This window comes from Pseudoclavibacter caeni, assembly GCF_008831125.1.
GTDB classification, from domain to species: Bacteria; Actinomycetota; Actinomycetes; order Actinomycetales; family Microbacteriaceae; genus Pseudoclavibacter_A; species Pseudoclavibacter_A caeni.
Map to the genome: position 1 here is coordinate 1 of NZ_WBKA01000009.1, position 57,671 is coordinate 57,671.

Consider the following 57,671-nt stretch of genomic DNA (forward strand, 5'->3'; position numbering starts at 1 on the left):
CGCCAGGTGCGGCGGCATTGCGCGCACCGGTACCGGCGCACCCGCACCAACAGCGTCGTCGGCCGATGCCCGAACGGCTCATGCGCCAGCGGACGCGTCACAGTGTCGCGCGGCACGCCCTCCGCGCCGCACTTTCGGCACCACGGGTCGTCGTCGAGGACACGACACTCCAACACAGCCCGATCAGGCTCGAGCAGCTGCCCAACGGCTTGAAGGCCGAGCTCGTCGAGGCGGCAGAACGTGGTCAGGTTAGGGGTCGCGAACGTAGGGTGGTGCATGTCGAGGTCTTCCGGCGGATGGGCAGTGTAGGAACTTCCATTCTGGAAGACCTCGACCTCTATCTGCGAACCGGCCGGCGCCCCTCGTCTACACCTTCAACTGCGAAGAGCCTTCGCGGCTCTTCGCGAACGAGGGTGTAGGTGGGGTCTGAAGCCTCCGGTTTCGAGGCTCTTCGTAATCAAGGGTGTAGGTGGGGTCTGAAGCCGCCGGCTTCGAGCAGACTCCGTGAGATGTAGTTCGTCAGGTTCCGGAAGCCCAGGGCGGAGCCGCGGAGGTGTTCGAGGCGCCCGTTGATCGCCTCCGTGGGACCGTTGCTGGTGCCGGGCCGGTCGAAGAACGCGAGCACGTCGATGGCGCGTTGCTTCAGTGTCCGGCCGAGCTTGCGCAGTTCGACAAGTCCGGCCGGGATGCCGCTTGTGAGGGAGTCGATGAGTTGCTGCATGACGAACTTCCCGAGTCCCCGGTCTGGTTCCCGGTAGGCGGTGACCATCCGCTGATAGATGCCCCAGGTCGCCTCGACCTCGACATGCTGCTCGTCGGCGAACAGCTCCTCGAGGCGGGTCTGCTGCTTCTCGGTGAGCAGCCCGGCTCCGGTGTGGAGGGTGCGGCGGGCCTTGTAGAGCGGATCCTCCTTCCTTCCGCGGCGCCCGAATGCGTCACGCTGGACGCGGCGGCGGCACTCGTCGAGCGCGTCGCCAGCCAATCTCACGACGTGGAACGGGTCCATCACCGCGACCGCGTCGGGGAGTTCCTCGACGGCGGCGGTCTTGAACCCGGTGAACCCGTCCATCGCGACAACCTCGACACCATCGCGCCAGGCCTGGGGACGGGCGGCGAGCCAGGTCTTGAACACGCTCTTGGAACGCCCCTCGACCATGTCCAGCAACCGTGACGGTCCGGTCTTGTCCCGCACCGGGGTGAGGTCGATGATCACGGTCACGTACTTGTCGCCGCGGCGGGTGTGGCGCCAGACGTGCTCGTCGACGCCGATCACCGCGACGCCGTCGAACCGGGCTGGGTCATCGATCAGTGCCCGCTTGCCCTCGGCGAGGACCGCGGTGTTCGCCGTGTGCCAGGACACCCCCAAGCCCGCGGCTACACGCGAGACCGTGAGATGGTCGACCACGATGCCCTCCAGCGCCCACCGCATCCCGCGACGAGACAGCTTCGCTCGCGCGGGCGCCGCCGCGGTGAGGTCTTCCCGCCAGGAACGCCCGCAGCCGGAACACTTGTATCGGCGGATCCGGACCAGCAGCGTCGTCGGGCGGTGTCCGAACGGCTCGTGCGCGAGCAACCGCGTATCAGTCCCGCGAGAAAGCCCCTGGCTGCCACAACCCCGACACCACGGATCCGGCTCCGCAACCCGGCACTCGATCACCGCCCGGTCCGACTCAAGACACTGCCCCACCGCGACGAGACCGAGCTCGTCCAGTCGGCAGAACACGGTCAGATCAGGGGTCGCAAAGGTAGCGTGGAGCACGTCGAGGTCTTCCGGCAGATGGTCAGTGTGAGAACTTCCATCATCGGGAGACCTCGACCCCCACCCCCGCAACGACGCGCTCAACCACCTACCCCCTCAACTGCGAAGAGCCTGATTACGAAGAGCCTCGAAACCGGAGGCTTCAGACCCCACCTACACCCTCGTTCGCGAAGAGCCCCTTCAAACCCGATACGAGAAGGAACAGCGTACCGAATCAGAGCGGTCTCTGAACGCAATTCGCAAAGCGTCGGCCACGGCAAGCTCTCAATTCGGGTCATTCTCTCGCGCGCAAGCTTCGGTCGTATGGCAACCAAGGGTCAGCCCGGAACTCACAGATATTTTCCTTTCACACGCCAGCGAAGACAAGGACGAGATTGCTCGACCACTGCGTGAGGCTCTGGAAGACCGCGGGCTCACCGTCTGGTTCGATGAACTCAAGATCAAAGTTGGCCACAGCATCCGCCAGGAGATCGAGAAGGGCATCGAGGGCGCTAGGTTCGGTGTCGTCATCCTCTCACCGAGCTTCTTTGCGAAACAGTGGACGCAGGCCGAACTCGACGCCCTTTTTACGAAGAAGATTGATAGTGGGCGCAGCGTGATTCTCCCAATCTGGCACCGCGTGACAAAGGATGAGGTGGCTTCACAGTCCCCACTACTCGCCGGACTTCTCGCTCTCAACTCCGCAACCATGACGCTCTCCGAGATAGCCGACGCCATTGCCGAAGCCGTCGCAGAAGACGGTCAGTAGTGCGTCTTCGCCCATACTGTGCCACGGTGGACGGTGAACTGCTTCGCGACCGTTGAGACACTGACGCCGTTGGAGCGGGCTGTTCGCATAGCGTCCACTTCCTGCTCGGTCAGCGGTGTTCGAGACCGTCTCCTTGGCTCGGTGACGGCCTCGCTCTCGGCGAAGACAATTGGGTCGACCGGAGAGCGGACCTCGCCAACACCGCGCTTCCATGCCGCGATCAGCCTCTCGACCACTCGTCGCCTGTTCCCGCAGCGCTCACTCAGGCCCACCAGACCAGAGGGCACGATCGTGGAGGATTCCGCGTTCGTGCCCTCTTCTTTCATCTCCCGGGGAGTCCGGTCCGAGGGCTGCCGTGCACCCGTGGCTCTGCCGCACATCCGGGGCCTCCGCCATCGCTCAGGCGCCGTCGGCACCGGCTGCGTCGGGGTCGGGGGTGGACGCCGCAGATCGGTGAGCGATCGCCCGCCCCACCAGCGCTCATGCGTCGGGTCGTCCGGACCGATGGTCCAGCCGGCCTCGGGCAGATCGTGGCTGGACGTCTCGCGCAAGAACACGGCGTTCTCGTTCGACCTGGTCAGCCCGGTGAAAGCCTCGCCGTCGAACCAGCGGTCGATCGTCGGGCCCCTCGCATCGGTGTACCAGCCGGCGCCGGGGCCTTCGCATCATCCCGGGCCACAGACTCCGCGCCTCGCGCTGCGCCTGGATACCGGCACGTTCGGTCATGCCTCGCTGCACGGCGTCGTGAACGTGTGTGAACGCGTTGCACGAGAGCTCGATCAGCACGGGCGGGACGTCGACGCAGAGCACCTCCAGAGACCCGAGCCTCGTTCCTCCCGAGCCCAGCTGCGCCCCGACCGGCCGAGCATGGTCGAGGCACCCATCGCGTCCGTGTGCCTCGCCCGCAGGGTCCGACATCGCGCCGGGGTGACGTGCGGGGCGCACCCGACCAACGGGTATCCTCATAGAGCACACTCCCGAGGGAAGGACCCGACCGAAGCATGACCGACACGATGACCTTCGTCTCCACTCGCGGCGGCATGGCGCCGGCGCCCTTCACCCAGGTGCTCATCGACGGTCTCGCACCGGACGGCGGGCTCACCGTGCCGGATCACGTGCCCACGGTCGACGCCGCCCGACTCGAGGGCTGGCGCGGGCTCGACTACCCGGCGCTCGCCGCCGAGGTCATCGGGCTGTACGCCACGGACATCCCGGCCGCGGACCTCGCCCGACTCACCGCGGCCGCCTACGCGCCGGAACGGTTCCCGGCGCCCGTCGTGCCACTGAACCGCGTCGACGACCGGCGGGTCGTCGTCGGGCTCTCCGAGGGGCCGACGATGGCGTTCAAAGACCTCGCGATGCAGTTCCTGGGCCAGGCGATGCCGTACGCGCTCGCGCGCAGCGGACGCCGGCTCAACATCCTCGGCGCGACCTCGGGCGACACCGGCTCCGCCGCCGAGCACGCCTTCCGCGGCCGGCCCGGCATCAGCGTGTTCATGCTCTCGCCCCAGGGACGGATGAGCGACGTGCAGCGGGCGCAGATGTACTCGCTCGACGACGCCAACATCCACAATCTGGCCGTCGACGGGGTGTTCGACGACTGCCAGAACATCGTCAAGGCGATCAACGGCGACGCGGCGTTCAAGGCCGCACACGCGATCGGCGCCGTCAACTCGATCAACTTCGGCCGCATCAGCGCGCAGATCGTCTACTACTTCTGGGCGTGGCTGCGGGTGACCGACGACATCCCCGCCGCAGGGCGCGCGGACGCGCTCATCTCGTTCGCGGTGCCCTCCGGCAACTTCGGCAACATCTATGCCGGGCACCTGGCCCGGCGGATGGGGCTGGCGATCCATCGGCTGATCCTCGCCACGAACGAGAACAACGTGCTCGACGAGTTCTTCCGCACCGGCGTCTACCAGCCGCGCACCCGGGAGCAGACGCTCGTGACCTCCAGCCCGTCGATGGACATCTCGAAGGCCTCGAACCTCGAGCGGTTCATCTGGGACGTGCTGGGCCCGGAGCGCTTCCGCGCGGCCTGGGCCGAGCTCGAGCGCGCCGGCCGCCTCGACCTCTCCGCGGAGCAGCCCCGATTCACCGCCGAGTACGGGTTCGTCAGCGGCGAGAGCACGCATGCGGACCGGCTCGCCGCCATCCGAGCCGTGCACGAGCGCAGCGGTCTGCTCATCGACCCGCACACCGCCGACGCGGTGACCGTCGCCGACCGGCTGATCGCCGACGGGCTGCCCGGGCAGGTGCTCGTGCTCGCGACCGCCCGGCCCGAGAAGTTCGGCGACACGGTCAAGGAGGCGCTCGGCGACGACGCCGAAGGGCTCACCCCGCGGCTGCGCGAGCTGCTCGCCCGGCCCCAGCACGTCATCGACGTGCCGAACAGCGTGGACGCGGTGCGCGCCTACATCGAGGCGCACGCGCCCGCCACGACCGTCGCGGAGTAGCGTCCGCTTGGGGTCTGGGCCTGGGCCTGGGCCTGGGGCCGGTCTGGACGGGCACGGGCCGGCGTGTCGACCCTTGCTCCCGCTCGGGGGGTGCTCCATACTGCTCCTGACGGATACCCTACCCGAGTATCGATTGGAGCGGTCATGGGTGAGAGACACGCTGCATCGGCGGACCGAGAGCGGCATGAGCAGGACCTGCATCACGATGGCTCGGCTCATCAGGACGTGTCAGGTGCGGGCGAGGCCTGCCACGGGATGTCTGACATGAGCCATCACGGCATGGACGGCCACGACATGAGCGGGATGGCGATGAGCCCTCACGACATGGACGGCCACGGCAAGAACGGGCACGACATGAGCCCTCACAACCCGATGCCCGGCATGGCCATGTCCCACGGCGGGCATGCCGGCCACGGCGATCACGTCGCCCGATTCCGCCGTCTGTTCTGGATCATGCTCGCGCTCGCGGTGCCCGTCGCGGCGTGCTCGCCCATGTTCGCCGCGATGCTCGGCTACCGCCTGCCCGACGTCCCGGGGCTCGTCTGGGTGTCGCCGGCGCTCGGCGTCGTCATGTACGTCTGGGGCGGTCGTCCTTTCCTCTCCGGCGCGGTCGGCGAGCTGCGTGACCGGCGCCCCGGGATGATGCTGCTCATCGCCACGGCGATCACCGTCGCGTTGCTCGCCTCGCTCGGCGCGAGCCTCGGCCTACTGCCGGAGAGCCTCGAGTTCTGGTGGGAGCTCGCGCTGCTGATCGTCATCATGCTGCTCGGGCACTGGCTCGAGATGCGCTCGCTGGCGCGCACGGGCTCGGCGCTCGACTCGCTGGCCGCGCTGCTGCCGGACGAGGCCGAGATCGTCGACGGTGACGCCACCCGGACGGTCCCGGTCGCCGACCTCGCCGTCGGGGACGTCTTCCGGGTGCGTCCGGGCGGACGCGTGCCCGCCGACGGCGTGATCCACTCCGGTCAGGCGGGCCTCGATGAGTCGGCCATCACCGGCGAGTCCGCTGCGGTCGTCCGCGGACCCGGTGATCACGTCGTCGCCGGCACCGTCTCCACCGACTCCGCGATCACCGTCACGGTCACCGCGATCGGGGCCGACACCGCGCTGGCCGGCATCCGCCGCCTCGTCGCCAGCGCGCAGTCCTCGTCCACACGCGCGCAGCGGCTCGCCGACCGCGCCGCCGGCTGGCTGTTCTGGTACGCGCTCGCCGCCGCCGCGGTCACGGCCGTCGTCTGGAGTGTGATCGGCTCTCCGCAGGACGCGCTCACCCGCACGATCACCGTGCTCGTCATCGCCTGCCCGCATGCGCTCGGGCTCGCGATCCCGCTCGTCGTCTCGATCGGCACCGAGCGGGCGGCCCGGGCTGGCGTGCTCGTGTCGAACCGGATGGCGCTGGAGCGGATGCGGCGCGTCGACACGGTGCTCTTCGACAAGACCGGCACCCTCACCGAGGGACGCCCGGCGGTCGTCGCCGTGGCCGGGGCGCATCAGGCGGATGTGGGGGAGCGCCCGGCTGCGGTCGGTGCAGTCGGGAGGGCGGCTGCCGAGAGCGCGTCCGCGGAGACCGAGGCGGGGCATGCAGCGGATGCGCAAACCGGCGCCGGGGAGCGCCCGGCTGCAGACGCGGTGCTCGCCCTCGCCGCCGCGACCGAGGGGGAGTCGGAGCATCCGCTCGGCCGGGCGATCGTCGCCGCGGCGCGCGAGCGGGGCCTCGTCATCGACACGGTGACGGCCTTCGCGTCGTCGCCCGCGGTCGGCGTGACCGCCACGGTCGCCGGCCGGAGCGTCCGCGTCGGTGGGCCGCGGCTGCTCGCCGAGGCTCACGCCGAGCCGATGCCCGAGGCCGACGGCTGGGCGGGACGCGGCTGGACCGTGCTCCACGTGCTCGTCGACGGCCGGGTCGTCGGCGCCATCGCCCTGGCCGACGCGGTGCGTCCGGAATCGGCGCAGGCCGTGGCCGCGCTGCGCCGGCGGGGCGTGACGAGCGCGATGATCACCGGCGACGCCGAGCAGGTCGCCCGTGAGGTTGCCGCCCGGGTCGGCATCGAGCGGGTGTTCGCGGGTGTGCGCCCGGAGGACAAGGCCCGCCGCGTCGCCCGCCTGCAGCACGACGGGCACGTCGTGGCGATGGTCGGCGACGGCGTCAACGACGCCCCCGCGCTCGCCGGTGCCGACGTGGGCCTCGCGATCGGGGCGGGCACCGACGTGGCCCGGGCGAGCGCGGACGTCGTGCTCGCCGGCTCCGACCCGCGGGCCGTGCTGTCGGTGCTGCGGCTCTCGCAGGCCAGCTGGCGGAAGATGGTGCAGAACCTGTGGTGGGCGGCCGGATACAACCTCGTGGCGGTGCCGCTCGCGGCCGGTGCGCTCGCCCCCGTCGGGTTCACCATGCCCATGTCGGTCGGCGCGATCCTCATGTCGCTGTCGGCGATCATCGTGGCGGTCAACGCGCAGACGCTGCGGCGGCTGGATCTCGACCCGGCGGACTGCACGCGGGAGTGACTCGTCCCCTGCTCCGACATCGGCGATCGGGATGACTCTACGAGTTGTAGTAGAGTGGTGAGTCGTGCTGCACGAACCGATCGTCCTCTGGTCCTACGTCATTGTCTTCCTCCTCTTGGGGCTCGCCAGCCTCGGGCTCGCCCTGCAGCGGAGGCGCTCTGCGGCCGGCCGTGTGGGCCAGCTGCTGCACGCAGCCATGTGCTTCGCCATGGCCGCGATGCCCGCCACGTTCTTCATGCAGGTGTGGTGGCTGTGGGCGTTCGGGTTCCTCGCCGCGGCGCTGTGGTTCGTCTGGCTCGCGGTGACGCCGCGGCCCGTTCCAGAGGACGCGTGCGGCTGCGGCGACGCGTGCGGCCCGGAGTGCACGTGCGACGAGGCGGGGGAGGCCTCCCGGGACGGCGCCGCGGATTCGGTCGCCGCCGACACCGTCGGCGACACGCGGCGCGCCGGCCGGGGGATGGCGTGGTACCACGCGTTCATGATGGCGGCCATGTCGTGGATGACCTGGATCATGCTGCCGATGCAGGCGATGCGGCGCGGCATGACCGGGATGTCCGGCGCCGCGGACGGCGGCATGGACACGATGTCCGGCTCCGCCGACGGCATGTCGGGGATGTCCGGGACGGACATGCCATCGGGTGGCGGCATGGCGGAGAGCGCGTCCGCCGGGCACACCATGATGATCACGATGCTGCCGACCTGGATGCTCGTCATCACCGTGGCGGTCGTCGCGGTCTTCGCCGTCGCGTTCGTCTGGTGGCTGTGGCGGGCCGTGCGGCCGGGGGCCACCGTCGAGGTGCGGCTGCACGCCTGGCTGCAGGCGATCATGGCCGCGGGCATGGCGTTCGGCTTCCTCGCGATGTGAGGCCCGGCGGTCGTCGTACGCTGGTCTCGCGGACGCCGCGGATGTCCCCTTCGAACGCTCTGCAGCCACCCTGTCGTCTTTCACCTGCGCACGCTCGCCGCGACGCTGCGGACGCCCCATCGAGCCCTCGGAATCGCCGGTCGGGAGGCTCACGCCATGCTTGTGAGCGCACTCATTTCTGAGTAGGCTTATTTTCTGAGCGGAGGGGCCCGGACACCGGGCCGAATCCTCCGGGAACAGAGGCGGAGATGGCCGACGAGAGCCGGGTCAGCCGACGCAAGCGGCGGACGCTGGAGCGCATCCGCTCTGTCGCAGCCCGCCTGTTCGCCACCCGCGGGTACGAGGGCACGACGACCGGCATGGTCGCCGAGCAGGCCGACATCGCCGCCGGCACCCTGTTCTGCTACGTCGACAGCAAGGCCGAGCTGCTGCTCATGGTCTACAACGACCGGTTCGCCGAGGCGATCGCGGCCGGCGTGGCCGCCGGTGCGCAGGCCACGGGCGATCCCGTGGACGTCGTGGTCGCCATGGTCGAGCCGCTGCTGCGCGCGGCTGGCGGCGACCCCGAGAACGCGGCGGTCTACCAGCGCGAGCTCATCTTCGGTGCGGGCGAGGAGACCCACCGGGCGGCTGGCATGCGCATCGTCGCGGCGTTCGAGCAGGCGCTCGCCAGCCGCATCCTCGAGGCGACCGGGCTGGGCGATGGCGGCGACGGGATCCGTGCACTCGCGACCGCCGCAGGGCGCAGTGTGTTCGCCGACGTGCACGTGCTGCTCATCCAGCCTGATCGGGTGCGCTCCGCGCTTGACGATGACCTGCGCGAGCTGCGCGGTCAGATCGCGATGATCATCGCAGGTCTCGTCGTGCTCGCGACGGGGGAGGACGTCCGGGCCCCGGGTGCCCGGGCCGATGCGGCGGACGGCCGCGTCGACGAGAACGCCCGGACCTGAAGGAGAGAGAACCATGACCACCAGCGGCATCACCAACGTCACCGTGCTCGGCACGGGCGTGCTGGGCTCGCAGATCGCGTTCCAGAGCGCCTACGCGGGGTTCACCGTGACCGCGTACGACATCAGCGACGAGATCATCGACAAGGCGAAGCACCGCTTCGCCGACCTCGCGAAGACCTACGAGGCGGAGGTGCCCGGCGCCCGGGACGGCGGGGCCCAGGCCGCCCTCGACCGGCTCACCGGCACGGCCGACCTCGCGAAGGCTGTCGCCGACGCCGACCTCGTCATCGAGGCCGTGCCCGAGCGGATCGACATCAAGCGCGACACCTGGACGAAGGTCGGCCAGTTCGCCCCGGCGAAGACGATCTTCGCCACGAACTCCTCGACGCTGCTGCCGAGCCAGATCGAGGACGCCACGGGCCGCCCCGACCGGTTTCTCGCCCTGCACTTCGCCAACCAGATCTGGAAGTTCAACACCGCCGAGGTGATGGGCACCGCGGACACCGACCCGGCCGTGTTCGACCGCGTCGTCGCCTACGCACATGAGATGGGCATGGTGCCGATCCCGATCCACAAAGAGAAGGCCGGCTACGTGCTCAACTCGCTGCTCGTGCCGCTGCTGCACGCGGCCCAGGAGCTCGCCGCATTCGGCTACGCCGAGCCGAAGGACATCGACGATGTCTGGCGGATCGGCACTGGCGCCCCGAAAGGCCCGTTCGAGATCCTCGACGTCGTCGGACTGACCACGCCGTACAACATCCTGATGAGCGGCGGCGAGACCGAGAAGAAGATCGCCGCGTGGCTGAAGGAGAACTACATCGACAAGGGGAAGCTCGGCCTGCTCAGCGGAGAGGGCTTCTACAAGTACGACCACTGATCGGCCACGGATCGACCACGGGCCGGCGGTGGCCGGGCGCCGATCGGCTGAGGGTCGGTCGCGGCCCGGTCCCCTCGGTCACTGATCGGCGGTGACCTGCCGCGACGCCGGTGATCGTGACGGAGCGTTCGGGCGGGGTCGCGAGAGCGGCTCCGCCCGACTCGTTCCCGGGCCCGCGGACTCCGGTGGCCCAGCGGACGCCGCGCCGCGACCGGGTGCCTCGTGCGATGGGAGGCCGGTCAGATCCCGTTGGCGCGACGTGCCCACACGGCCGCAGGAACAGCTGGCAGTCCGCGTGACGGGAGGCTGTCAGACCCCGTTGATAAGGTGGGGATCATGCCCCGCAGCCCGGGGCGGGCGCGGCCCGGCCGCGTCGCCGATGGACGCGAGGAGTTCCCGCATGCACACACATCCGCTCGCCACGACGCGGTGGCGAGGTGTCGCGACCGCGATCGTCGCGCTGGTCGTCGCGCTGATCGCGATGCTGACGGTTGTCCTGCCGACGAGCTCCGCCCGAGCGGACGAGCAGCCGACGGATCCGAGCTCGCCGGTCGCCGGTCAGACCTTCCGCATCGCCACGGACACGACGTTCGCCCCCTTCGAGTACCGGGACGCCAGCGGCGAGCTCGTCGGCATCGACATGGATCTGATCCGCGACATCGCCGCGCGCGAGGGCTTCGAGGTCGAGATCCAGTCGCTCGGGTTCAACGCTGCGCTCCAGGCGCTCAGCGCGAATCAGGTCGACGCGGTGATCGCCGGCATGTCGATCACCGACGAGCGGCGCCAGGTCTATGACTTCACCGACTCGTACTTCCAGAGCGGCGTGCAGATGGCGATCGCCGAGAGCGACGACGAGATCCACTCGTATGACGACCTGAACGGCCGGATCGTCGCGGTCAAGACCGGCTCCGAGGGCGAGAAGTACGCCAAGTCGATCCAAGGGCAGTACGGGTTCACGATCGACGCGGTCGACCAGTCGTCGACCATGTACGAGAAGGTGAAGTCCGGCAACGCCGCGGCCGTCATCGACGACTACCCGGTGCTGGCCTACGGCATCGCCCAGGGCAACGGGCTGAAGACGGTCACGGACAAGGTGCCGGGCGGCGACTATGCGATGGCGGTCGGCAGGGGGACGAACGCCGACCTCGTCACCGCGTTCAACCGCGGCCTCGCCTCGATGAAGGCCGACGGCAGCTATGACCAGCTCATCGACTCCTATCTCGCCGATCCCTCCTCGCGCGGCGGGGCCCAGGGCGGGTTCTGGCAGCTGGCCCGGCAGGCGTTCCCGGCACTCATGCTCGGTCTGCGCAACACCGTGCTCATCACGCTCATGTCGTTCGGCGTGGCCATGGTGCTCGGCTTCCTCTTCGGGCTCATGCGCGTCAGCGAGCACCGCTGGCTCGACGGCATCGCGCGAGTCTACGTCGCGGTCTTCCGCGGCACGCCGCTGCTCGTCTGGGCGTTCTTCTTCTACTTCGGCGTGCCGCAGCTGATCGGCCACCCGGTGAACATCTGGGTGGCCGGCGTGCTCACCCTGTCGCTGAACGCCGGCGCCTACATCACGGAGATCATCCGCGGTGCGGTGCAGTCGGTCGATCCCGGCCAGCTCGAGGCGGCTCGATCGCTGGGCCTCGGCTATCGGGTCTCGATGCGGCGGGTCGTCGTGCCCCAGGCGGTGAAGATCGCCACGCCCTCGCTGATCAACCAGATGGTGATCATGATCAAGGACTCCTCGCTGCTGCTGGCGATCGGCTTCGCCGAGCTGCTCTACCAGGGGCAGCAGATCTATGCGGCGAACTTCCGGGTCACCGAGACCCTGCTGCTCGTGGCGATCATCTACTTCGTGGCGATCAGCCTGCTCACCTGGCTGGCCAACGTGATCGATCGGAGGATCAACCGATGAGCGAACCGCACACAGAACAGACCGGTCTGGCGGCCGATGAGCCGGTCGTCCGCATCCGCGTCGACGACCTGCACAAGAGCTACGGTGACAACGAGGTGCTGCGTGGCATCAGCACCACCGTCCATGCCGGGGACGTCGTCAGCATCATCGGCGCGTCCGGGTCGGGCAAATCGACGTTCCTGCGCTGTCTGAACCGGCTGGAGACGCCCACGAGCGGCACGATCGTCGTCAACGGCCACGATCTGTCTGATCCTCACGTGGACATCGACGAGGTGCGGCGAGAGATCGGCATGGTCTTCCAGCACTTCAACCTGTTCCCGAACATGACGGTCGCCGAGAACATCGAGCTCGCACCGCGCGAGATCCGTCATGTCAGCAGGGCCGACGCTCGAGCCCTCGCGCTCGAGCTGCTCGACCAGGTGGGGCTCGCCGACAAGGCGGACGCCCGCCCGGCATCCCTCTCCGGCGGACAGAAGCAGCGTGTCGCGATCGCCCGAGCCCTCGCCATGCGCCCCGACATCATGCTCTTCGACGAGGCGACCAGCGCTCTCGACCCGGAGATGGTGGGGGATGTGCTGCAGGTCATCCGTCGTCTCGCCGATGACGGGATGACCATGCTGCTCGTCACCCATGAGATGGCGTTCGCTCGCGAGGTCTCGAGCCGTGTGCTGTTCCTCGACGGCGGAGTCATCGAGGAGGAGGGAGCACCCGAGCAGATCTTCAACGCGCCGAGGAGCCCGCGACTGCAGGAGTTCCTCTCGAAGGTGCTGTGAGCGTCCGCACGCCGGCGACGATCCCGTCGAGCCAGCCGCGCACGCTCCGACGTGCGGCGGGGGTGTCCGGGTAGCGGCAGCGCAGGTGCATCCCCGCCTCGCTGACGACGAACCAGACCATCACGTCCGCCACCGGCAGCGAAGCCGACACATACTGCGGCTGCAGCGCCGGGTCGATCCGCACGGGCAGCCGGCGGGTGTCGAGCCAGGAGATCGCGAGCATCCTGGGTGTCGCCGGCATCCCGCCCGGGCCGAGGATCGGCGCCAGCGGCGTGGACCCGAGCCGCAGCGCCTCGCGCATCGCGGCCGCGCAGCCGGCCGGGGTGTCGTCCGAGCACTCGAGCACCGAGTTCGTGATGAACCAGCCGACCGCGTCGTGCCAGCGCGCGTCGTACCGGCTGTGCACGGGCAGCACCGCTCGCAGGGGCAGACCCGTCTGGGCGCGGGTGACGCCGGCGATCACGGAGAGCACCAGCGGCAGCAGCCGCACCCCCGCGTCCGCCGCCACGGCCTCGAGCAGGGCCACCGCCGTCGCGTCGACGACGTCACGCACCTCGACGACCTCGTCCCGCGGACGGGAGACGTCGCCGAGGTCGACGTGCAGCCGGGGCATCAGCCCGCCCTCGGCCCCCAGCACCGCATGCCAGCGGTCGCGGATGGCCGGGTCGGCTGGCGGACGAACCGCGAGCTCCGCGGTGTGCCCGGCGAAGTCCGCCGCCGGTGGCAGATCGGCGAACGGCTGCACGCCGGCCTCGAGCGCCTGGAGCGCGTCGAGCAGGTCGCGGCCGAGCACCATCACCGACCACATGTCCACGTGGGAGTGGTCGGATGCGATGACGACCACCGGGCGGGGATCGGCGGCATCCGCCGGCGGCTCGATCAGCACGAGCCGGTGCGAGGGACGCGCGAAGGGCCGACAGGTCGCGTCCAACACCGCGCGGACGGCATCGCGCATCGGGCGGCCCGGTGCCGTCGGACGCTCGACCCAGCGTCCCGGCAGCATCACGTGTTCCCGCAGCCGCAGCGCCCCGTGCTCGTCGCGGTCGAAGACCGTGCGCATCGTGCCGTGCCGACGCACCACGGCGAGCCAGGCATCCCCGAGCCGGGCGGCGTCGACCTGCTGCGGCAGCCGCATGGCCAGCGCCATCCATGAGCCAGGACGGTCGCCCTCGCTCACGTGCCGGCGCTGGTCGAACGAGATCGGCAGCGGGTCGACCGTGATCGCGCCCTCGCGCGGGGCATAGTGACGCAGCCGGCCGACCGGCAGGGTGACCCTCGTGATGTTCGTCAGTCGCACACGGGCACCCTAGACGACGCATGTTACGGGCAGGTGATCGGGGTGCGAGGTAACCTCCGCGTGACATAGGTTCGCGTAGGCTGGGCGGCGACCCCCGAGGAGTGATCCCCATGAGCCGACTGCAGGTGCCCGGAGCGACGATCGACTACAACGTGAGCGGAGACCACGGCCCCCTGGTCGTGCAGCTGCACGGGCTCACCTCGAGCCGGGCGCGCGACACCGCCCTCGGGCTCGACCACGGACGCGCGCTGCGCGACCATCGCGTCCTGCGCTATGACGCCCGCGGACACGGGCGGTCGACCGGGGACCGAGACCCCGAGTCGTACCGGTGGCGCTCGCTGGCCGGTGACCTGCTTCGCCTGCTCGACGCGGTGGCACCGGGGGAGCAGGTGCACGGCATCGGTCAGTCGATGGGCTGCGGGACGCTGCTGCACGCGACGCTGCGCGAGCCCGATCGGTTCGCGAGCCTGTCGCTCGTGTCGCCGCCGACGGCCTGGGCGACTCGACGCGCGAAGGCCGCGTCATACCTCGCCAACGCCGATCTGGTCGAGCGGGAGGGCCTCGACGCGTTCATCGCGGCCGGCGCCCATGACGTCGTGCCACCCGCGATGATGGACGCCCCGGAAACCCGGCCGGACGTCTCTGCCTCGCTGCTGCCCGTCGTGCTGCGCGGTGCCGCCCGTGCGGATCTGCCGTCCATCGCCGACATCGCGCACATCACGACGCCCACGCTCATCCTCGCGTGGAGTGGGGACCCCGCCCACCCGATGTCGACGGCGACCGCGCTGCACGAGGCGATTGCAGGTTCCCGCCTCGTGGTCGCCCGCACCCCGTACGGGATGATGGCCTGGCCCGGGCTCATCGGCGAGCACATCGCGCTGCACGAGCCGGCGACGGCCGCGGTGCGCGACCGCGTCGGCGGTCGGGTCTAGAGTCGGTCGGGTGAGCATCCCAGCGCCGACCGGAAGCAGCCCGCACGACACACCAGAAGCGGTGCGCGCTCCGTCGGAGGGACTGGCCCTGGCCGGCCGTGGCGCGGCAGAGGCCCGAGGACGGCAGACGCCATCGACTCCGCGATCCGGCGGGGCGACTGGCTCGCATGGCGGCAGGGCTGCTGGCCTGCATGGAAGCAGGTCGGCTGGTCCGCATGTCAGCAGGTCGGCTCGCCCGCATGTCAGCAGGGCGTCCTTCGGGCGACTCGCGGCAATCCTCGCGCTCATCGTGTCGGCCGTCACCGTCGGGGGATGTGCGACGGGCCCCGCCGCGGAGGTCACCGCCGGCGGCGATGCCGCGTCTCCCACCGCCGCCGCGACCGCGGACGCCGCCGCGACATCCCCGGCGTCATCGGCCGCGCAGGAGGCAGAGGGCGCGGAGCCGGTGCAGCCGACGGCCTCCGCCGACCCGGCCAGCGACCGCGCCGTCGACGTGCTCGCGACCCTGCCGGTCAAGGGCCGTGCGGCGAAGACGGGCTACAGCCGCACCGAGTTCGGCCGGGGGTGGAAGGATCCGGACCACAACGGCTGCGACGCCCGCAACGACGTCCTCGCCCGCGACCTGGTCGACACCACACGGAAGGGCGACTGCACGGTGCTCACCGGCACCCTCCACGACCCGTACACCGGCGGTGACATCGCCTTCACCCGTGGGGCGAAGACGTCCGAGGCCGTGCAGATCGACCATGTCGTGGCGCTCTCCGACGCCTGGCAGAAGGGCGCCCAGCAGCTGAGCGCCGACATGCGCGTCGACCTCGCCAACGACCCGCTCGAACTCATCGCCGTCGACGGCCCCACGAACACGTCGAAGAGCGACGGGGATGCCGCGACCTGGCTGCCGCCGGACACGGGGTTCCGCTGCGAGTACGTGGCCCGGCAGATCGCGGTCAAGGCCTCGTATGGCCTGTGGGTCACCGAGGCCGAGCGGGACGCGATGGGCGGGGTGCTCGCAGGCTGCCCCGATCAGAGGGTCGGCGACAGCACGTTGCACCCGCGGGCGCGATGAGCGGGCCGGACGCTCAGAGCAGACCGGGCGCGCTGTGCGGGCTCTCGCTTCGGCTGGCTCCGGCACGAGAAGCCGCGCCGTCAGCGGCCGGCCGCACCCGACTCGTCAGCGGGGCCGGCCACAGAGCCCGTGTCTCCGGCGGGGGTGTCCGTCGTGGCCGTTCCCGCGGCGTCGGCCAGGCGCTCGCGCAGCCAGTCGCGCAGCACGAGCGCGTGGTTCACCTTCGGGTCGCGCGCCGCGTACACGAGCGTCACACGGGGATGCTCCCGCACGGTCGCCAGCAGCTCGGTGCCGGCCGGGTTCTCATCGAGCTCGGCCCGGTATCGTGCGGCGAACTCGACGGCCGTGTCCGGATCGTGATGCCACCACGTGCGCAGTGCGGGGGAGGGGGCCACCTGCTTCAGCCACGCGTCCAGATGTGCACGCTCGTGACTCATCCCACGCGGCCACAGCCGGTCGACGAGCACCCGGTACCCGTCGTCGGCGCCCGGCGCCTCATACACCCGCCTGATCGCGATCTCCGTCATATCCGCTCCTCTCGTCGCGCTCACCGTCGGCGGTGTCGCATCACCGACGCCCACCGCAGGATCGCGCTCAGCAGCACGAAGAACACGAGTGTGAACACGATGTAGTCGCCCCAGAACCCGGCCCAGAACCCCTCCGGTGGCAGCAGGCGCGCCAGCAGGCGCTGCAGCCCCATCGTCGCCAGGGTCATCACCGCGATCATCCCGAACAGCTGGATGTAGCGTCGCATGGTCTCGTCGTCCCTTCGTCGCATGCCGGGGATCGCCCGGCCGACCCGTGCGCACTCCGCGGCCTTGCGGGCCGGCAGCTTGCGCATCCCCCACGTGCCGGTCACCACGATCTCTCGCGTGCGGATGACGCCCGCGGCCTGCAGCACCGCGTCGAGCTGGCGCAGGGGCGGGTCGGTCACCCGCATCACCGTGTTCTCGAGCGCGCCGGTGTAGCAGGTGGTGATCGTGACCGCATGGATGCCGCGGAAGCGATCCGGGTGCGTCTCGCCACGATGGTCGAAGCGCACGAGCCGCTGGCGCATGCAGTCGAGGAAGTGTTTCATCACCCCGCTCAGCCCGCCCCAGTAGGTGGGGGCGGCGAGCACCCAGACATCCGCGGCGAGCATGCGCCGCTCGAGGTCGTCGAGCACCGGGTTCGGCTCTTCGGACCGATCAGGGTGGATGTCGAGGGCGGCGAGGTCGACGATCTCGGTCTCGTTCCCCGCCGGCACCGCGTCGAGCACGGCGTGCAGGGTGTGGGCGGTCACGCCGTCCTCGCGCTGCGCGCCGAGCAGGCCGAGCACGCGCATCCGACCTCCCATCGCCGTCCACGCCCGTGACCGGGCGAGGTGTGTGTGCGGCCCCGGTCGTTCGCGTCGTGTCACCGAGTCTAGGCTGATGCGAAGGGCGCGGTCAGAGACATCAGATGTCTCGCGTGTGTCGGCCGGCGAGCAGCGGCAGCAGGATCTCGTCGACGATCTCCGTGATCGCTGCGTCGGTCGCCGGCTGCATCGTCATCAGCACCTCGGCGCGCAGCAGTGCGAACGGCAGATCGCGCACCCGCTCCGGCACCGGCTCGGGGCTGATCTCGCCGCGCTCGCGGGCATGGGCGAGCACCGCGTCCATGGTCGGCGCATGTCCGGCCATCAGCTGATCGCGCACGTCGGCGGGGGTGAGGTGCAGCTGTTCGAGTGAGACGGCGGCGAGCCCCAGCAGCTCGAAGACGTCGGCGCGCTCGCGGTTGGCGACGGTGAGCAGGGCGAGCAGATCACCGCGAAGCGACCCAGTGTCCGGCACGGGCAGTGGATGTCGGTCGAGGTGGTCGCGCAGCGTGTCGACGAGCAGGGCGCCGCGGTCGGACCAGCGACGGTAGAGCACGGGCTTGCTGGTGTGTGCCCGGGTGGCGATCGTCTCGATGGTGAATCCGGAGAGGCCGTGATCGCGCAGTTGCAGCCAGGCTGCCTCGAGGATCGCCTGGCGCAACTGTGCGCCGCGTCGACGGGTGGCGGCCATGGAGTCTCCTTCGAACAAAGATACGAAACGCTTGCGTTTCCTATCTTATCGGCCTACCCTGCCACAGGGAGATACTGCAGAGTTTCTTAAGGAGGCGGGTGTGAGATCTGCGAGGACATCAGCCGGAGGCACTCACGCGGCGACGCCCCGGCGGCGCACGTCCCGAGACGAGGCGACCGGGGCTCGTACGATCGCACCATTCGTCGCCGCGATCCTGGCCGGCGCGCTCATGCCGATCATGGACACCACGATCGTCGCGATCGGCATGCAGGCGATCATCACGGCCTTCGCCGCTGCCGTGAGCGTCGCCCAGTGGGTGACCACCGCCTACCTGCTCGCCCTGGCCGTGATGATCCCCGTCAGCGGCTGGCTGCAGCGGCGGCTGGGCGGGCGGACGCTGTGGCTCGGCGGACTCATCGTGTTCACCGCGGGCTCGCTGCTGTGTGCGCTGTCACCCACGATCCAGGTGCTCATCGCCGCACGCGCGGTGCAGGGATTCGGTGCCGGCGTCCTGATGACCCTGCTGCAGACCATGCCGATGCAGCAGGCGCGACGGGCCGGTGTGCCACTCTCCGGGCGACTCATGGGGATCATCTCGCTGCCCGTCGCGGTGGGGCCGATCGTCGCACCCGTGCTCGGCGGGATGCTGCTCGGCGTGGCCAGCTGGCACTGGCTGTTCCTGATCAACCTGCCGGTGGGGCTGGCGGCCCTGGCGATGGCCTGGCGCTGGGTTCGGCCCGAGGACGGCCGGGAGCGAGACGCGCCCCTGGACGTCGCGGGGCTCCTGCTGGTCGGACTCGGTCTGGTCGGGGTGCTCGTCGGCACCACGAACGTCGCCGAGGCGGGCGGGATGGGGCATGCCGACGTGCTCGTGCCGCTCGTGGGTGGAACCGTGCTGCTGGTCGCGTTCGCCTGGTGGGAGGCTCGCATGCGGCATCCGCTCGTGGAAGTGGCTCTGCTGCGCGGCCACGTGCTCGCCGCGTCCGTCGTCGCCGTGTTCGCTCTGGGTGCCGCGATGTACGCCGGACAGTTCCTGCTGCCGCTGTTCTGGCAGGGCGTGCGCGGCACGAGCGTGCTCGACGCGGCGCTGCTGCTGATCCCGCAGGGCGTCGGGTCGCTGCTCGCCCGGCCCGCGGCCGGTGCGCTCACCGACCGACTCGGCTCACGCGTCGTGGCCGCTGGCGCGTTCACCGCTGTCGCGGTGACCACGGCGCCGTTCGCGATCTGGCCGGCGAGCGCCGGCACGGCGGCGCTGCTGGTCGTGCTGTTCATGCGCGGGGTGGCCCTCGGCATGCTGTTCATCCCGGTGATGACCGCCTCGTACACCGGCCTCGCCGAGCCGGCGATCCCGGACGCGACGATGCTCACCCGGCTCTCCCAGCAGATGGGCGCAGCCGTCGGCACCGCGCTCGCGGCGGTCGTGCTCGAAGCGGCGGCGACGTCGACCGGTGACCAGGCCGCCGCGTTCGGGCGGGCGTTCTGGGCCGCTGTGGCGCTCGCCCTGGTCGGCGCGGCCGTGTCGCTGCGGCTGCCGGCGCGGGGGCCTGCCGAGATCGAGGGCTCGACGCCGGGCGCGGATGTGCATGCCCGGTCGTGAGAAGGAGCACAATGGAGGCAGGAGGTCACGGGCATCCCGCCCGCGATGCACGAGAACGGAGGTTGACATGGCTGAGGAGAAGAGCAGCTGCGGCTGCGGCGACACCTGTGGGTGTGGCTCGCACGAGACCAAGGCGCAGACGGTGACCATCGAGAAGGACAAGGCCGCCGCGGAGGCCGCGACCTGCGGCTGCGGCGACAGCTGCGGCTGCGGGCACTGAGCTCCGGTCTGACCATCCGAGGCCCCGATCGGCGGAGACGCCGGCCGGGGCCTCGTCGTGTCTGGGGCGCTCGACCGGTGCGGCCGTGCACGGGGGTGCATCACTGGTTGTGGTCTGGGACGCCACCGTGTGGGAAGGTGGCGGCCCCGTCGCCTCGTGCCGGTGTGGCCGTGTCGTGGTCGAGGCCTTGCCATCCGGTGCGGGAGCAGGCGCATCAACCTCTACATTGTGTAGACAGATGTGTCTACGAGCTGTAGAGTGTTTCGTGTGATGCAGCATACCGTGACGAGAGCGCGCATGAGGGCCGCGACGGATGGGGCGGTCTCGCCCGAGGGCGGGGAGATGCTCGGTGGAGTCGGCCCGTCGAGCGTGAGGACGGCCTCGGCTCTCGTCACCGTGGTGCTGCTCGCGCTCGCTGCCATCATGGTGGGGACGACGCCGGCCCGGGCACATGACGAGGTGGTCTCGCGCACACCCGCGGCCGGCTCCACGGTCGACGCGGCCCCTCAGCAGGTCGTCCTCGAGTTCAACGAGGCGCCGATGTCCGTGGGCGCCACGATCCGGGTGATCGACGCGCAGGGGCAGGACTGGGGCGACGGCGACCCGGTCTTCGACGGCTCGCTGGTCAGTCAGCCGCTGCGCGACGGGATGCCGGCTGGGAACTATCAGGTGCGCTGGCGGATCGTCTCGCAGGACGGCCATCCGATCAGCGAGAGCTTCGACTTCTCCGTCGGGGCGTCGGCGTCGGCGATGCCCTCGCCCACGGTCGACGGCACGGCCGAGGCCGCGTCGAGCGGTGACGCCGTCGTGGTCGACCAGCCCGACGCGCAGCAGGATGCGACCGGGTCGCCAGCGCGCATCGCCGTCGCCGCGGCGATCGGCGCGGGAGTCGTGGCCTTCGGGCTGCTCGTGTGGCGGCTGCGCTCCAGACGCGCCCGCCGCTGATCTCGAGGCGTTCACCCGCACGACGACGCCCGATCGCCGCGTCGCCGGCAAAAGACCTGCGCGAGGCCCGGTCAGAGCCCCGACGCACCATCGCAGCACCCGGGAACGGGCCTGCTGCACGGATACCACCAGAGAGAGGAACCATCATGACCATCACCACCATGTCTCGCACTCGACGAGGAGTGCGCACCGCAGGCCGCGGCATCGTCTCGATGCTGGCCGCCGCCGTGCTGGCGACCGGTCTGGCAGCCTGCTCGAGCGGATCAGGCGCCAACGAGCCGGCGCAGGACGCCACCCAGGCCTCGCACGTGACCATCGAGGACGCCTGGGTCAAGGCTCCGGAGGAGGGCAAGACGATGACCGCCGGCTTCGGCACGCTGAAGAACGACGGAGACGAGGACGTCCGCGTCGTTTCAGCCTCAAGCCCCGTCTCCGAGACGATGCAGCTGCACGAGACGGTCACCGGCGCCGACGGGCAGAAGAAGATGCAGGAGAAGGACGGCGGGTTCGTCATCCCCGCGCACGGCGAGTTCGAACTCGCCCCGGGGGCTAACCACATCATGTTCATGAAGACGACTCAGACGATCCAGGCTGGTGACACTGTCGACATCACCCTCACCTTCGAGGACGACTCGACCATGGACTTCCAGGCTCCGGCCAAGGCCTACACCGGCGCGAACGAGACGTACCAGGGTGGCTCCGGCGCGAGCGCAGACGCCAGCTCCAGCGCCGATTCGGGTGACATGAGCGGCATGAACATGGGCGGCAACTGACGTGCCCGGCACACGTGAGGGCGCGCCGGCCGAACATGGGTTCAGCCGGCGCGCCCTGCTGCTCGGCGGAGGGGCCGTCGCCGCCGGGGCCGTCGTCGGCGGCGGCGGCGAGGCGTATGCCCAGGCACGCGTGCGCGAGGCGGTGGCCCGGGAGCGGGCCCAGGCGGACACGGCCAACGCGCTGGTCACACAGACCTTCCACGGCGTCCATCAGTCGGGCATCGAGATGACCCCGCAGGCGCACCAGACACTCGTGGCGCTTGACCTGCACGACGATGTCGACCGGGCCGCGCTGCGCCGGATGCTGCCGATCATCTCCGACGACGCCGCGCGGCTCATGGCGGGACGCTCCGCGCTGGCCGACTCCGAGCCCGAGCTGGCGATCATGCCCACGGGTCTCACGATCACCGTCGGATTCGGCCGGGAGCTCATCGCCCGCGTCGACCCCGCCCTGGTGCCTGCCTGGCTGGCGGAGCAGCCCCGCTTCGCGATCGACCGGCTCGAGGACGCGTGGGTCGGCGGCGACCTCGTGCTGCAGATCGCCGCCGACGACCCGCTCACCGTCGCTCACACCAGACGGATGCTGCTGAAGGACATCCGCCCGTTCACGACCGTGCGCTGGGAGCAGGCCGGCTTCCGCCGCGCCTGGGGATCGCAGCGCACCGGCACGACCCAGCGCAACCTGTTCGGTCAGGTCGACGGCACGGTCAACCCTGAGCCGGGCGGCGACGACTTCCGGCGCGTCGTCTGGGACGGCACGACCGAGGACCGCAACCCCGCCTGGCTCGCCGGTGGCACCGGATTCATCGTCCGCCGGTTCCGGATGCTGCTCGACAAATGGGATCTGCTCGATCGTGAGGGACGCGAGGAGGCCGTCGGCCGCCGGCTCGACACGGGGGCCCCGCTGACGGGGACGGCCGAGTACGACGAGCCGGACTTCGACGCGGTGACCCCGCTCGGGTTCCCGGTGATCGCGGAGTACGCGCACATGCGCCGGCTGCGCTCGCCGGACACCGCCCAGCGCATCCTGCGCCGCACCTACAACTTCGAGCAGGCGCCGCGCAGCGCTGACGAGCTGTCGGAATCGGGGCTGATCTTCACCGCGTTCCAACACGACGTGGGCACGCAGTACGTGCCGCTGCAGCAGCGGATGAGCGACCTCGACCTGCTCAACGAGTGGGTTGAGCACATCGGCATGGCCGTGTTCGCGATCCCGCCGGGATGTGACGAGGGCGGCTACGTGGGGCAGACCCTGCTCGAGGGATGATGCCGTTCGAGGCCGATCCCGCCGGGGCGCGGCCGTCGTCGACACGATGTCGACATCCTGCCGGGAGAACCCCGCCGGGGGTATGTGCGACCGGGTAGACTGGCTTGCTGATCCACGGAAGGGAGTTCGCGTGCGCGAACGGTCGGTGAAAGTGCGTCGGCAGGTCGTCGGAGCGACGATCGCGGTCTCGGGGCTGCTCATCCTCCTCGTGCCCCTCGTGACCACGCTCGTGGCGGGGGAGGACGCCTACACGGAGATCCGCCGGGCCTGGCCCGGCACGACCATCGCGGTCACCGCGACGGTGCTCGCCGCGGCCGCGTCCGTGGCCGCGTTCCTCACCTTCGGCGGCCTCACCCATGAGGCGATCATCCGCGTGCGCCACCACCGGCGCGACGACTTCGCCGTTGACGGCACGGGCGTGCGGGTCGCGCGCATCGCCTCGGCGCTGTGGTCGGCCGCCTCCGGACTGCTCATCTTCGTCACCGCGCTCGACTCCTCGGGCGTCGGGGTCGACGCGCTCGGAAGCGGCGAGGCGCTCGCCTATGGGTACACGGCCTCCTATTTCCCCGGCGCGTGGACGGTGACGTTCCTGTTCAGCACCGCGATCGCGATCGTGCTGCAGGTGCGCTCGACGTGGACGTCACTCGTGCTCTCACTGTGGATGTCGGGCTTCGCCGCGCTGGCGCCCGTCGTGGTCGGGCAGGTGCTCGTCGGCTGGAACCACGACTTCGGCGGGGACGCGACGATCATCCAGACGCTCGCGGTGGACGTCGTCCTCGGCGCCTGCGCGGTCGCCGGGCTCGCCGCGGCCGGCGGCGCCCGCACCGGCGCCCGGGAGCGGCGCCGACTGTGGACGCTCGTGGTGCTCGGCTCGCCGTTCATCGTGCTGCCCGAGCTCGTCATCACCCCGTTCAAGCTCGCCGGCACCGGTCTGCTCGACACGGCGACCGGCTGGCAGATCGCAACACGCTGGGTCGCGCTCGCCGTGGTCGCCGGCGCGCTCGTTGGTCTCGCCCGGGTGACCGCGTTCGCCCGGCGCACCGCCCTGTGGGCCGCCATGTTCGTGGGGGTCGGCGGGTGGCTCGCACTCACCGTCGCGATGACCCGCGTGCCGCCGCCCAACTACTTCGAGAACCCCGGCATCGAGGTCGTGTTCCTGGGCTTCGAGACCCCGGACGCCCCCACCTGGCTGGGGATGCTCACCCACTGGCGGATCAACATCCTGTTCACCACGCTCGCCGTGTTCGCCACGGTCGTGTACCTGGTCGGCGTGCATGTGGTGCGCAGCCGCGGCGACCGCTGGCCCCGCTACCGGGTTATGGGGTGGATCAGCGGCTGGGTGACCGTGTTCCTCGCCACCTCCTCCGGGCTCGGCTTCTACGCCGGGCCGGACTTCGGCATCCACATGATCGTGCACATGACCCTGAACATGGCCGCGCCGATCATGCTCGTGCTGGGCGGGCCGATCACGCTCGCCCTGCGCGCCACCCAGCAGGTGCACGGGGCCGTCTCCGGCCCGCACCAGTGGACCACCTGGCTGCTGCAGTGGCCGGTCGCCCGCGCGGTGATGCACCCCCTGTTCGTGTTCGTGCTGTACGTCGGCTCGTACTACGCGCTGTACTTCACCCCGCTGTTCGGCGATCTGATGCGCTACCACTGGGGTCACCAGTTCATGTACATGCACTTCCTGATCGTCGGGTACATGTTCTACTCGATGGTCATCGGTGTCGACATGACGCCCCGCCCGATCCCGCACGTCGGCAAGCTCGGCTACGTCATCGCCGCGATGCCCTTCCACGCGTTCTTCGGCGTGATCGTGATGACAAGCCCGAAGATCATCGCCGAGACGTTCTACCAGTACCTCGACCTGCCGTGGGCGGATCTGGCGAGCTCGCAGTACCTGGGCGGCGGCGTCGCCTGGGCGGGCGGCGAGCTGCCGCTGCTGTTCGTCGTTGTCGTGCTCGGGCTGCAGTGGGCGAAGCAGGACACCCGCGAGTCCCGGCGCAGTGACCGGCAGGAGGACACCGGCCTCGACACCGAGTACGAGGCATACAACGCGATGCTCCAGCAGCTCTCGCACCGCCGCGCTCCGCAGCCGGCGACAGCGGGCGCGACGAGCGGCACGGATCGGGCGGAGGCGACCGCGGCGTCCACCGTGGCCGGCGGCGACCATGGCGACGCCGGCCCGGATGGCGGCGGGCGGCGCTGACGATGGGGCGAGACGGACGATGAGACGCGGCGGAGTCGGCACGAGCGGATCGGAGACGATGGCATGAGCGAGACCGCGCAGGCGACGGCGGAGAACCAGCTGAACGGCGAGGACCTCACTGAGCTCGACATCTCGGGCATGACCTGCTCGGCGTGCGCCCGGCGCGTCGAGAAGGCCCTCAACCGCATGGACGGGGTGACCGCCTCGGTCAACTACGCCACCGAGCGGGCGATCGTCAGCGGACTCGGCCAGCGCGAGATCACCGCGGCGATCCGGCAGGTCGAGGGCGCCGGCTACGGGGCCCACGTGCACCAGGGGCCCGAGGACACCTGGTCGAAGCGGGCCAGCGAGGAGCGCATCACCTCGCTGCGCCGCCGGCTGATCGTCGCGGCGCTGCTGACCGTGCCGCTCATGGACGTCACGATCGTGCTTGCGCTCGTGCCCGACTGGCGGTTCCCTGGCTGGGAGTGGGCGAGCGTGCTGCTGTCGCTGCCCGTCGTCGTCTGGGCGGCCTGGCCGTTCCACCGCGCCGCATGGCGCAACGTGCGCCATCAGACCGGCACGATGGACACGCTCGTGTCGCTCGGCATCATCGTCAGCTTCGTGTGGGCGATCGTCACGATCGTCACCGGCCAGTCGAGCGGCGCCGGCTACTGGCTCGGATTCGGCACCACCCCGGGCGGCGCCGACGCGCTCTACCTCGATGTCGCCTGCGGGATGACCACCTTCCAGCTCGCCGGCCGTTACTTCGAGGCCCGCTCCCGCCGCCGCGCCGGCGACGTGCTCGGCGCCCTCGGAGCGCTCGCCGCGCGCACGGCCCGCGTGCGCCGGCCGGACAGCGAGCAGGTCGTGCCGATCGAGCGGCTGCGGCGGGGCGAGGAGTGCGTGGTGCTGCCCGGCGAGACGATCCCCGCCGACGGGGTCGTCATCGAGGGCGCCGCCGAGGTCGACACCAGCATGATGACCGGCGAGCCGCTGCCCGTGCGGGTCGCCGCAGACGACCGGGTCACCGCCGGCACGATCAGCACGAACGGGCGGCTCGTGCTGCGTGCCGAGTCCGTCGGCGCGAACACGCAGCTGGCCCGGATGGCGGTGCTCGCCGAGGACGCGCAGGCGCGCAAGTCGCGCGTCGAGCGGCTCGTCGACCGCATCACCGTGGTGTTCGTTCCCGCGGTGATCGGGCTGGCGATCCTCGTGACGATCGGGTGGCTGATCGGCGGCGCGGACCTCGGCCGGGCGATCGGCGTGGGCATCAGCGTGCTCATCATCGCCTGTCCGTGCGCGATGGGGCTGGCGACGCCGACCGCGCTGATGGTCGGCGTCGGCCGCGGCGCCTCCCTCGGCATCCTCGTGCGGGGCCAGGACGCCCTCGAAGCGAGCGGACGCATCACCACGGTCGTGCTCGACAAGACTGGCACGCTCACCAGCGGCCGCATGGCCGTGCGCCGCGTGCTCGCCACCCCCGGCTGGACGCAGCGCGAGGTGCTGCGTCAGGCCGCCGCCGTCGAGCAGGGCAGCGAGCACCTGATCGCCCGGGCCGTCACCCGGGCCGCCGAGGGTAAAGACATCGCCGTGCCGCGGCTGGAGGACTTCACCGCCCAGGTGGGGCGCGGCGCGCGGGCGACGGTGGGCGGCCGCGTGGTGACCGTCGGGTCGGCTGACGTGCTGGAGCATCCCGCGCCCCCGGCGATCGCCGCTGGCGTGCGCGCGGCCGAGGAGGAGGGCCGCGGGGCCGTCTACGTCGTCGTCGACGGTGAGACGATCGGCGCGCTCGTGCTCAGCGATGTGCTGCGGTCAGGCGCCCGCGAGGCCGTGGCGCTGCTGCACGAGCAGGGGCTGCGCACCGTGCTGCTCACCGGCGACGGCGAGGCCGCCGCCCGGCGGGTGGCCGACGAGCTCGGCATCGACGACGTGCGCGCCCGGGTGCTGCCGACCGGCAAGGCGAACGCGATCACCGACCTGCAGCGCGAGGGCCAGCGGGTCGCGATGGTCGGCGACGGCGTGAACGACGCGGTCGCGCTGAGCACGGCCGATCTCGGCATGGCGATGTGGAACGGCACGGACATCGCGCTGAAGTCGGCGGACATCATCCTCGTGCGTGAGGATCTCATGGTGATCCCCGATGCGATCGCGCTGTCGCGTCGGACGCTGTCGACGATCCACATGAACCTGGCGTGGGCGTTCGGCTACAACCTCGCGGCGATCCCGATCGCGGCGGCGGGGCTGCTCAACCCGCTCATCTCGGCGGCGGCGATGTCGCTGTCGTCGGTGCTCGTGGTCACCAACAGCCTGCGGCTGCAGAATGTGCGCTCCGCGGCCGAGCGGGTGCAGCGGGGCCAGCAGGCCGTGCAGGACTGAGTCCGGCGCGAGCCGGCTCAGCGTGTCGCGGTCTGCAGGGCGAACGCCCGCGGGGCGCGTCGCCGGCGGGCGACCGGCCAGCGGCGCCGGGCGATGCACTCGGCGCGGTAGACGAGAGCGACCTCCCCGGTCGCCCGTCCCACGCGGGCCAGCGCATTGGCCAGCTCGGCGGGGCCGATCTGCCGGGCCGCCGCGTCGTCCGCGGCCAGCTCGATGAGCAGCCGAACCGGGCCGATGAAGGCACGGCCGCGCCACCGTGCCGGCGCGAGTCGCGTGGTCAGCTCGGCACAGCGCAGGATCGCTGCGTGCCGGCCGCGCAGATGCGCATACTCGTGGGCGATCACCGCGGTGAGCTGACGCTCGTCGAGCAGCGTGGACATCGCCGACGACACGAGGATCTCCCGCGGCCGCCCCGGTGCGGCGCAGGCGATTGGCCGCTCGTCGTCGAAGTGCACGACGGTGAACCCGCGGTGCACGTCACGGCGGGTGGCCATCGGCACGAGGTCGGCCAGCTGCTGCCGGAACGACAGTGCGAGCGGCTCGTTGGCCGACGCGAGCCAGGCGATCGCGGCGCCCAGCCCGAGCAACAGCAGCCAGGGCAGCACCGACACGAGCAGCGTCAACGGCAGGGAGGGCGCCGGCCCAGCGGCGAGCGCGCGAGCGGAGGCGACGGCCGGCACGGTCAGCGTGACGGCGACTCCCGCGACGAACAGGGCCACCCGCAGTCGGAGCGCCCGGCGCGGGCGCCGCACCTGGGCGGGGGTGACCGGCGGCATCCCCGCGAGGGCGAGGGAGGCGACACCGATGAGGAACGCGAGCAGGAGGACGAGCCAGGAGAGCGTCGACATCGGCGGGTCAGTCGTCGCGGAGGGCGCGACGCAGCACGTCCAGATCGTCATCGGTGAGCTCGCCGGCGAACCGCAGCAGCGCGGCCCGGCGGTCGTCGACCTCGTCGAGGGTGTGACGCATGTGCAGCGACGCCTGCTCCTCCTCGGAGCGGGCCGCGGTGAAGCGCACCCGGCGGGGAGCGTCGCCGTGTCGGACGACCATGCCCTTCTCGGTCAGTCGGTCGAGCACCGTGATCACGGTCGTGTAAGCGGGGACGGGACCGCGACCCTGCAGCGCGTCGCGCACCTGGGTGGCGCCGAGCGGCTCCTCCGCCGCCCAGAGCACCTTCATTACCTGCTGCTCGAGCTCGCCGCGTCGGCGTGATCGGATGCCGGCCATGCTGCCTCCTTTATGCACTGCGGTCGCGGGCGGATCTCGCCGGGGCCGCTCTGGGTGTCGATGTCCGCTCTGGGTGCCGACGTCTGGGCAGATGCCGCCCTTCGTGACGAATGGGCATGCCACGACCAGCTTCATTCTACGCGATGTCGAGACCGAGCGGGTGTGCCGGTGCGGGTGGTGGAGCAGGTGTGCTGGAACTGGGGCAGTGGACCGGGGCGTGCCGGAACAGGCTGCGCGTGAGGGCTGTGGGCGCTGGTGCGGGTTGTGAGTGCTGAGGGGACTCGGCCACGAATGAGCCAGCGCGTGCCAGGGCAGCCACGTCTGCGCCATCAGGCGGTGCAGAGGGGACTGTGCAGCAACAGGGTGGCGTGATCGTGGTCGTCGGTGCGTCGGGCCGGTGTCACGCGATCATGGTGAGGGACATGATCGCCATGCCGAGGCAGCCGCAGGTGGCCAGGGCGTTCTCGGCACTGAACCGCGTGCGGCGTGCGGCGGTGGCTGACCGGGCAGCGGCCCCACCCGTTCTGTCGGCCTTGTCAGCCCGACACGCAGGCCCACACCCGCAGTCGACTGGAGCCGGTCGGGCGGCCGGGGTCTCCGTGTCCTGGTCGGCCGGGACTATGGTGGCCGGGACTGTGGTGGACGGGGTCGCTCCGGTCTGAATCACGTCGGCAGGGGGCACGTCTGCGGGGTTCGCGGCGGCTGACCTCGCGACTGCCGGGCTCGGCACGATCGGGATCCGCACAGCGCATCCGCCGGCGAACACGATCATGAGCGCGGTCGCGGCCACCCCGAGCAGGCCGAGCAGCCCGGTGGTCATCGTCATCCGCATGCCCTCCATGCCAGACATATCGGGCATCACGGCCATCGCCTGGTCCATGCGCGCCGGCGCCATCGCCACCGCCATCCACGCCATGACGAGCATCATCGCCGCGTGCATCGTGCAGTGCCAGCCGTGCGGCGTGCGACGGGCGGCCCAGGCGCGCCCGGCGAACCACACGGTCGCGACGAGGAATCCCGCGGCCAGCGCGTCGGCCGGCACCACCCCGCACAGTGCCCGCCACAGCCCGGACCACGGCATCGCGATCATCACGAGGTTCATGAGGGCCTGCAGCAGCGCGTCGACCCGCGCGACGGGGGTGAGGCCCGGGGCGAGCAGATCGGCCAGTGACAGCGCGGTGGTCACCAGGAACACCGCGGTGAGCGGGACGGCCAGCCACAATGAGAGCTCCATCAGCGACCCCTCTCCGCAGGCGTGATGGTCTCGGGCGCCGCATCGGTCGGCGCGCCGAGCTCGGCGGGCGCCGCGGCGATGAGCTCGCGCGCGTCCGAGCCGATGACTGGGACGACGGACGCGACCGTCGCCGGCGTGGTCTCTGCACTGACGGCCGCGGCAGCCGTCATCTCGTGCGGACTCTGAGTGGTGAGGACGCCGGTGACCGTGAGCAGCGCGGCGAGCACGAGCGCCTCCCAGCCGACCGCCCGGCGCAGTGACGCGAGCACGGCGACGGTGTTCAGGTGGAGTGCGACGGCCCCGGGCCTCGCGTCGGTGGCCTCGGGCGGTGCGTGACGGGGCACCGGTTCTGCGTCGGCGGGGCCGGGTGACACGTCGAGAGCGTCAGGAGTCGCCTGGACTGCTCCAGACTCTGTCTCGGTGGTCCTGCGGGGGACGTCGTGGGTGCCGCTCTCGGCGGCGAGGGCGCGATGCAGCGCGGGCAGCAGCCGCCAGCGGTTCCACCCGGCGATCGGCAGCACCCCCGCGACGAGCGCGATCTTCAGCAGTAGCAGGTGCCCCCAAGCGGTCGTGAGCAGGGGCGTCCACCGGCCGCCCAGCACGAGCCAGGCCATGCCGAGCCCGCTGACGACGATCAGGCCGACGCTCCATGCGGCCAGTGCGGAGAAGCGTCCCGCGACGTCGAGCGCGTGGCGCGGGTCGGCGGCGCGATCGGCGAGCAGGCGGGCGAGCGCGAGCAGCCCGCCCGCCCAGAACGCGCCGACGAGCAGGTGCACGACGTCCGCGCCGACCATGAGCGGATGCGGGGTGACGCTCACGCTGTGCCCGGTCGCCACCGGTGCGGCGAGCAGCAGCAGCGTCACCCACGTGCCCCGGCCGGGCAGGAGCGCGCCGACCAGACCGGCGGCGGCGAGCGCCAGAGCGAGCAGGGGCTGCCAGGTGACGCCGGGCAGCCAGGCGGCGGGACGCCACACGGCGTCGGGGGCGAGCCCGAGCACGCGGGCGGCGTCCAGCGGCACCAGCGCCGCCGTGGCGAGCAGGGCGACGAGCGCGAGGACGTGGCGGGTGCGGGGCAGCGGCGGGGTGCCGGCGAGTCGCCAGCCGATCACGAGCCCCGCCGCGGGCAGAGCGGCGAGCAGCTGCACGGCCCCGGCCGTCTCGATGAGCGATGCGAGCACGCGATCCCCTGACCTTCCTCATATCTCTCTACAGACTGTAGAACTCTACGCGATGTCGAGGGAAGGCGTCGGCGGGGTCGGGTATTATCACCCCAGCGCCCGCGCTCCCTGGCTGACCGGCCCGGCCCGGGGCGCGGAGACGAGCGCGCGATGACCCCCTCACCACACAGCCCCCGCCCGGCGAGCGAGGAGGTGACCGCCGGGGCGCCCGCGCCGGCATCGCCCGCCTCGGACGTCCTCACCCCGCGCCGCCACCTCGCGCTCGTGACGATCAGTCTCGCCGTCGCGCTCGTCATCGCCGACGGCACCGTGGTCAACGTGGTGATCCCGGACATCGTCGCCGACCTCGCGGCCACTTCGACCCAGGTGCAGTGGATCCAGGAGGCCTACACGCTCGTGTTCGCCGCGCTGCTGCTCGTGTTCGGCGTGCTCGCCGACCGGGTCGGCCGCCGGCGCACGCTCGTCGCGGGGCTCGTCGTCTTCGCCGGCGCGTCTCTGGCCGCCCAGCTCGCTCCGACCCCCGACGCCCTCGTCGCAACCCGGGTGGCCCAGGGAGTCGGCGGGGCGATGATCCTGCCGACCACGCTCAGCCTCATCAACGCCGGTTACACTGGCCGCGCCCGCGGCATCGCGTTCGCCGTGTGGGGGTCGACGATCGGGGGCATGGCCGCGGTCGGTCCGCTGCTCGGCGGGTGGCTGGCCACCGCGGTCGGCTGGCGGTGGGCGTTCGGCATCAACCCGCCCGTGTGCGTGGTGCTCGTCGTGGCGACGCTCGCGCTCGTCGACGAGAGCCGCTCGCCGCGTTCCCGGTCGGTCGACCCGGTCGGCGCGGCGCTGAGCGTCATCGGCCTCGCCGCACTCACCTTCGGGCTCATCGAGGGGCGCACCCTCGGCTGGTGGTGGTCCATGGGCGCGTTCACGATCGGCGGGTGGACGTGGCCTCTGGCGATCTCCCCGGTGCCGGTCGCCCTGGCGGTCGCCGTCGCATCCCTCGCCGGGCTCGCGCGCTGGGCGCTCGTGCGCGCCCGCGCCGGTCGCGACGCGCTGATCGACGTGCGCCTGTACCGCATCCCGAGCTTCCGTGACGGCAGCATCGTCGCCGCGATCGTGAGCATGGGGGAGTTCGGCATCATCCTCGCCCTGCCGATCTGGCTGCAGAACGTGCGCGGGCTCACCGCGCTGCAGACCGGGTGGCTGATCGTGGTGCTCGCGGCGGGCTCGTTCGCCTCCAGCGGCGTCGCGGCGACGCTGGGGCGGCGGATGCGGGCCGTCACCGTGGTGCGGCTCGGCCTCGTCGCCGAGATCGCGGGCGTCGGCGGTGTGGGGGTCGCGGTGTGGCTGGGGCCGGGGTGGGGGTGGCTCGTGCCTGCGCTGTTCGTCTATGGGGTCGGCGTCGGCCTCGCCACCGCCCAGCTGACCGGCGTCGTGCTGCAGGACGTGCCGCGCGAGGAGTCCGGGGCCGCCTCGGGTGCCCAGTCGACCGCTCGCCAGCTCGGCAGCGCGCTCGGCATCGCGGTGCTCGGCACGGTGCTCTACGCCACGGCCGGGTCGGTCACCGCCGATGCGATCGCGGACGCCGGGACGCCGCCCGCGCAGGCGTCGGTGCTGGCGCAGGCGATCGTCGACTCCTCCGGCGGGCTCATCGCCGGGCTCGACGCCGACGGGCAGACCGCGGCGGCCGACGCCGGCCGCGCCGGGTTCACCGCGGGGACGCGGGACGCCGCGTTCGCCGCTGCGTGTGCGCTCGTCGTGGGGCTCGCTGCGACGGCGACGCTCGGGCGACGGCGAGAAGAGGCGGAGTGATGGGGCGGCGGCGGCACGAGGAGGACGTGCCGCCGCCCGGGAGGAGGCTCCCGTCACTGAGGTGTTACTGAGAACAGTTCTCAACTTACAGGGGTGACGTCCGGTGCGCAAGTCCGTGTGCGCTCACTCGGCCGATCCGCCGACGTCCTCGGTCGTGTCGGTGCCGCCGCCTATACTCGCGTTCGAACACAGTTTCGAATGCGGTCGCGCGCGGTGCGGCGTCAGGAACCCTGACCCCACACCACGCCGAGCGGAGAGGAAGGCCGGTCATGGCGGGATGCGAGAGCGGGCGGGAACGGGTGGGACTCGCCACGGTCATGCCCATGCGGGTGCGACCGCGCGAGCACGTCGCAGTGCTCGCCGCGGCGACCCCCGTGCACGCGGGGTTCCCGTCGCCGGCGCAGGACTACTTCGACGGTGCGATCGACCTCAACGAGCATCTGATCGGCGACCCCGTGGCGACGTTCCTCGTGCGGGTCGCGGGCGACTCGATGATCGGCGCCGGCATCGCCGACGGCGACGAGGTCATCGTCGACCGCTCGCTCGACCCCGGCGACGGCAGCGTCGTGATCGCCGTCGTCGACGGGGAGCTGACGATCAAGCGGCTGCGCCTGACCGGGCACGGCCCCGAGCTGCACCCGGAGAACCCCGCCTACCCGGTCATCCGGGTCGGCTCCGCCGCCGAGCTCGTCATCTGGGGCGTGGTGACCCGATGCCTGCACCGACTGTGAGCGCGACGGGCGCGACCATCGGCGCGCCGGACAGGACGGTGACGCCGGGGCAGTCCGGGCATCAGCCTGACGGGCGGGCCGACGGTGGCGGCGTGACCGTCGGGTCGCCCGGGCCAAGGCAGGCCGCGGCCCGGCGGGCGCGGCGACTCACCCGGTTCGCGCTCGTCGACGTCAACTCGTGCTTCGCCGCCTGTGAGCGCGTGCTGCACCCGGAGCTGTGGGGGCGGCCCGTGGTGGTGCTCTCGAACAACGACGGCTGCGTCGTCGCCCGTTCCGCGGAGGCGAAGGCCCTCGGCGTCCCGATGGGAGAGCCGTGGTTCCGCATCCGGGGCTGGGCCGAGCGGCACGGGGTCGTCGCCCGCTCCTCCAACTACGAGCTGTACGGTGACCTCTCCTGGCGCATCATGACCCTGCTCGGCCGGTTCAGCCCGACCGTGGAGCAGTACTCCATCGACGAGGCGTTCGTCACCCTCGAGGGCACCCTCGAGCAGATCGAGGCGACAGCCCGGGCGGCGCGTGCCCGCATCCTGCACAACCTCGGCATCCCCGTGTCAGTGGGCATCGCATCCACCCGCACGCTCGCCAAGCTCGCCAGTCACGGAGCCAAGCAGACACCCGCGCTCGGCGGCGTGGCCACGATCGACCGCTACCCCGGGGTGCGGCTCGACCGGATCCTCGAGGCCACGCCGGTCGGCGACCTGTGGGGCGTCGGACGGCGCGGGGTGCGACGGCTGGCCGGGCTCGGCATCGAGAACGCCCGACAGCTGCGCGACAGCGACGTCGAGAGCATGCGGCGACGGTTCAGCGTCACGATGGCGCACACGATCCTGGAGCTGCGCGGGCGCCCCTGCATCGAGCTGACCGGGTACGACACGGCCCGACGCGAGCAGGTGATGTTCTCCCGCAGCTTCGCCACGCCGGTGACCGACCCGCTGCGGATGCGGCAGGTGCTGTCGGTGTACGCGCAGCACGCGTCGCGGCGCCTGCGCGCCCAGAGGGCGCAGGCCGGGGCGGTGACCGCTTGGGCGCAGACCGCCTGGGCGACCCCGCCGGTGCACACCGCGTCGGGGACGGCCGGGATCCCCGGGCGCACGGACGACCCGGTCGTCATCACCCGGGCAGCGTGCGCGCTCGTGCTGCCACGGATGGGGGAGGGCCACCGGTTCGTGCGGGCCGGGGTGAGCCTCACCGACCTCGGCAGCGCCACGAGCCGGCCGCTCGACCTCTTCGCACCGCGGACGCCGACGGCGGACATCGGCGGGGTGCTCGACCGGGTCAACGGACGGCTCGGCCGCGGCGCGATCGGGCTCGGCCTGGCCGGGCTGCGCGACGGCGCCGACTGGGGAATGCGCCGCGATCTGCTCTCGAACCGGGGCACCACGCACTGGGCCGAGCTCGCGACCGTGCGGTGAGGGCCAGATCGCGATCCCGGCGGCGGGCGCCTCAGGGCACGAGCACCGCGGCCCCGGCGAACGCCCCGGCCTTGAGATCCTGCAGGGCGCGCTGCCCGTCGGCGAGGGCGTACTCGTGCGTGGTCACGTCGAGATGGTGCTCGCCGGCGAACGCGAGGAACGCCTCACCGTCGCCACGGGTGTTCGAGGTGACGCTGCGCAGCTGCTTCTCGTAGAACAGATCGGTCTCGTAGTGCAGCGGCGGGATGTCGCTCAGGTAGATGCCCGCACAGGCGAGTGTGCCGCCGCGGTCGAGCGCCCGCATCGCCGGGATGACGATGTCGCCGACCGGCGCGAACAGGATCGCCGCGTCGAGCGGCTCGGGCGGCATGTCGTACGCGCCCCCGGCCGAGGCGCAGCCGAGCTCGAGGGCGAGACGCCGCGCCTCCTCGTCACGGGTGAGCACGTGCACCCGAGCGCCGCGGGCCAGCGCCACCTGCGCGGTCAGATGCGCGGAGCCGCCGAACCCGTACAGACCGAGCACGCCGCCCTCCGGCAGCTCGGCGCGCTCGAGCGCGCGGTAGCCGATGATGCCCGCGCACAGCAGCGGCGCCAACTCGGCGTCCGAGTACCCGTCAGGCAGGCGGTAGGCGAAGTCGGCGGGCACGGTGGTGACCTCGGCGTAGCCGCCGTTCGCGTCCCACCCCGTGTACCGCGAGTTCGGACACAGGTTCTCGGCGCCCGCCCGGCAGTACTTGCACGTGCCGCAGGTGTGTCGCAGCCAGGCCACCCCGACCCGGTCGCCGACGGCGAAGCCGGTGACGCCCTCGCCGAGCGCGGTGACCTCGCCGACGACCTCGTGCCCCGGGATGACGTGCTCGTGGTGCACGGGCAGGTCGCCCTCGCTCACGTGCAGGTCGGTGCGGCACACGCCGCAGGCGAGCACCCGCAGCTGCAGCTCGCCCGGCCCAGCCTCGGGCTCGGGGATCTCGACCCACTCCAACGGGTTCTGCGTGATCGGCGCCGGATGCGTCACTCGCCATGCGTGCATGTGGTCCTCCTTCGAGCCCCGCGGACGTGCGCCCGCGCACGTTCACGGTACCGCGGGCCGGTGCGGGGTGCGCGATGACGTGGGACGCGGCCACGAATGCGCCAGCGGGATGAGTCACGACCAGTCTGACCCCACAGGGCGGCGCTCTCGTGGCTGCCGGGCGGAGGAGTGGCGCTCTCGTGGCTGGCGGGTCGCCGACAGTCGCCGCCGCTCAGCCGGCGTCGACGCCCAGGCCGCGCGCCACCGCGCCGACGAGCCATTCCGCGATGCCGAGCACGATGGCGCCGAGCACGGCTGACCACCAGAAGCGCTCGACCATGAGCCCCCACCCGATCGCGCCGCTGATCGCGCCGACGATCCACAGCAGGACCGCGTTGATGATGAACGACCACAGGCCGAGCGTGAGGATGTACAGCGGGAGGCTCAGCACCTTGAGCGGGATCCCGACGACCAGGTTCACCACGGCGATCGCGAGCGCGGCCACCAGATAGGTGGTGATCAGTGCGACGGGCTGCGAGCCCGGCATCGACTCGACGTGCATGCCCGGGATGATCAGGGTGGTCAGCCAGATGGCGGCGGCGGTGATGAGGGTCTGGACGACGAGATGGGTCATGCCTCCAGTCTCCCATAAGGGCGGGACGATGCGGCGGGTGGTCGGAAGGAGTAGAGTTGACCTTCGGCGGCTCTCGCGCCGCCTGCGTCGTAGAACGTCGGCTTCACACGTCACGCGCTTCATACGGCGAACGGATGCGCCATCCGGCGCCTTCGCCATACCCCCACCGGAACGTCCCCGTGGACACGCATGCCGCGTCCGCCGGCACGGCCGGTGTCCCGCGGTCACAGCGACCGCAGAAAGACGGTCACCATGACCCAGCACTCCTCACAGACCCGCGGCGGTTCGGCCCGATCCGAGCACCCCGCCTCCCGCCCCGCACGTCGGGCCTCCCGTCACACCGGCCAGCCGGCCGCGTCCCGCACGGCTCAGCAGCGTCCCGCAGCCCAGCGGCCCGCGCAGAACGAGGCGACCGACAGCATGGCCGCCTGGACCGACGCGCCGACGTTCGCGTCCCTCGGCGTGCCAGAGCCGATCGTGCACATCCTCGCCGACGACGGCAAGACCACCGCGTTCCCGATCCAGGCGGACACCCTGCCTGACACGCTGCGCGGCCGTGACGTCCTGGGTCGCGGGCGCACCGGATCCGGCAAGACCCTCTCGTTCGGCATCCCGCTGGTGTCGCGGCTGGCCGGCGCCGTGCCGGGCACCGAGGCCGCAGGACGCACCCGGCCGGGGCATCCCCGCGCGCTCGTGCTCGCGCCGACCCGTGAGCTCGCCACCCAGATCGACGACGTGATCGCGCCCCTCGCCGACGCGTACGGGCTGCGCTCGACGACGATCTTCGGCGGGGTGAAGCCCCACCGGCAGATCCAGGCGCTCGAGAGCGGCGTCGACATCATCGTCGCCTGCCCCGGGCGGCTCGAGGACCTCATGCACCAGGGGCACGTCGCCCTCGACGCGATCGAGATCACCGTGCTCGACGAGGCCGACCGGATGGCCGACATGGGGTTCCTGCCCGCGGTCACCCGCATCCTCGCCGCCACCCCGGGGCGCGGCCAGCGGATGTTCTTCTCGGCCACGCTCGACAACGGCATCGACCGGCTCGTCAAGCGGTTCCTGCACGACCCGATCCTGCACTCGGTCGACGAGGCGAGCTCCCCGGTGTCGACGATGACCCACCACGTCTTCGAGGTCTCCGGCAGTGAGGAGAAGAAGACCGTCGTCCGCCAGCTCGCCCGCGGGGTCGGTCGGCGCATCCTCTTCATGCGCACGAAGCACCATGCCAAGCGGCTCGCCCGGCAGCTCACCGCCGCTGGCATCCCCGCCGTCGACCTGCAGGGCAACCTGTCGCAGAACGCCCGCGAGCGCAATCTCGGCGCGTTCGAGTCGGGGCGCGTGCACGTGCTCGTGGCCACGGATGTCGCAGCACGTGGCATCGACGTGCCGGAGGTCGAGCTCGTCGTGCACGTCGACCCGCCCACGGAGCACAAGGCGTACCTGCACCGCTCCGGGCGCACGGCCCGTGCCGGGCACACCGGTGACGTGGTCACGATCGTGCTGCCGGAGGAGCGGCGCGATGTGAAGCAGATGCTGCGTCAGGCGGGCATCCGGGCGACTCCCGTGCAGGTCGACGCAGACTCGCCCGAGGTCGCCGAGCTCGTCGGCGAGGTCGCCCCGTACGTCGAGCCGACCACGCCTGTCGTGGCGGCGCCGCAGCCGCAGAAGCGGCAGGGGCGCGGGAAGTCGCGGCGGCGGCGCGGTGACGACGGTCAGGCGCGTGACGGCCAAGGTGGTCGTGGTGGTTCGGGCCGGGGCGCTTCAGGGCGCGGTGACTCGGGGCGCAACGGTTCGAGCCGAGGGCGCGATGAGGCCGGCCGCGGTGGCCGCAACGGTCGCGGTCAGGGCGGTCAGGGCGGCGGCCGGGGCTCCGATGAGGGGCGCGGCGATCGGTCGCAGAGCCGGCACGGCGGCAGGAACGGTCACGGGCAGGGCGGCCGTGCCCCGAAGCGTCCCCAGATGGGTCAGCTCGCCGGTGCGCGCGGGCATCAGGCGCGGCGCGGGCGGTAGCCGACGCCGGTCGCTGGACGGGGCCGCCTGGCGGCTGCAGTCGGCGGTGGCCGGGCGGCTGCCGGCGGCGTCCAGCGCAGGCAATGCATGGGGCGGCCGACCGTTCACAGGTCGGCCGCCCCATGCGGCTGGGAGTCGGGTCGAAGGCGTGTCGGAGGCCGGCCCGCCTACGCGTTGAGCGTGGCGCGCACCCGAGCCTCGATGCGGGCGCCTGTGGCCTCGTCGACGTTCCGCCAGTACTGGAACGCGTTCGAGAGCACCGGCTCGCGCACGGTGACGAGGATGTCCGACACCGTCTCGACGAAGCGGTCACGGGCGGCGTCATCCCACACCTCGCGGACGAGGGCGCCCGCCTGACCGAAGTCGTCGTCCTCGACATGGAGGGTGGACGCGCTGCGCACGAGCTCGCCGTCCGACTCCCACGAGTTCTCGACCGGCCCGGTCTCGTCGGCGTGCGGGCGCCCGAACGAGTTCGGCGCGTACACCGGCGCTGCCCCCGAGTGCTCGTAGCGCATGTGCCCGTCGAACGTGTAGCTGTTGACCGGATGCACCGGCTGGTTGACCGGCAGCTGGTTGTAGTTGCTGCCGATGCGGGTGCGCTGCGCGTCGGCGTAGGCGAACATGCGGCCGAGCAGCATCTTGTCCGGGGAGACGCCCGTGCCCGGCACGGTGTTCGACGGGGCGAACGCGGCCTGTTCGATCTGCGCGAAGAAGTTGGCCGGGTTCTCGTCGAGCGTGAATCGGCCGACCTCCACCAGAGGGTAGTCGGCGTGCGGCCACACCTTCGTCAGGTCGAACGGGTTGAAGCGGTACGTCTTCGCGTCGGCATAGGGCATGAGCTGCACCTTGACCGTCCAGCTCGGGAACTCCCCGCGCTCGATCGCCTCGAACAGGTCGCGGCGGTGGAAGTCGGCGTCCGCGCCGGCGAGCCGGGCGGCCTCCTCGTTCGTCATGTTCTCCACGCCCTGGTCGGAGATGAAGTGGTACTTCACCCAGAACCGCTCGCCGTCCGCGTTGATCCACGAGTAGGTGTGTGACGAGTACCCGTTCATGTGTCGCCAGTCGCGGGGCAGCCCGCGGTCACCCATCAGATAGGTGACCTGGTGGGCGGACTCGGGGTTCAGCGTCCAGAAGTCGAACTGCATCGTGTTGTCGCGCAGGCCGGAGTCGGGCAGTCGCTTCTGTGAGCGGATGAAGTGGGGGAACTTCATCGGGTCGCGCAGGAAGAACACCGGCGTGTTGTTGCCGACGATGTCGAGGTTGCCCTCCTCGGTGTAGAACCGCAGGGCGAAGCCGCGCACGTCGCGCCATGTGTCGGGCGACCCCTGCTCGCCGGCGACGGTCGAGAAGCGGGCGAGCATGCGCGAGCTGGCGCCGGGCTGGAACACCGCCGCCCGCGTGTACGCACTCACGTCGGCGGTGACCTCGAAGCGTCCGAACGCCCCGGAGCCTTTCGCGTGCGGGCTGCGCTCCGGCACGCGCTCGCGGTTGAAGGATGCGAGGGTCTCGACCAGCTGCACGTCATGCAGCACGATCGGGCCGTCGGGGCCGACGGTGAGGGAGTCGCGGTCGGACTCCGCGGGCGCGCCGTTCTGCCGGGTCGAGGGGCGCGCCGGGTCGATCAGCGTGTTGTCGGCGGCGTGGCGGGATGCGCCGGTCGCCTGCGTCGTGCTGGATGCGGGGGTCGCGCCGGCCGGTCGGGTCGTGTCCGTCGTGATGCTGCCGGTGGAGATGGTGTCGGTCATGTCAGCTCCTCGTTGTCGTGCTCTGCGGTCGACCCTAGCAGATGTTTTGATCTAATCAAAATTACGAGTGCAACAAATATGGTCCGTGGGCTGGCAGTGACACCATGCCGGACGGGGATGCGCCTGCCGCGCTGCTCGGCCAGCCTCCGCCTGCCGCAGGCGATCGGGTGCGACCATCGAGGCAGCAGAAGCAGGTGCAGTGGTGGACGCACTGGTCGCAGCGGTGCCGAGGCGCCGCGACCTGTCGGGGGGGCGCCGGCCCCAGGCCGCAGAACGGCGGGGGCGGCGATGCCGTCCGATTGCCCGGCGACTGCGGCCGATGCTGCGGTCGAACGCACGTCGACCAGATGGAGAGGAACGAGGAGCGATGACGCCAGAGGACCGCCAGGCCCGGGCCGGCCGACTCAAGGAGCGCATCTACATCACGTTCACCGCGCTCGCGGTCGTGCTGACGCTGACCGGGCGCACGGACATCTCGGCCCGCACTGCCGCCACGACGCTGCTGGTGACGGTCGCCGGGTCGGCGCTGGCGATGTTCCTCGCCGAGGTGCTCGCGCACATCGTCGTGCACGACCGGGTGCTCACCCGCGCCGAGGCCGGGCACGCCGCGGCGACGGTGGCCGGGGCTCTCAGCGCGGTCGTGCTGCCGATCCTGCTGCTCGCATCGGCGATGGCCGGCCTGTGGAGCGTGACCGTCGCCCTGCGCGCCTCGGTCGTGGTGCTCGTGCTGTGGCTCGTCGGCGTGGGGTACGCCGCGGTGCGCGGGCTGTCGCTGCCGCTGTGGCAGCGGATGCTGATGCTGCTCGTCGAGGCGGGCGCCGGCATCGGCGTGGTCGCCCTGGAGTTGCTCGCCCACCACTGATACACGGCGCCGGGCTGCTGACGCTGTGAAGCGGGCCGGGCGGGCCCGGCGGCGGGCCGGTCAGCGTCCGGCGCTGGGCAGGGCGTTGATCGCGCGGATCAGCTGGTGCAGCCGCCCGATCTGCTGGGGCGCCGGCTGCAGCAGGATGCGCGGCAGCTCGACCCGGTCGTCGTCGCGGATCTCGGGGCGCAGCGGCGCCGTCCGCTGGATCGGCAGGTCGGGGGAGAGACGCCCGAAGCGCTCCTGCAGATCGGCGAGCTCCGCATCCGTGGGAGCGTGGCGCAGCCGCAGCACGAGCCGTGGCCCGACCCAGCGCAGCGAGTCGTAGTCGCGCCAGAACCCGAGGATCTCTTCGACCGCCCGGTCGACATCGTCGGTGATGAGCACGCGGTCGAGGTCGTCTGCCGCGATCAGACTGGCGGGCACGAGCTGCTCCTCGGCGAAACGGCGCATGCCGGCCCAGTACCCGGTGCCTGGATGCGGATGCTCCCCACCGTTCCAGCGCTCCTCCCGGGGCTCGGCGTTCGTCCCCTCGGCCGCTGCGGCTGCAGTCGGTGCTGCGGGCGCGTCCTGCGCCGTGGGGCCGGCAGGCCGGTCGAGCAGCACGATCGGCACGGGCACGGCCTTGCCGGTCTGCTGCAGGGTGAGCAGCTCGAACAGCTCGTCGAACGTGCCGAACCCGCCCGGGATCACCACGAAGCCCTTCGACTCCTTGACGAGCATCAGTTTGCGTGTGAAGAAGTACTTCATCTGCACGAGACTGCCGCCGTCCGCGTCGTCGAAGGCGGGGTTGAGCGACTCGAACGGCAGACGGATCGACACGCCGATCGAGTGGTCGCGGCCGGCGCCCTCGGTCGCGGCCTGCATGATGCCGGGGCCCGCCCCGGTGACGACCATCCAGTCGTGGGCGGCCAGCCGTCGGGCCACCTCGCGGGCCATTCGGTAGAGCACGTCATCCGGACGCGTCCGCGCCGATCCGAAGACGGTCACCTTGTCGCGTCCGCGGAAGCGGGCGAACATGCGGAACGCCTGGCGCATCTCGCCCAGGGCGGACGAGGCGATCTTCAGGTCGAGCCGGTCGGCCCGGTCGCGGCCGATGCGGATGCCGTCGACGAGGATGTGGTGGATGAGATCGGCGTTCTGGTCGATGCCGGCCGCGACGATGATCTCGTCGACGAGCCGCTCGAGCTCGGTATCAGTGTCAGTGGACATGTGACCACTCTCCATCATCGTGATGACCGGCGGGTGAATGCCGGGCGGGACACCGGCCAGGCGGGCTGCCGACCCGGTTGGCACGGGGGATGCCGACCCGGCTGACGGCGCGTCGGCGCGCGGCCGCCTCCCCGGGACGCGAGCTTCTGACACGGCGTCAGTCCGGTCAGCGTGCGCGCGGCACCACCATCGGGGCGCCCGTCTCCGGGTCGGGCAGCACGCGCGCGTCCAGATCAAACGCCGCGGCGAGCAGGTCGGGGGTGACCACGGCGTCCGGCGCGCCCTCGGCGAGCACGCGGCCGTCGCGCATCACGACCAGATGGGTGGCGAACCGGAACGCCAGGTTCAGGTCGTGCAGCACCGCAACCAGGGTCACGTCGCGCTCGGCGCGCAGCTGCCGGCACAGGCGCAGCACGTCGAGCTGCCGGGTGATGTCCAGGAAGGTCGTCGGCTCGTCGAGCAGCATGATCGGGGCGGACTGGGCGAGCACCATGGCGATCCACACCCGCTGCCGCTGCCCGCCGCTGAGCGCATGGACCGGGCGGTCGGCCAGATCGTGGCAGCCGGTCAGCTCCAGCGCGCGGGTCACCGCGTCCTCGTCCGCCTGCGACCACTGGTGCAGCAGCGACTGGTGGGGGAACCGCCCGCGCGAGACGAGGTCGACGACGGTGATGCCGTCCGGCGCGCTCGACGTCTGGGGCAGCAGGGCCAGCTCGCGGGCGAGAGCCTTCGGGCGGATGCCGGTCACGTCGCGTCCGTCGAGCCGCACCGACCCGGTGGTCGGGCGCAGATGCCCTGCCATCGCCTTCAGCAGGGTCGACTTGCCGCAGCCGTTCGGGCCGATGATCGCGGTGAACGACCCGTCGGGCACGTGCAGGCTCACCCGGTCGAGCATGGTGCGGTCGTCGTAGCCGGCCGAGAGAGCGTCGACCACGAGCCGGCCGTGGTGGATCGCGGCGGCCGGGCGCGCGGCGTCGGCGCTCGGGGCGGTCGGGGCGCGGGGGTCTGTGTGTCGCCTCATCGGCGCATTCCTCTCGTGAGCAGCCACAGCAGGTAAACGCCGCCGAGCAGGCCGGTGACGACGCCGATCGGCACGCGGGCGCCGGCCGGCAGGTGCAGCGCTAGCAGGTCCGAGCCGATCAGCAGGGCGGCGCCGGTGAGCCCCGCGGTCACCAGCGGCGGGCCGGACGACCCAGCCAGCCGGGAGGCGATCTGCGGGGCGGCGAGCGCGACGAACGCGATGGGGCCCGCGGCGGCCACCGCGGTGGCGGTGAGCACCACGCCGGCGAGCATGGCGGACGCGCGGGTCGCCTCCACGTGCACGCCGAGCTGCCGGGCGGTCACGTCGCCCATCTCGACGAGGGCGAGGGGACGCGCCAGCGCGAGCGCGAGCGGCCACGCCACGGCGAGTCCTGCGGTGACGACCGCGGTGTCGGCCCAGGATCGGGATGCGAGCGAGCCGCTCAGCCACACCTCGGCGGACACCGACCGGTCGATGTCACCGCGCACGAGGATGATCCGGGTGGTCGCGTCCATGAGCGCCCCGACGCCGATGCCGACCAGGACGATGCGGTAGCCGCCGGTGACGCCCCGGTGCCGACTGAGCAGGTACACGAGGGTCGCGGTCACGGCCCCGCCGAGCACTGCGGCGGCCGGGGTCGCGATGACCCCGCCGCCCAGCATGACGATCTGGGCGGCGGCGCCCGCGGCGGCGCCGGAGGTGAACCCGATCACGTCCGGGGAGCCCAGCGGGTTGCGCGAGACGCTCTGGAACAGGGCGCCGGAGACGCCCAGAGCGCAGCCGACAGCCGCGGCCGTGACCACCCGGGGCAGCCGGATGCCGCGCACCACGGTCACGTCGCGGGCCGGCGCGTCGCCGATGAGGGCGGCGAGGATGTCGCCCGGCGACAGCGGGATCGTGCCCTGGCCCATCACGGCGACGGCGAGGCCCGCGGTGACGGCGAGGACGAGCCCGCTCACGGCCACGGCGCGCGGATGCCAGACGATGCTGATGCGGCCCCGGTGCACGCGGCCGGCGGGATGTGTCGGGGGCCGGGGCGCGGAGGGGGTGGCGCGAGCGGCGGCGTCCGGGGCAGGTGCGCCGCCGGCGGGGTGCGCATCCCGGGGCGTGTCGGCGCGGCTCACAGCACGGCCATCCGTCGCCGACGCACGAGCGCGATGAACACGGGGGCGCCGAGGAAGGCGGCCATCACGCCGACCTCCACCTCGCCGGGCGGTGCGATCACCCGGCCCACGACGTCCGCGGCGGTGACGAGCAACGCCGCGGCGACCGCGGCGGTCGGCACGAGCCAGCGGTGGTCCGGGCCGACGAGCAGCCGGGCGACGTTGGGCGCCGCCAGACCGATGAACGCGATGGGGCCGGCGGCCGCCGTGGCTGCCCCGGCCAGGGCGAACAGCGCCGCCCCGGCGATGCCCCACACCAGGGCGCGGTTCACCCCGAGCGCACGGCCCAGCTCGTCGCCGAGCGAGACGGCGTTCAGCTGCGGGGCGAGCAGCCAGGCCACGGCCAGACCGAGCCCGGCGACCGCGGCGGTGACGGCTACGACGTCCCACCCGCGGCCCTGCAGACTGCCGGTCGCCCACACCCGGTAGCTGTCGTAGACGTCCTGCGGGGCGCTCAGCAGCAGCACCCGTGTGAGCGCCGCGAACACGACGCCGAGGCCGGCGCCGGCGAGCACGAGGCGGATGGGGTCGCCGCGTCTTCTCCCCAGCCCGCCCAGCAGGTAGACGAGAATCGTGGCGATGCCGGCGCCGAGGAACGCCGCGCCCAGATGAGCGATCGGCTGCCGGGCGTCGAGCCACACCATCGCGGCGACGACGGCGGCGCCCGCCCCGGCGTTGACGCCGAGGATGCCGGGCTCGGCGAGCGGGTTGCGGGTCAATCCCTGCATGAGCGTGCCCGCCACGCCCAGGCACACGCCGACGACCAGACCGAGCACCGCGCGTGGCACCCGCACGAGGCGCACGATGAGCGCATCGTCCGAGAGCGTGTCGCCGGGGGCGATCAGCGCCGTCCACACGTCCGCGGCTGGCACGTCGCGCGAGCCGGCGAACAGGCCGGCGGCCGCGACGAGCGCGGTGAGCGCGGCGGCCGCGACGAGCACGGCGAGGCGTCGGGACGCGCGCGGCGCCCGGAGCGGTCGATCGGGCACCGGTCAGGCGAGGTCGCTGACGATCTGGTCGATCATCTGCCGGCCGCTGTACGGGTCGATGCGGAAGCTCGTCAGACCGAGCGGGTACACCCGGCCGTTCTTCACCGCGTCGAGGTTCGCCAGGGTGGCGTCGGACTCGAGCGCCTTGGCCTTCCTGCCGTCGTCGCTCAAGGTGAAGACAGTGCCGCCGGTGATCGCCTTCGACAGGTTCTCGTAGGTGACGAATGTGAAGTCTTGGCGGGGCTTCTCACTGGTGTCGAGCGTGCTGTCGGCCTCAGCGACCTGGAAGCCGAGTTTCGTGAGGATCGCGGCCTGGGCACTGGTGCCCTTCGCGACACCGCTGTCCTTGCCGGAGCCGTTGAAGCTCACGATCGACGCGCCGCCGTCGGACACGGTGATCTTCTCGGCGGCGTCGGCGGCGTACGCGTCGAAGTCGTCGACGGCCTGCCGCGCCTCGGCCTGGTGGCCGGTGAGCGTGCCGAAGTCCTCGGCGAGCTCCTCCCACGACTTCGAGCCGTAGTTCGCGACGTACACGGGCACGCCCTGCGCGGTCAGCTCGTCGTAGTGGTCGTCATACACAGAGTCGGCGCCGGAGGTCGACACGATCACCAGATCCGGGTCGACGGCGACGACGCTCTCGAGATCGAACGTCAGGTCGGGGTAGAGCACCTCGACGCCGCGCTCGTCGGCAACGCCCGCCCACTGCGAGAAGAAGCCTTTGTCATCGGTGATGTCGCTCACCGAGGCCGCGGCAGAGGCCACGACCGGCGCGTCGATCGCCAGCAGGGTGCCGGTGACGCTCACCGCGGTGTTGACGATCCGCTCGGGCTGGCTGTCCAGGGTGACCTCGTGGCCGGCGTCGTCGGTGACGGTCAGCGGCCAGCTCGCCGTGTCGCTCGAGGCGGAGCTGGTGGTGTCGCTCGAGGTCGACGAGCAGCCGCTGAGGGCGAGCGCGGCGCTCGCGACGACGGCGGAGACGGCCAGAGTCATGCGGCGCAGATGCATCGGGATGTCCTTTCTGGGAGGGCAATGCCGCGACGGCCTGTCTGGTCGGCCGCCGGCGGGTTCGTGGCCGGCGGACGGCGCGGCGGGGCGGCAGCCCCGGGCGTCGTCATCCGGCGAGGGCGCCCATACCGTAGCACAGTGTTGGTGAGGTGAGCCTGACCTTGTGCCCCACGCGTCGACGGGGGATGCGGGCGGTCCACGGCCGGGTCACTGCGCGGATGAGCCCCATCAGGTTGGTGTGGATGCGCGTGACACCGGATCCCGCCCGTGTCGGCGGGTGCGGATACCCTTGACCGCGGATGGGCCGGCTTGGCTCGCGAGTGCGGCGACCGGTCCGTTCGATCGAGACGACCTTCGAGGGGGAGGCATGAGATTCATCGCGACGGCCGACTGGCAGCTGGGCATGAGGGCCCGGCCCCTGCCGGAGGAGGCCCGGGCCCGCTACACCGAGAGCCGCTTCGAGGCGCTCGCCCGCATCGGCGAGCTCGCCCGGGAGCGCGCGGCCGCGTTCATCGTCGTCTGCGGCGACGTGTTCGAGACGAACCAGCTCGACCGGCGGGTGATCGCCCGCACATTCGAGGCGCTGCGCGGCGCGGACGTGCCGGTGGTGCTCGTGCCGGGCAACCATGACCCGCTCGACAGCGCGTCCATCTACGATTCCCCGGTGTTCGCCGAGCGGTGCCCCGAGCAGGTCGTCGTCGCCCGCGAGGCCGAGCCGATCCGGATCGGGGACGACGCGGAGGTGCTGCCGGTGCCGTGGCGGTCGAAGCGCCCCGGCCGCGACCTCGTCGCCGAGGCCTGCGCCGGGCTCGAACCCGCACCGGCCGGCGTGGTGCGGGTGATCGCCGCGCACGGCGCCGTCGCATCCCGCAACCCGGACGCGACCGATCCGGCGACGATCGACGACGCGGCCCTGGCCGACGTCCTCGCGCGCGGGCTCGCCGACGTGGTAGTGCTCGGCGACCGGCACTCGACGACCGAAGTGCGGCCTGGCATCTGGTACCCGGGCACGCAGGAGGTCACCGCGCGCCGCGACGTGGATCCCGGCAACGTGCTCGTCATCGACGTCGACCCGGCGGGGGACGCCGCGGCGCCGGTCGCCGAGCGGGTGCGGGTCGAGCCCGTGCACGTCGGCCGCTGGCGGTTCGTGACCGTCGAGCACGAGTTCACCGGCGACGCGGACGCGGAGGTCGAGCGGCTGCGCACCCGTCTCGACGCCCTCGACGACAAGTCCCGCACCGGGGTGTGGCTGGTGCTGCGGGGCACGATCAGCACCTCTGCCGCGGCCCGGCTCGAGCGGCTGCTCGACGAGCAGCGCGACCTGTTCGCCCTGCTCACGGTCTGGGAGCACCACAGCGATCTGCAGGTGCTGCCGGACAACGCCGACTTCTCCGACCTGCACCTGACCGGCTTCGCGGCCGACGCGCTCGACGAGCTCGTCGCCGCCGCGGGCGGCGGGGGCGACTCGGGAGCGCCCGGCGCGTCTGCGGACGCGGGCGGCCTCGACCGTCCGGGCTCCAGAGACCTCGCTGATGACGGCGACCGACGTCGGGCACAGGACGCACTCGGACTGCTGTATCGGCTGGTGGGAGGGAACCGATGAGACTCGAGCGGATCATCCTCGACGACTACCGAGGCGTGCGGCACGCGGAGATCGCCCTCGGCGATGGCGTCACCGTCATCGTCGGCCCCAACGAGGCGGGCAAGTCGTCCATCGCCGAGGCGATCGTGCTGCTGCGCCGGTACAAGGCGTCCAGCAAGGCCAGAGAGGTGCTCGCAGTCCAGCCGGTCGGCCGCGATGTCGGGCCGCAGGTCACCGTTGAGCTGCGCACCGGGCCGTACGCGCTGACGTTCCGCAAGCGCTGGATCGTGCGACCGCAGACCGTGCTCGTCGTGCGCGAGCCGGCGCCCGAGCAGCTCAGCGGCGACCAGGCGCATGACCGGTTCCTCGCCATCCTCGACGAGACCGTCGACACCGCGCTGCTCGAGGCGCTCGAGGTAGGCCAGGGCGAGTCCCTCGACCAGCCGCGGCTCGCCACGCTCCAGGCGCTGCAGGCGGCGCTCGCCGACGCGGATCGGAGCGCGGCGGCCGACGCCTGTGCAGACTCGGGCGACGCGGCGGCCGGGCCGAAGGTGGCGGGTCCGGACGAGGCGTCCGCCGGCGTGCCGGCAGGGGCGTCTGCAGTGGCCGGGCCGGACGGATTCGCCGGATTCGAGGCGCACGACGGGCTGATGGCGCGCATCCGGGCCGAGTACGAGCGGTGGTTCACGCCCAAGGGGCGGTTCAAGCGGACAGTCACCGAGACCGATGACGCCGTCGAGCGGCTTGAGGCCGAGGCCGTCGGGCTGCGCGAGCGCAGCGTCCGCATGGACGAGCTCGTCGAACAGCACGGCCAGCAGGAGCAGGGGGTCGCCCGGCTGACCGAGCAGGCCGCCCGCGCTCGGGCGGATGTCGCCCGGCTCGAGGAGGCCACCGTGGGACTGCACCGGCTGCGGGAGGCGGTCGAGACCGCCGAACGCGATCGGCGTGAGGCCGCAGCCGCTCTCGACGCGGCGGAGGAGCGGCAGCGGTCGCGCACCGAGACGATCGCCGAGATCACGCGGCGCAGGGACGCGATGGGGGAGACGGACGAGCGCGCCCGCACCCTGGCGGAGGCCGCGCGCGCCGGGCAGGGGCGGGTCGACGGGGCGCGTCAGGCGCTCGCCCTGACAGAGCAGCGGCTCGAGCAGGCGCGTGACGCGGCCCGGGCCGCCGCGCGTGCGCTCGCCCGGGCACGGGATCGTGAGGAGCTCTCCCGGCTCATCGCCGCCCTCGATCGTGCCGAGCAGGCTGACGCGCGACGCACCGAGGCACAGGCCGTGCTGGAGACCGTCACGGTCACCGAGCGCACCGTTCGCCGGCTGCGCGAGCTCGACACAGAGCGGCGGGTCGCCGCGGGCACGCGTGACGCCTCCGCGGCGCAGATCGACGTCCATCGCGTGGGCGATGTCGCCGTCAGCGTCGACGGGGTCGCGGTGGGGGCGGATGCGTCGGTCGAGACCCCGGTGCGCGAGCCGGTGCATGTCGTCGCCGACGGCGTCGTGGAGCTCGAGGTGCGCCCCGCGGCGACCTCGCAGGAGCTCGAACAGGCGGCGCAGAAGGCCGAGCGCGCGTTCCAGCGGGCGCTCGAGCGTGCCGGGGTGGCGAGCCTCGAGGAGGCCCAACGGCTCGCGGACCGTCGCGCCGAGGCCGAGCAGACGCGCGAGCGGGCGGCCGGGGATCTCGCCGCGGCGGTGCAGGGCGTCGCCGGGGACGCGGGGGACGCAGCGGATGCCACGGGGGCTGAGGACGCCACAGACGCCACAGACGCCACAGACGCCTCGGATGGCGCGGAGGTCGCAGCGGAGGGCGGCAAGACCGGCGGGGATGCCGAGGGCGCGGCAGCCGACGAGCTCGGCGTCGGCCTGGAGCGACTGCGCCGGCGGGCGGCCGGGCTGCGGGCACGGCTCGAGACGACGGGCGATGCCACGGTCGTCATGGCGGGGGACCAGCCGCCGCATGACGGGGCGTCGATCGAGGGATCTGATGACGTCGCCGCGAACGCGGAAGTCGCAGCGACGGATGCAGCGGGAGCCGGTGCGGTCGCCGCGACGGACGTGCCGGGAGCGGGGACAGGCACGGAGCCCTCCCGCGACGAGCTGCAGCGTCTGGCGGATGCCGCGGAGATCGAGGCGCAGGAGGCCGAGCGCGAGGAGAAGCGGGCACGCAGGGCCCACGAGCGGCTGCGCACCGCGCAGGAGGAGCGGCAGACCGAGGTCATCCGGGCGGAGGAGGCGGCGCGCGCGGCGCGCGAGGAGCTCGCCCGGCTCGAGCAGCGGCTCGAGACGGAGCGGGCCACGACGTCCGACCCCGCGCTGGAGGGTGCTGCCGCATCCGCCGCCGAGCGGGTCGCCGAGGTCGACGCCGCGCTCGCGCAGGCCAGACAGGCGCTCGCCGACGCGAACGGCGATCAGCTCGAGCTCGAGCTCGACAACGCCCGGCAGCTCATCGACGACCGTGCGCGCGACCTGGAGCAGGCGAAGGATCACCTCGGCGCGCTGAAAGGCGAGATCAGCGCCTACGCGGGCGAGGGCATCTACGACCGGCTCGAGCAGGCAGAGGCCGAGCTGGAGGCCGCCATCGACGTCCGCGACCGCACGCACCGGGCCGCCGAGGCCGCCCGGTTGCTGCACGACACATTCGTGCGGCACCGCGACGAGGCGCAGGCGCGGTACGCGGCGCCGTACCGGGAGCGCATCGAGCGGCTCTCCCGCATGGTGTTCGGCCAACAGGTGCAGGTCGAGGTCACCGCCGACCTCGAGATCGCCACGCGCACGCTCGACGGGCAGACCGTGCCGTTCGCGTCACTCTCCGGCGGCGCGCGCGAGCAGCTCGCCCTGCTCGGCCGCCTCGCCTGCGCCCAGCTCGTCGCCGGTGACGGCGGTGCACCGCTCATCCTCGACGACGCCCTGGGCTTCGCCGACCCCGACCGCCTGCACGCGCTGAACCTCGTGCTCAGCCGGGTCGGCCGCGAGGCCCAGATCGTGGTGCTCACCTGCCAGCCCGACCGGTTCGACGAGATCGGCGGGGCGACCACGGTGCCGCTGTTGAAAGGGTGAGCGGGGCCACACCGCTGTCCGCGGCCTCGGGTGAACACCGGCGAGCGAGACGGGACGCAGAGCAGGTGTCGGCCCAGGCCCCGCTCAGTCGAGCTGCTCGCCGTCCAGATACACCCACCGGCCGTGAAGCCGCACGAAGCGCGACCGTTCGTGCATCACGCCGGGCCGCCGGCCGCGTCCTGCCTCGTCAGGCGCCGCCACGGAGTACGTCGCCCGGAACTCGACCACGCCCTCGGCGTCGTCCGGCCCGCCGGCGACGGTGTCGACGATCTGCACGCCCCGCCAGCGGATGTCGGGCTCGGGAGCGAGATCGTCCGGCCGGGTCGACGGGTGCCAGGTCGCTCGCAGCCAGGTCAGGTCGCCGGTCTTGAACGCCAGGAAGCGCGAGCGCATCAGCTCCTCGGCGGTCTGCGGCCAGGGGCGTTCGTCGGACGGGGGAGTGGAGGCGCTCATGCGCCCGATTCTGCCACGGGCGTCCGGACGCCTCCGCCACGTGGTGCCGGTGCCTGGCACGGGCCTGCCCGCGACAGGCCGCGTGTCTGGCCGCGTCGGCTGTGCAGCGATCCTCAGACAGGAGACCCGGCGCGCACGATGCTGCGGCGTGCGCGACGAGGGGCTCTGGATCCCCGACGTCGCCTGGTCGACGCTGCCCGGCTTCGTCTCCGACACCCTGTCGTTCCACGAGTAGGGCGAGCTCGACGGGCTCGGCCGCACGCTCGTGTTCGCCGTCGCGCTCGTCTGCCTCGTGGTCGTGGTGCGCTCGCGGCGGCTTGCGGATGTTCCCCGCCGCGGCGCCTGGCCAGCGCGGCGGCGCGGACGCGGTCATCGTGACCGACACAGCATGGCTCTACTACGAGGTCTCGACCTATCAGACCGCGCAGTCGCCCGTGTTCGACCTCACGCCCGCCGTGTATGGCTGGGGCTCGGCCGCTGTTCGAGCACTCCTCGGTGGGCCAGGCGGGCGACCTGGTCCAGCTGGCCCGGGATCGCGGCTCGATCTGGGCCGTCACCGCGCTGCAGAAGGACGATCCCGCCGAGGAACACGACGGGCTCGCACGGCTCGCCGAGTTCACCGTCACCGACCCGATCACCGGCCGCGACCTGTACCTGGCCGCGGAGTACGCCGCGGCGTGAGGGCGCCCGGGGCACCGTGGGCAGGTCGTGAGGGTGGGGCGGTCTGTGCTGCGGATTCAGCATTCTGACGTGGTTTCAGCGGGATGGGTGTGGTTCGTGCTGAATCGGGGTGAGGATGCTGAATCCCGGTCGGCGGTTGGCCCCGCCTACACTGGCCCTGTGCTGCACGACCTCATCGACGACCTCGCCGTCCACCACGGCCTGCTCGACGACTGGTGGCCGGCCGAGACCCGCTTCGAGATCATGATCGGCTCCGTGCTGACCCAGCGCACCCGGTGGGAGAACGCGGCGGTCAGCCTCGACCGGCTGCGCGACCGGGGCCTGCTGCACCCTGACGCGCTCGCGGACACCGACCCGGACATCCTGATCGACCTGATCCGCCCGAGCGGATTCGTGCGCAGCAAGTCGCGGGCCTGCCGAGCGGTCGCCACCTGGACGCGCGATCACAGGCTCGCGGACGTGGTGCTCGCCCCGCCGCTGGACCGTTCGGCGTCAGCGGGTGCGGTGTCGCCTCCGCGGTCCACTGCATCGCTGCCGGACTGCTCGAGGCCATCGGGCGGGGTGCCGTTCCCGCAGCACCCCGTCCAGCCGCTGCGCCGGCCGGTGCCAAGGCCATCACCCTCGGCATCGCACATCCCGTCGGCAGGCTCAACGCCAGAGCGCGCAGGAGCGTCACCCGTCCCGTCGCGCGGCCAGCTGCTCTCGGTCTACGGCGTGGGCCCGGAGACAGCGGACGCCCAGCTGCTGTTCGCCTTCGACCAGCCGGTCTTCATCGCGGACGCCTACGCCCACCAGGTGTTCGCCGCCCGGGGCCTGCCCGCTCCAGCCGGCTACGGGGCGATGCGGGATCGCTGGCAGCCCGTGCTCGAGCAGGAGGGGCTCGACCCGGTCGCGGCGCAGCGTCTGCACGCCCTCATCGTCGAGGAGGGGTCGCGGCTGGCGGGGCGGTGAGGGGAGGCAGTGCGCCGCAGAGCTCGTCGAGCCAGGCCTCGTCCACGATGGGGATGCCATACTGCCGGGCCTTCCGTGCCTTCCCGGACTGAGAATCCGGGTCGGCGGCGATCAGCAGCCTCACCTTCTTCGTCACCGATGGCCAGACGGTCAGCCCTCGTGCGGTCAGCTCCGCTTCCCACTCCTCGCGTGGTCGGCGCATCTCGCCGGTCAGGCAGACTCGGTCTCCCGGATTCAGCGTGAATCCTCCCGGGGTGGCGAGCACAGGCTGTCGACCGCCGGCACCGTCGGCATCGGTGTGGCCGATCCCGCGGTGGGTCGGTCGGACCTCGTCGGCGTCGACGCCATCGACACCGGTCCCGGTTCCCCCAACGGTGACCGGTCGCGGACGATCGAGATCCGGCGTGGGCAGGTCGAGCAGCGTGCAGACGGCGATGATGTCCTGCCGTTCCGTTCCGGTGACCACCCCGTCAGCCCAGGCGACGGCGACCAGAGCATCCAGATACCGCTGGTGCAGTCGACGGGCGGTGTCATGGCTGATGCCGGAGGCATCCGCCAGCTCGATCAGCTGATGCTGCTCGGTCGTGCTCAGTCGTCGATCGAGCAGGCACCGGTCGAGCAGGGCCAGATACTCTCGCTGGCTCTCGTCGGTGGAGAAGTCTGGCACGTGTGCAACGAGACGTGAGAGGAACGAGGGCACCGTCTCACTGGCAGTGGCATCCGGGCGGGGCACCCACTCCGCGTGCAGCGACGGAAGCTCAGGCCAGGGCAGTGTCGCGGCGGCGTTGAGTCGCTCCAGCCAGAATCTCCAGCCAGCGGGAGGCGTCTCGGCGAGGTAGTTCGCGAGCAGCTCGGCGGTCGCATGCGCGTCGGCGACGGCGCGATGGGCCTGACTCAGGGTGATCCCGACCTCGTCGCAGCATTCCTCGAGGGAGCGGCTGCCGAGCCCGAATCGAGCGGCGAGCTGCATGGTGCAGGTCCAGGGGATGTCATGGCGATCCGTAGGCGTGCCGAGTCGACGCATCTCGGCGTCGAGGAACCGGGCGTCGAAGGAGGCGTTGTGCGCGACGGGGACGCGGCAGCGGAGCAGCTCGACGAGATCGCCGGCGATCTGCGCGAAGGCTGGCGCCTCCAGCAGATCAGCCGCATGGATGCCGTGGCGGGCCTGCAGGCCGAGGTCGCGGTCGACGCGTACGAGGGTCTCGCGCTCGACTTGGATCACGCCGTCCGGATCGGTGAGCACAACACCCACCTCGATCGCCCGATCCGTGCCCTCTGGGTGCAGCCCGGTCGTCTCGAAGTCGATCACGGCGAAGCCCTTGCCGGTGGTCCTCCCCGCCATGGTGGTCTCCTCTTCTGCCCGGTGCGGATGCCCTGTGTGGATGTCTGGCGCGCGCCCGCTCAGCCCGCGAATCCCGCCACGACCTCGCGCAGGCGGGCGATGTTGCGCTCATACCGGGCGCGCAGCCGCTCGGGTGGGGTGTTGCCGAGGTTCGAGGTCATGTCCGCGAGCTTCACCGTGATCGCGATGCGATCGCCCGAGGCGATGACCCGGTCGATGAACTCGTCGTACGTCTCGCCGTCGCGGCGCGAGTCGATGCGCAGTGACGCAACGAGGTCGCCGAACTCCGCCTCGAGCCGGTCGACGTACTCGGGATGGTCCTCCAGCACGTCGTGCAGCCATGCGGCGGCCTCCACGCGCGGGTCGTCGCTCAGGGTCCGCGCGATCGTCGCCGCCAGTGCCAGATGCACCAGGTAGGGGTACTCGCCCCAGCGGTTGGTGCTGTGCGCGGTGCCGGCCAGGCGGATCGCCCGCTGGGTCGGGTCGCCGGATGCGGCATCCAGACGGGGTGGGGTCACGGTGCTCATGCCTTCCTCCCCTCGAGATGTTCATGTAGAGCCTACGACCGACCGCCGACACGGAGGACGTGCGCGCCTCGGCGGGGGCAGCCGCACGGCCGCGCCCTCCGGCCGTGACCACGGGCAGAGCACCCAGGCGCCGCCGTCCATGTCAGCGGGTGCACGTAGCATCGTGGCATGAGATTCGGCATGCGCACTCCATCGATCAGCAGATCCCTCAAGGCCCGCACGACCGGGCGGCTCAAGCGTTCGGTGAAGCGCGCGGTGATCCCCGGCTACGGACGCCACGGCATGGGGTTCGCGAAGAGCCCGAAGCAGTCGGTGCGCGACGCGGCATACCGGCGCACGACGTTCCGCCTCTGGGACCTGTTCCGGTAGCGGGTGGCGCGATGACGGCGACCCGTTCGACGTGAACGGGGCCGTGAGACGTATCGAGGGGGAGGCACATGGCACGGATGCTCTACCAGTGGCAGCAGGAGGCCTTCGAAGCCTGGGCGGCGCACGAACACCGCGGCGTCATCGAGGCGATCACCGGCTCCGGCAAGACCCGGCTCGGGGTGCTCGCCGCCCGGGCGGCGCTCATGGCCGGTTACAAGGTCGTCGTCATGGTCCCGACGATCGAGCTGCTCGACCAGTGGATGCGGACGCTGCATGACGAGCTGCCCGAGGTCACGGTCGGCCGGCTCGGCGGCGGCCGGCACGACGACCTGCACCGGCACGACCTCGTCATCGGCACCGTCCACAGCATCGCGCCCACGTTCGATCACGACGCCGTGCCGCTGCTCAGCAGACACAGACAGGGGCTCGTCATCGCCGACGAGTGCCACCGGTATGCCGCCGACCGGTTCGCCGGCGCGCTCAGCGAGCATTTCGACTGGCGGCTCGGCCTCACCGCCACCTACGAGCGCGCCGATGGCCTGCACGAGGAGGTGCTCGACCCGTTCTTCGGCGGGGCCGTCCACCGGCTCTGGTACGATCGGGCGCTCGCCGAGGGCGTGATCGCTCCGTTCGACATCGCCCTGGTCGGCGTGGAGCTCGACGCGGGGCCGCGGGCACGGTACGACGCGCTGTCGAAGCAGATCCGTGAGACCCGGCAGGCGCTGCTGGGGTATCTGCCGGCCGATGTGCGCGACCGGCACGCGGGCGGCGCGGGGGAGGGCGTGCCGTTCCCCGTGCTGCTGCGGTTCGTGACCGCCTGGGCGGCGAGCCCGGAGGAGAGCCCGAGGCGCACGCTCGCCAGCCGGCTGCTCGGATCGATCGCCGAGCGGCGGGGCCTGCTCGCCGATGCCCCTGCGAAGATCGACGCGGTCGGTGCCCTCGCCCCGGCCGTGCGTCGCGCGCACGGGTCGCTCGTGTTCGCCGAGACGAAGGACGCCGCCCGCGCCGCGTCGGCCCGGCTCGCCGATGCGGGGCTGCGCACGGCCGCGGTGTACAGCGGTCTCGGACGGGAGGAGCGCCACGACCGGCTGGGCCGGCTGCGGGATGGTGAGATCGACGTCCTCGCCGCTCCGCGCGTGCTCGACGAGGGCATCGACGTGCCCGACGCGGATCTCGGCATCGTCGTCGCCGCGAGCCGCAGCCGACGGCAGATGGTGCAGCGACTCGGCCGCGTCATCCGCCGCAAGCGACCGCCGCGAGCGGGCCGGCTGGTGCACCTGTACGCACTGCGGACGGTGGAGGACCCGGAGGTGTCGGGCGACGAACACCTGGCCGCCGTGCTCGAGCACGCTCGGCGGCATCGGGTGTTCACCGGCGTCGACGATCCCGGGCTGCTGCCGTTCCTCGTCGAGCCGGTGCCGGTCGACGATCGCGAGCCCGACCTCGTCGCCGAGCCGGAGCTGTTCGGCCTCGATCTCGATGGCGATGACGCCGCCGCCGCGGGCCCCGTCGAGCAGGCCGCGGGCATCCACGTCTGCGCGGACGCGTTCCACGACTGGCTGCGCGTGATCGGCCGGTATGGGCTGTTGACAGCGGAGGAGGAGGTGGTGCTCGGCACCCGACGTCGTGCCGGCGCCGAGGCCGCGGCGGCGCTGGAACGCGGGGAGTTCACCACCCGGCGCGAACGCACCCGCCTCGAGCGGCGGGTGCGCGACGGGCGACGCGCCTGGGAGGCGTTCATCTGCGCGAATCTGCGGCTGGTGGTCAGCATCTCCACACATTATTCGGCGCATCGTGGCATCGCCGGGCTCGACCCGATCGACCTGGTGCAGGAAAGTCATCCGGGGCTCATGCGCGCGGTGCAGAAGTTCGACGAGAGGCGAGGGCTCAAGTTCTCCACCTATGCCACGTGGTGGATTCGCCAGTCGATCACCAGGGCGCTGGCCGAGAA

The 57,671-nt window shown here is 71.9% G+C and carries 50 protein-coding genes (1 of these 50 running past the window's edge); 29 read left to right on the forward strand and 21 right to left on the reverse strand.

The window, feature by feature from the left end; genetic code table 11:
• Together F8O02_RS08610 and F8O02_RS08615 are read right to left on the reverse strand one after the other, a co-directional pair.
• A partial coding sequence (locus F8O02_RS08610; protein WP_158036844.1) for a transposase family protein occupies positions 1-278 on the reverse strand: 278 nt, incomplete at its 3' end.
• Positions 279-457: 179 nt separating this feature from the next.
• Positions 458-1,759 (reverse strand): ISL3 family transposase, encoded by a 1,302-nt coding sequence (locus F8O02_RS08615; protein WP_055343857.1) that lies wholly within the window; start codon positions 1,757-1,759, stop codon positions 458-460.
• Positions 1,760-2,096: 337 nt separating this feature from the next.
• Here F8O02_RS08615 and F8O02_RS09390 point away from each other — a divergent pair, with 337 nt between their 5' ends.
• The 8 genes from F8O02_RS09390 to F8O02_RS08655 all read left to right on the forward strand — a co-directional run bounded on the left by F8O02_RS09390 (position 2,097) and on the right by F8O02_RS08655 (position 12,833).
• Positions 2,097-2,507: a toll/interleukin-1 receptor domain-containing protein gene (locus F8O02_RS09390; protein WP_225734252.1), complete on the forward strand. Its 411-nt coding sequence runs from the start codon at positions 2,097-2,099 to the stop codon at positions 2,505-2,507.
• Between the two features lie 1,001 nt (positions 2,508-3,508).
• Positions 3,509-4,963, forward strand: coding sequence for a threonine synthase (gene thrC, locus F8O02_RS08625; RefSeq protein ID WP_179416337.1), 1,455 nt, complete (start codon positions 3,509-3,511; stop codon positions 4,961-4,963).
• Between the two features lie 255 nt (positions 4,964-5,218).
• Complete coding sequence (locus F8O02_RS08630; RefSeq protein WP_404821187.1) at positions 5,219-7,465, forward strand: HAD-IC family P-type ATPase; 2,247 nt, start codon at positions 5,219-5,221, stop codon at positions 7,463-7,465.
• Positions 7,466-7,529: 64 nt separating this feature from the next.
• Positions 7,530-8,330 carry a DUF5134 domain-containing protein gene (locus tag F8O02_RS08635; protein ID WP_158036845.1) on the forward strand — a complete coding sequence of 267 codons (801 nt, stop codon included), beginning with the start codon at positions 7,530-7,532 and terminating at the stop codon, positions 8,328-8,330.
• 248 nt (positions 8,331-8,578) lie between these two features.
• Positions 8,579-9,280: a TetR/AcrR family transcriptional regulator gene (locus F8O02_RS08640; RefSeq protein ID WP_158036846.1), complete on the forward strand. Its 702-nt coding sequence runs from the start codon at positions 8,579-8,581 to the stop codon at positions 9,278-9,280.
• Between the two features lie 13 nt (positions 9,281-9,293).
• Positions 9,294-10,157: a 3-hydroxyacyl-CoA dehydrogenase gene (locus F8O02_RS08645; protein WP_158036847.1), complete on the forward strand. Its 864-nt coding sequence runs from the start codon at positions 9,294-9,296 to the stop codon at positions 10,155-10,157.
• Positions 10,158-10,557: 400 nt separating this feature from the next.
• Positions 10,558-12,060, forward strand: a complete 1,503-nt coding sequence (locus tag F8O02_RS08650; protein WP_158036848.1) for an amino acid ABC transporter substrate-binding protein/permease — start codon at positions 10,558-10,560, stop codon at positions 12,058-12,060.
• Entirely contained in the window at positions 12,057-12,833 is a 777-nt protein-coding gene (locus F8O02_RS08655; protein WP_158036849.1) for an amino acid ABC transporter ATP-binding protein, read from the forward strand. The genes F8O02_RS08650 and F8O02_RS08655 overlap by 4 nt, the downstream gene beginning before the upstream one ends.
• Here F8O02_RS08655 and F8O02_RS08660 read toward each other — a convergent pair.
• Positions 12,781-14,130, reverse strand: a complete 1,350-nt coding sequence (locus F8O02_RS08660) for a condensation domain-containing protein (protein WP_158036850.1) — start codon at positions 14,128-14,130, stop codon at positions 12,781-12,783. The two genes, F8O02_RS08655 and F8O02_RS08660, sit on opposite strands and share 53 nt — an antisense overlap.
• A gap of 110 nt (positions 14,131-14,240) precedes the next feature.
• Here F8O02_RS08660 and F8O02_RS08665 point away from each other — a divergent pair, with 110 nt between their 5' ends.
• The gene (locus F8O02_RS08665) at positions 14,241-15,062 is read left to right on the forward strand and encodes an alpha/beta fold hydrolase (protein WP_158036851.1); all 822 of its coding nucleotides are present in this window, start codon (positions 14,241-14,243) and stop codon (positions 15,060-15,062) included.
• Between the two features lie 289 nt (positions 15,063-15,351).
• Positions 15,352-16,128 carry an HNH endonuclease family protein gene (locus tag F8O02_RS08670; protein WP_225734246.1) on the forward strand — a complete coding sequence of 259 codons (777 nt, stop codon included), beginning with the start codon at positions 15,352-15,354 and terminating at the stop codon, positions 16,126-16,128.
• Positions 16,129-16,208: 80 nt separating this feature from the next.
• On the opposite strand, the gene F8O02_RS08675 is transcribed toward F8O02_RS08670, so the two are convergent.
• The 3 genes from F8O02_RS08675 to F8O02_RS08685 all read right to left on the reverse strand — a co-directional run bounded on the left by F8O02_RS08675 (position 16,209) and on the right by F8O02_RS08685 (position 18,155).
• A complete protein-coding gene (locus F8O02_RS08675) occupies positions 16,209-16,655 on the reverse strand; it encodes a DUF488 domain-containing protein (protein WP_158036852.1) in 447 nt (148 codons plus the stop codon).
• Between the two features lie 20 nt (positions 16,656-16,675).
• On the reverse strand, positions 16,676-17,452 hold the full coding sequence (locus F8O02_RS08680; protein WP_158036853.1) for a flavodoxin family protein: 777 nt from the start codon (positions 17,450-17,452) through the stop codon (positions 16,676-16,678).
• Positions 17,453-17,564: 112 nt separating this feature from the next.
• Positions 17,565-18,155 carry a TetR/AcrR family transcriptional regulator gene (locus F8O02_RS08685; RefSeq protein ID WP_158036854.1) on the reverse strand — a complete coding sequence of 197 codons (591 nt, stop codon included), beginning with the start codon at positions 18,153-18,155 and terminating at the stop codon, positions 17,565-17,567.
• Positions 18,156-18,255: 100 nt separating this feature from the next.
• Here F8O02_RS08685 and F8O02_RS08690 point away from each other — a divergent pair, with 100 nt between their 5' ends.
• From F8O02_RS08690 to F8O02_RS08715, 7 genes are all read left to right on the forward strand, one after another.
• Complete coding sequence (locus tag F8O02_RS08690) at positions 18,256-19,752, forward strand: DHA2 family efflux MFS transporter permease subunit (RefSeq protein ID WP_179416336.1); 1,497 nt, start codon at positions 18,256-18,258, stop codon at positions 19,750-19,752.
• A gap of 67 nt (positions 19,753-19,819) precedes the next feature.
• Complete coding sequence (locus tag F8O02_RS09050) at positions 19,820-19,972, forward strand: hypothetical protein (RefSeq protein ID WP_179416335.1); 153 nt, start codon at positions 19,820-19,822, stop codon at positions 19,970-19,972.
• A gap of 297 nt (positions 19,973-20,269) precedes the next feature.
• On the forward strand, positions 20,270-20,917 hold the full coding sequence (locus tag F8O02_RS08695; RefSeq protein WP_179416334.1) for a copper resistance CopC family protein: 648 nt from the start codon (positions 20,270-20,272) through the stop codon (positions 20,915-20,917).
• Between the two features lie 146 nt (positions 20,918-21,063).
• The gene (locus F8O02_RS08700) at positions 21,064-21,690 is read left to right on the forward strand and encodes a copper chaperone PCu(A)C (RefSeq protein ID WP_225734248.1); all 627 of its coding nucleotides are present in this window, start codon (positions 21,064-21,066) and stop codon (positions 21,688-21,690) included.
• 1 nt (position 21,691) lies between these two features.
• The gene (locus F8O02_RS08705; RefSeq protein WP_158036857.1) at positions 21,692-22,957 is read left to right on the forward strand and encodes a Dyp-type peroxidase; all 1,266 of its coding nucleotides are present in this window, start codon (positions 21,692-21,694) and stop codon (positions 22,955-22,957) included.
• A gap of 130 nt (positions 22,958-23,087) precedes the next feature.
• On the forward strand, positions 23,088-25,166 hold the full coding sequence (locus F8O02_RS08710) for a cytochrome c oxidase assembly protein (protein WP_158036858.1): 2,079 nt from the start codon (positions 23,088-23,090) through the stop codon (positions 25,164-25,166).
• Between the two features lie 63 nt (positions 25,167-25,229).
• Positions 25,230-27,524 (forward strand): heavy metal translocating P-type ATPase, encoded by a 2,295-nt coding sequence (locus F8O02_RS08715; protein ID WP_158036859.1) that lies wholly within the window; start codon positions 25,230-25,232, stop codon positions 27,522-27,524.
• 17 nt (positions 27,525-27,541) lie between these two features.
• Here F8O02_RS08715 and F8O02_RS08720 read toward each other — a convergent pair whose 3' ends face one another.
• The 4 genes from F8O02_RS08720 to F8O02_RS08735 all read right to left on the reverse strand — a co-directional run bounded on the left by F8O02_RS08720 (position 27,542) and on the right by F8O02_RS08735 (position 31,163).
• Positions 27,542-28,423 carry a M56 family metallopeptidase gene (locus tag F8O02_RS08720; RefSeq protein WP_192496542.1) on the reverse strand — a complete coding sequence of 294 codons (882 nt, stop codon included), beginning with the start codon at positions 28,421-28,423 and terminating at the stop codon, positions 27,542-27,544.
• Complete coding sequence (locus F8O02_RS08725) at positions 28,380-28,751, reverse strand: BlaI/MecI/CopY family transcriptional regulator (protein WP_158036861.1); 372 nt, start codon at positions 28,749-28,751, stop codon at positions 28,380-28,382. Before F8O02_RS08725 ends, F8O02_RS08720 begins: the two co-directional genes overlap by 44 nt.
• A 400-nt stretch (positions 28,752-29,151) precedes the next feature.
• Positions 29,152-29,985, reverse strand: coding sequence for a DUF5134 domain-containing protein (locus F8O02_RS08730; protein ID WP_158036862.1), 834 nt, complete (start codon positions 29,983-29,985; stop codon positions 29,152-29,154).
• A complete protein-coding gene (locus tag F8O02_RS08735; protein ID WP_158036863.1) occupies positions 29,985-31,163 on the reverse strand; it encodes a CopD family protein in 1,179 nt (392 codons plus the stop codon). Before F8O02_RS08735 ends, F8O02_RS08730 begins: the two co-directional genes overlap by 1 nt.
• Positions 31,164-31,313: 150 nt before the next feature.
• On the opposite strand from F8O02_RS08735, the gene F8O02_RS08740 reads away from it, so the two are divergent.
• The 3 genes from F8O02_RS08740 to F8O02_RS08750 all read left to right on the forward strand — a co-directional run bounded on the left by F8O02_RS08740 (position 31,314) and on the right by F8O02_RS08750 (position 35,109).
• Positions 31,314-32,966, forward strand: a complete 1,653-nt coding sequence (locus F8O02_RS08740) for an MFS transporter (protein ID WP_158036864.1) — start codon at positions 31,314-31,316, stop codon at positions 32,964-32,966.
• A 317-nt stretch (positions 32,967-33,283) separates the two neighbouring features.
• Entirely contained in the window at positions 33,284-33,697 is a 414-nt protein-coding gene (locus F8O02_RS08745; protein WP_158036888.1) for a LexA family protein, read from the forward strand.
• Positions 33,679-35,109 (forward strand): Y-family DNA polymerase, encoded by a 1,431-nt coding sequence (locus F8O02_RS08750; protein ID WP_218859591.1) that lies wholly within the window; start codon positions 33,679-33,681, stop codon positions 35,107-35,109. Before F8O02_RS08745 ends, F8O02_RS08750 begins: the two co-directional genes overlap by 19 nt.
• A gap of 31 nt (positions 35,110-35,140) precedes the next feature.
• On the opposite strand, the gene F8O02_RS08755 is transcribed toward F8O02_RS08750, so the two are convergent.
• Entirely contained in the window at positions 35,141-36,139 is a 999-nt protein-coding gene (locus tag F8O02_RS08755) for a zinc-binding alcohol dehydrogenase family protein (RefSeq protein ID WP_158036865.1), read from the reverse strand.
• 211 nt (positions 36,140-36,350) lie between these two features.
• Positions 36,351-36,752: a phage holin family protein gene (locus F8O02_RS08760; RefSeq protein ID WP_179416333.1), complete on the reverse strand. Its 402-nt coding sequence runs from the start codon at positions 36,750-36,752 to the stop codon at positions 36,351-36,353.
• A 420-nt stretch (positions 36,753-37,172) separates the two neighbouring features.
• On the opposite strand from F8O02_RS08760, the gene F8O02_RS08765 reads away from it, so the two are divergent.
• On the forward strand, positions 37,173-38,762 hold the full coding sequence (locus F8O02_RS08765; RefSeq protein WP_158036890.1) for a DEAD/DEAH box helicase: 1,590 nt from the start codon (positions 37,173-37,175) through the stop codon (positions 38,760-38,762).
• A 167-nt stretch (positions 38,763-38,929) separates the two neighbouring features.
• Here the strand turns inward: F8O02_RS08765 and F8O02_RS08770 are convergent, their stop codons facing one another.
• Positions 38,930-40,507: a catalase gene (locus F8O02_RS08770; RefSeq protein WP_158036867.1), complete on the reverse strand. Its 1,578-nt coding sequence runs from the start codon at positions 40,505-40,507 to the stop codon at positions 38,930-38,932.
• 367 nt (positions 40,508-40,874) lie between these two features.
• On the opposite strand from F8O02_RS08770, the gene F8O02_RS08775 reads away from it, so the two are divergent.
• Entirely contained in the window at positions 40,875-41,369 is a 495-nt protein-coding gene (locus F8O02_RS08775; RefSeq protein ID WP_158036868.1) for a hypothetical protein, read from the forward strand.
• 60 nt (positions 41,370-41,429) lie between these two features.
• Here F8O02_RS08775 and F8O02_RS08780 read toward each other — a convergent pair whose 3' ends face one another.
• From F8O02_RS08780 to fepB, 5 genes are all read right to left on the reverse strand, one after another.
• A complete protein-coding gene (locus F8O02_RS08780) occupies positions 41,430-42,581 on the reverse strand; it encodes an LOG family protein (RefSeq protein WP_158036869.1) in 1,152 nt (383 codons plus the stop codon).
• Between the two features lie 166 nt (positions 42,582-42,747).
• Positions 42,748-43,602: an ABC transporter ATP-binding protein gene (locus F8O02_RS08785; protein ID WP_158036870.1), complete on the reverse strand. Its 855-nt coding sequence runs from the start codon at positions 43,600-43,602 to the stop codon at positions 42,748-42,750.
• Positions 43,599-44,726 carry a FecCD family ABC transporter permease gene (locus F8O02_RS08790; protein ID WP_225734250.1) on the reverse strand — a complete coding sequence of 376 codons (1,128 nt, stop codon included), beginning with the start codon at positions 44,724-44,726 and terminating at the stop codon, positions 43,599-43,601. The genes F8O02_RS08785 and F8O02_RS08790 overlap by 4 nt, the downstream gene beginning before the upstream one ends.
• Entirely contained in the window at positions 44,723-45,754 is a 1,032-nt protein-coding gene (locus tag F8O02_RS08795; protein WP_218859589.1) for a FecCD family ABC transporter permease, read from the reverse strand. Before F8O02_RS08795 ends, F8O02_RS08790 begins: the two co-directional genes overlap by 4 nt.
• A gap of 3 nt (positions 45,755-45,757) precedes the next feature.
• The gene (gene fepB / locus F8O02_RS08800; protein WP_158036871.1) at positions 45,758-46,759 is read right to left on the reverse strand and encodes a Fe2+-enterobactin ABC transporter substrate-binding protein; all 1,002 of its coding nucleotides are present in this window, start codon (positions 46,757-46,759) and stop codon (positions 45,758-45,760) included.
• A gap of 367 nt (positions 46,760-47,126) precedes the next feature.
• Here fepB and F8O02_RS08805 point away from each other — a divergent pair, with 367 nt between their 5' ends.
• Positions 47,127-48,362 carry a metallophosphoesterase family protein gene (locus tag F8O02_RS08805; RefSeq protein ID WP_158036872.1) on the forward strand — a complete coding sequence of 412 codons (1,236 nt, stop codon included), beginning with the start codon at positions 47,127-47,129 and terminating at the stop codon, positions 48,360-48,362.
• Positions 48,359-51,397, forward strand: coding sequence for an AAA family ATPase (locus F8O02_RS08810; RefSeq protein WP_158036873.1), 3,039 nt, complete (start codon positions 48,359-48,361; stop codon positions 51,395-51,397). The genes F8O02_RS08805 and F8O02_RS08810 overlap by 4 nt, the downstream gene beginning before the upstream one ends.
• A gap of 84 nt (positions 51,398-51,481) precedes the next feature.
• On the opposite strand, the gene F8O02_RS08815 is transcribed toward F8O02_RS08810, so the two are convergent.
• Positions 51,482-51,850 (reverse strand): YchJ family protein, encoded by a 369-nt coding sequence (locus F8O02_RS08815; RefSeq protein ID WP_218859587.1) that lies wholly within the window; start codon positions 51,848-51,850, stop codon positions 51,482-51,484.
• A gap of 82 nt (positions 51,851-51,932) precedes the next feature.
• On the opposite strand from F8O02_RS08815, the gene F8O02_RS09055 reads away from it, so the two are divergent.
• From F8O02_RS09055 to F8O02_RS08825, 3 genes are all read left to right on the forward strand, one after another.
• Positions 51,933-52,085 carry a hypothetical protein gene (locus F8O02_RS09055; protein ID WP_179416332.1) on the forward strand — a complete coding sequence of 51 codons (153 nt, stop codon included), beginning with the start codon at positions 51,933-51,935 and terminating at the stop codon, positions 52,083-52,085.
• A gap of 224 nt (positions 52,086-52,309) precedes the next feature.
• The gene (locus F8O02_RS08820) at positions 52,310-52,531 is read left to right on the forward strand and encodes a hypothetical protein (protein ID WP_158036874.1); all 222 of its coding nucleotides are present in this window, start codon (positions 52,310-52,312) and stop codon (positions 52,529-52,531) included.
• Positions 52,532-52,690: 159 nt separating this feature from the next.
• Complete coding sequence (locus tag F8O02_RS08825; protein WP_158036875.1) at positions 52,691-53,482, forward strand: endonuclease III domain-containing protein; 792 nt, start codon at positions 52,691-52,693, stop codon at positions 53,480-53,482.
• On the opposite strand, the gene F8O02_RS08830 is transcribed toward F8O02_RS08825, so the two are convergent.
• Both F8O02_RS08830 and F8O02_RS08835 read right to left on the reverse strand, forming a co-directional pair.
• On the reverse strand, positions 53,445-54,824 hold the full coding sequence (locus F8O02_RS08830; RefSeq protein ID WP_158036876.1) for an exonuclease domain-containing protein: 1,380 nt from the start codon (positions 54,822-54,824) through the stop codon (positions 53,445-53,447). The two genes, F8O02_RS08825 and F8O02_RS08830, sit on opposite strands and share 38 nt — an antisense overlap.
• A 59-nt stretch (positions 54,825-54,883) precedes the next feature.
• A complete protein-coding gene (locus F8O02_RS08835) occupies positions 54,884-55,351 on the reverse strand; it encodes an HD domain-containing protein (protein ID WP_158036877.1) in 468 nt (155 codons plus the stop codon).
• 168 nt (positions 55,352-55,519) lie between these two features.
• Between F8O02_RS08835 and F8O02_RS08840 the strand changes: the two genes are divergently transcribed.
• A complete protein-coding gene (locus F8O02_RS08840; RefSeq protein WP_179416331.1) occupies positions 55,520-55,720 on the forward strand; it encodes a hypothetical protein in 201 nt (66 codons plus the stop codon).
• A gap of 68 nt (positions 55,721-55,788) precedes the next feature.
• On the forward strand, positions 55,789-57,671 hold the 5' portion of the coding sequence (locus tag F8O02_RS08845; protein ID WP_158036878.1) for a sigma-70 family RNA polymerase sigma factor. It continues 532 nt past the right edge of the window; 1,883 of the gene's 2,415 nt are visible here — the first part of the coding sequence; it begins with the start codon at positions 55,789-55,791; the stop codon falls past the right edge of the window.

Bases quoted from the DNA above. Each gene is read 5' to 3' on its own strand.
- thrC (WP_179416337.1), top strand. From the start codon at position 3,509: ATGACCGACACGATGACCTTCGTCTCCACTCGCGGCGGCATGGCGCCG.
- F8O02_RS08630 (WP_404821187.1), top strand. From the start codon at position 5,219: ATGTCTGACATGAGCCATCACGGCATGGACGGCCACGACATGAGCGGG.
- F8O02_RS08640 (WP_158036846.1), top strand. From the start codon at position 8,579: ATGGCCGACGAGAGCCGGGTCAGCCGACGCAAGCGGCGGACGCTGGAG.
- F8O02_RS08645 (WP_158036847.1), top strand. From the start codon at position 9,294: ATGACCACCAGCGGCATCACCAACGTCACCGTGCTCGGCACGGGCGTG.
- F8O02_RS08650 (WP_158036848.1), top strand. From the start codon at position 10,558: ATGCACACACATCCGCTCGCCACGACGCGGTGGCGAGGTGTCGCGACC.
- F8O02_RS08655 (WP_158036849.1), top strand. From the start codon at position 12,057: ATGAGCGAACCGCACACAGAACAGACCGGTCTGGCGGCCGATGAGCCG.
- F8O02_RS08665 (WP_158036851.1), top strand. From the start codon at position 14,241: ATGAGCCGACTGCAGGTGCCCGGAGCGACGATCGACTACAACGTGAGC.
- F8O02_RS08675 (WP_158036852.1), bottom strand. From the start codon at position 16,655: ATGACGGAGATCGCGATCAGGCGGGTGTATGAGGCGCCGGGCGCCGAC.
- F8O02_RS08680 (WP_158036853.1), bottom strand. From the start codon at position 17,452: ATGCGCGTGCTCGGCCTGCTCGGCGCGCAGCGCGAGGACGGCGTGACC.
- F8O02_RS08685 (WP_158036854.1), bottom strand. From the start codon at position 18,155: ATGGCCGCCACCCGTCGACGCGGCGCACAGTTGCGCCAGGCGATCCTC.
- F8O02_RS09050 (WP_179416335.1), top strand. From the start codon at position 19,820: ATGGCTGAGGAGAAGAGCAGCTGCGGCTGCGGCGACACCTGTGGGTGT.
- F8O02_RS08695 (WP_179416334.1), top strand. From the start codon at position 20,270: ATGAGGGCCGCGACGGATGGGGCGGTCTCGCCCGAGGGCGGGGAGATG.
- F8O02_RS08700 (WP_225734248.1), top strand. From the start codon at position 21,064: ATGACCATCACCACCATGTCTCGCACTCGACGAGGAGTGCGCACCGCA.
- F8O02_RS08715 (WP_158036859.1), top strand. From the start codon at position 25,230: ATGAGCGAGACCGCGCAGGCGACGGCGGAGAACCAGCTGAACGGCGAG.
- F8O02_RS08720 (WP_192496542.1), bottom strand. From the start codon at position 28,423: ATGACGATCTGGACGTGCTGCGTCGCGCCCTCCGCGACGACTGACCCG.
- F8O02_RS08725 (WP_158036861.1), bottom strand. From the start codon at position 28,751: ATGGCCGGCATCCGATCACGCCGACGCGGCGAGCTCGAGCAGCAGGTA.
- F8O02_RS08730 (WP_158036862.1), bottom strand. From the start codon at position 29,985: ATGGAGCTCTCATTGTGGCTGGCCGTCCCGCTCACCGCGGTGTTCCTG.
- F8O02_RS08740 (WP_158036864.1), top strand. From the start codon at position 31,314: ATGACCCCCTCACCACACAGCCCCCGCCCGGCGAGCGAGGAGGTGACC.
- F8O02_RS08745 (WP_158036888.1), top strand. From the start codon at position 33,284: ATGCCCATGCGGGTGCGACCGCGCGAGCACGTCGCAGTGCTCGCCGCG.
- F8O02_RS08750 (WP_218859591.1), top strand. From the start codon at position 33,679: ATGCCTGCACCGACTGTGAGCGCGACGGGCGCGACCATCGGCGCGCCG.
- F8O02_RS08755 (WP_158036865.1), bottom strand. From the start codon at position 36,139: ATGCACGCATGGCGAGTGACGCATCCGGCGCCGATCACGCAGAACCCG.
- F8O02_RS08760 (WP_179416333.1), bottom strand. From the start codon at position 36,752: ATGACCCATCTCGTCGTCCAGACCCTCATCACCGCCGCCGCCATCTGG.
- F8O02_RS08765 (WP_158036890.1), top strand. From the start codon at position 37,173: ATGGCCGCCTGGACCGACGCGCCGACGTTCGCGTCCCTCGGCGTGCCA.
- F8O02_RS08770 (WP_158036867.1), bottom strand. From the start codon at position 40,507: ATGACCGACACCATCTCCACCGGCAGCATCACGACGGACACGACCCGA.
- F8O02_RS08775 (WP_158036868.1), top strand. From the start codon at position 40,875: ATGACGCCAGAGGACCGCCAGGCCCGGGCCGGCCGACTCAAGGAGCGC.
- F8O02_RS08780 (WP_158036869.1), bottom strand. From the start codon at position 42,581: ATGTCCACTGACACTGATACCGAGCTCGAGCGGCTCGTCGACGAGATC.
- F8O02_RS08785 (WP_158036870.1), bottom strand. From the start codon at position 43,602: ATGAGGCGACACACAGACCCCCGCGCCCCGACCGCCCCGAGCGCCGAC.
- fepB (WP_158036871.1), bottom strand. From the start codon at position 46,759: ATGCATCTGCGCCGCATGACTCTGGCCGTCTCCGCCGTCGTCGCGAGC.
- F8O02_RS08805 (WP_158036872.1), top strand. From the start codon at position 47,127: ATGAGATTCATCGCGACGGCCGACTGGCAGCTGGGCATGAGGGCCCGG.
- F8O02_RS08810 (WP_158036873.1), top strand. From the start codon at position 48,359: ATGAGACTCGAGCGGATCATCCTCGACGACTACCGAGGCGTGCGGCAC.
- F8O02_RS08815 (WP_218859587.1), bottom strand. From the start codon at position 51,850: ATGAGCGCCTCCACTCCCCCGTCCGACGAACGCCCCTGGCCGCAGACC.
- F8O02_RS08820 (WP_158036874.1), top strand. From the start codon at position 52,310: ATGGCTGGGGCTCGGCCGCTGTTCGAGCACTCCTCGGTGGGCCAGGCG.
- F8O02_RS08830 (WP_158036876.1), bottom strand. From the start codon at position 54,824: ATGGCGGGGAGGACCACCGGCAAGGGCTTCGCCGTGATCGACTTCGAG.
- F8O02_RS08835 (WP_158036877.1), bottom strand. From the start codon at position 55,351: ATGAGCACCGTGACCCCACCCCGTCTGGATGCCGCATCCGGCGACCCG.
- F8O02_RS08840 (WP_179416331.1), top strand. From the start codon at position 55,520: ATGAGATTCGGCATGCGCACTCCATCGATCAGCAGATCCCTCAAGGCC.